The sequence below is a fragment of the Duganella levis genome (assembly GCF_009857605.1).
Classification (GTDB): Bacteria; Pseudomonadota; Gammaproteobacteria; order Burkholderiales; family Burkholderiaceae_D; genus Rugamonas; species Rugamonas levis.
Map to the genome: position 1 here is coordinate 56,070 of NZ_WWCT01000008.1, position 56,438 is coordinate 112,507.

The following is a 56,438-nucleotide window of genomic DNA, read 5'->3' on the forward strand; positions in this document are numbered from 1 at the left end:
ATCCGGCCAAGGCGATTCCGCTGGACGAAGTGGAGCCAGCCAAAGAGATCGTCAAGCGTTTCGCTACCGGCGCGATGTCGATGGGTTCGATTTCGACCGAAGCCCACGCCACGCTGGCCGTCGCCATGAACCGCATCGGCGGCAAGTCCAACACCGGTGAAGGCGGCGAAGATCCATCGCGCTACACCATGGAGTTGAAAGGCATCAAGATCAAGCAGGGCGAGACCATGGCTTCGGTCATGGGCAAAGAGCAGATGGTGGTCGATATTCCTCTGCAAGAGGGCGACTCGCTGCGTTCGCGCATCAAGCAGGTGGCGTCGGGCCGTTTCGGCGTGACTGCGGCTTACCTGAACTCGGCCGACCAGATCCAGATCAAGATGGCGCAGGGCGCCAAACCGGGCGAAGGCGGCCAACTGCCGGGCCACAAGGTGTCGGAATACATCGCCACGCTGCGCTTCTCGGTACCGGGCGTGGGCCTGATTTCGCCGCCGCCGCACCACGATATTTACTCGATTGAAGATCTGGCGCAACTGATCCACGATCTGAAGAACGCCAATCCGCGCGCTTCGATTTCGGTCAAGCTGGTGTCGGAAGTGGGTATCGGCACCGTCGCCGCTGGTGTGACCAAGGCCAAGGCCGATCACGTAGTGGTGGCCGGCCATGACGGCGGCACCGGCGCCTCGCCGCTGTCGTCGGTCAAGCACGCCGGCACGCCGTGGGAGCTGGGCCTGGCTGAAACCCAGCAGACGCTGGTGCTGAATGGCCTGCGCAGCCGTATCCGTGTCCAGGCCGACGGCCAGATGCGTACCGGCCGCGACGTCGTCATCGCCGCCATGCTGGGCGCCGATGAAATCGGCTTCGCCACCGCGCCGCTGGTGGTTGAGGGCTGCATCATGATGCGCAAATGCCACCTGAACACCTGCCCGGTCGGCGTCGCCACGCAAGATCCGGTGCTGCGCGCCAAGTTCTCGGGCAAGCCTGAGTACGTCGTGAACTACTTCTTCTTCGTTGCCGAAGAAGCGCGTCAGCTGATGGCCCAGCTGGGCATCCGCACCTATGACGAGCTGATCGGCCGCGTGGATCTGCTGGACAAGTCGAAAGCCATCTCGCACTGGAAAGCGCAAGGCCTGGACTTCAGCAACATCTTCTACCAGCCGCAAGTGCAGGACGGTCATTCGATCTACCACACCATGGAGCAGGATCACGGCCTGGACAAGGCGCTGGACCACAAGCTGATCGCTCAGGCGAAAGCAGCACTGGAAAAAGGCGAACGCGTGTCCTTCATCTCGCCGGTGCGCAACGTCAACCGCACGGTCGGCACCATGCTGTCGGGTGAAGTGGCCAAGCGTTACGGTCACGCCGGCCTGCCGGACGACACTATCCATATCCAGCTGCAAGGCACGGCGGGCCAGTCGGCCTGCGCCTTCCTGGCGCACGGCATCACCATCGACCTGGTCGGCGAGGGCAACGATTACGTCGGCAAGGGCTTGTCGGGCGGCCGCATCATCGTGCGTCCGAATACTGAGTTCCGTGGCTGGGCGGTGAACAACATCATCATCGGTAATACCGTGCTGTACGGCGCGATTGCCGGTGAAGCCTTCTTCAATGGCGTGGCCGGCGAGCGTTTCGCCGTGCGTAACTCGGGCGCCACCACCATCGTCGAAGGCACCGGCGACCACGGTTGCGAATACATGACCGGCGGCACCGTCGTGGTGCTGGGCCATACCGGCCGTAACTTCGCGGCTGGTATGTCGGGCGGTATTGCCTACGTCTACGATCCGGACGGTGATTTCGAATCGCGCTGCAACACCTCGATGGTGACGCTGGAGCGCGTGCTGAGCACCAAGGAGCAGTCGATCGACAGTGCCACCTTCCACGTGCAGCACAAAGACCACGGTCGCGAGGCCGACGAGGTGATCCTGAAGCGTTTGATCGAGCGTCACTTCAAGCACACCGGCAGCACGCGCGCGCGCCTGCTGCTGGACAACTGGGCCGACAGCCGCGGCAAATTCGTCAAGGTATTCCCTAGCGAATACAAACGCGCCCTGGCCGAAATGGCCGAGGATGTGGCGAACGAAGCCGCAGTCGTGCAACCAGTTGCTGCTTAAGTCAGCGTCACAAGATTACGAAGGAAAAATATCGTGGGTAAAATCACCGGCTTCATGGAATTCCAGCGTCAGGAAGAAAGCTATCTGCCGCCAGCAACGCGCCTGAAAAACTACGCGGAGTTCGTCATTCCGCTGACCAATGAGCAAGCCAAGGTACAGGGCGCGCGCTGCATGGACTGCGGCATCCCGTTCTGCAACAACGGCTGCCCGGTCAACAACATCATCCCGGACTGGAACGACCTGGTGTATCGCGGCAACTACCGCGAAGCGCTGGACACGCTGCACTCGACCAACAACTTCCCGGAATTCACCGGCCGCATCTGCCCGGCGCCGTGCGAATCGGCCTGTACCCTGGGCATCAGCGAAGATCCGGTCGGCATCAAGTCGATCGAGCACAAGATCATCGACGAAGGCTGGGAACACGGCTGGGTCGTGCCCCAGCCGCCAAGCAAGCAGACCGGCAAGAAAGTCGCCGTGGTCGGTTCCGGTCCTGCCGGCCTGGCCGCTGCCCAGCAGCTGGCGCGCGCCGGCCACGCCGTCACCGTGTTTGAAAAAGCAGACCGCGTCGGAGGCCTGCTGCGCTACGGCATTCCAGACTTCAAGATGGAAAAGTCGCACATCGACCGCCGCGTCAAGCAGATGGAAGCCGAAGGCGTGACCTTCCGCACCAGCGTGCTGATCGGCAAGGACTTCCCGGCCAACGTCAATAACTGGGCCAAGGAAACCATCTTCCCGGAAGACCTGCAAAAAGACTTCGACGCCGTGGTGCTGGCCGGCGGTTCCGAATCGCCGCGCGACCTGCCGGTGCCGGGCCGCGAGCTGAAAGGCGTGCATTTCGCCATGGACTTCCTGCCGCAGCAAAACAAGGTCAACGCCGGCGACAAGGTGAAAGACCAGATCAAGGCCACCGGCAAGCATGTGGTGGTGATCGGCGGCGGCGATACCGGTTCCGACTGCGTCGGCACCTCCAACCGTCACGGCGCCGCCTCGGTCACCCAGTTTGAACTGATGCCGATGCCGCCGGAGCAAGAGAACAAGTCGCTGGTCTGGCCGTACTGGCCAACCAAGCTGCGCACCTCGTCGTCGCACGAAGAAGGTTGCGAGCGCGACTGGGCTGTGGCCACCAAGCGCCTGGAAGGCAAGGGCGGCAAGGTCGAGAAGCTGATCGCCTGCCGTGTCGAGTGGAAAGACGGCAAGATGGTGGAAGTACCGAACTCGGAATTCGAAATGAAAGCCGACCTGGTGTTCCTGGCCATGGGCTTCGTCTCGCCGGTCGCCACCATCCTGGATGCGTTCGCAGTGGACAAAGATGCACGCGGCAACGCCAAGGCCACCACCGATGGTGATGGCTGCTACAAAACTTCCGCAGCCAAAGTATTTGCCGCCGGCGACATGCGCCGTGGCCAGTCGCTGGTGGTGTGGGCGATCCGCGAAGGCCGCCAGTGCGCGCGCGCGGTCGACGAGTTCCTGATGGGCAGTTCCGAGTTGCCGCGGTAATCCCTGACGCGGTAATCAGGCTCGGCCTGATTCTCTGCCGGATACGGACGGGCGATCCCCGACCGTGTCCGGTTTTTTTATGCGGCACTGTACTGAATGTAACATTTCGTTCCCGGTGTAAATTGCTGACTTTGGGTTCAGTAGTGTTGTATTATCTGTATTGTTATCCGACTTTTTGCCCCGCTCCGGAGGGGCCCTCAGCAGAGATTGACGTTTCTGCACTACAATACGGCCATTCCAAAAAATGAGTTCAGTCGTGCCAAATCTAGTCGAAATCCGTGATTTACACTTTTCCTATGGCAAGCGCGCGATCCTGACGGGCTTGAACATGGACTTCCCGCGCGGGAAGGTGGTTGCGATCATGGGCGGCTCCGGCAGTGGCAAGACCACCGTGTTGCGCCTGATCGGCGGCCAGTTGCGCCCGCAGCGCGGCCAGGTCAAGGTGCAGGGCCAGGTGGTGCACAAGCTGAATACCGCCGGCTTGTACCTGTTGCGCCGCAAGATGGGCATGCTGTTCCAGCACGGTGCGCTGTTTACCGACCTCACCGTGTTCGAGAACGTCGCCTTCCCGCTGCGCGAGCATACCGACCTGCCGGAAGAGCTGATCCGCAACCTGGTGTTGATGAAGTTGCAAGCCGTGGGCCTGCGCAACGCCGCCAAGCTGAAACCGGGCGAAATCTCCGGCGGTATGGCGCGCCGCGTGGCGCTGGCGCGTTCCATCGCGCTGGACCCGGAACTGATTATGTATGACGAGCCGTTCGCCGGCCTGGATCCGATCTCGATGGGCGTCACCGCCAACCTGATCCGTAACCTGAACACGGCGCTGGGCTCGACCACCATCCTGGTGTCGCACGACGTCAAGGAAAGCTTTGCCATTGCCGACTATGTGTATTTCCTGTCGCAGGGCAAAATTGTTGCGCATGGCACGCCGGCTGAAATGAGCGTGTCCACCGATCCGTATGTGAAGCAGTTCGTCAACGCAGAAGCCGACGGCCCGGTGCCGTTCCACTATCCAGGCAAGTCCCTGGCCGACGATCTGGGCCTGGGAGTGCATGTATGAGTGTAAAGAATTGGTTGTCCCGCCTGGGCGCGCCGCTGCGCGACTATGTGGAAAGCATCGGCTATGGTTTCCGTACCTTCGCCAATATGCTGGGCGTGTCGCCCGGCCTGTTGCGCCGGCCGGGACTGGTGATCGAGCAGCTGCATTTCATCGGCAATTATTCGGTGCTGATCATCACCCTGTCCGGCCTGTTCGTTGGCATGGTGCTGGGCCTGCAGGGTTATTACACGCTGAATAAATACGGCGCCGAGCAATCGCTGGGCCTGCTGGTGGCGCTGGGCCTGACCCGCGAACTGGGCCCGGTCATCACCGCGCTGCTGTTTGCCGGCCGCGCCGGCACCTCGCTGACCGCCGAAATCGGCCTGATGAAGGCCGGCGAGCAACTGTCCGCCATGGAAATGATGGCCGTCAACCCGATCCAGCGCGTGCTGGCGCCGCGCTTCTGGGCCGGCGCGCTGTCGGTGCCGCTGCTGGCGTCGATGTTCAGCGCCGTGGGCGTATTGGGCGGCTGGCTGGTCGGCGTGCAGCTGATCGGCGTCGACGACGGCGCCTTCTGGTCGCAGATGCAGGGTGGGGTCGACTTCTGGAAAGATATTATTAACGGCTTTGCCAAGAGCGTGGTGTTTGGCGTGGCGATCACCTTCATCGCCCTGTACCAGGGCTACGAAGCGCAGCCGACGCCGGAAGATGTGGCGCGCGCCACCACCCGCACCGTCGTGATCTCGTCGCTGATGATCTGGTGGCTGGACTTCATGATGACGGCGCTGATGTTTAGCAAATAAAAAGATTAGAACTGAGGAATAATTATGCAACGTAAATCTCTGGATGTCTGGGTCGGTCTGTTCATCGTCATCGGCGTGGCCGCATTGATGTTCCTGGCGCTCAAGGCCGGCAATACCAGTTCGCTGTCCTGGGGCAAAACTTACGCCATCAGCGCCAAATTCGACAACATCGGCAGCCTGCGTCCGCAAGCAGCGGTCAAGGCCGCCGGTGTGGTGGTCGGCCGTGTGGGAGAGATCAAGTTTGATGACAAGAGCTATCAGGCGCTGGTAACCTTGAATATGGAAGAGAATTACAAGTTCCCTAAGGATAGCTCGGCCAAGATTCTGACGGCCGGCCTGCTGGGTGAACAATACGTCGGCATTGATGCTGGTGGCGATACTAACAATCTGGTGGCCGGCGATAAAATCGCCCGGACCCAATCGGCGACCGTGCTGGAAGACCTGATTAATCAGTTTATCTACAGCAAAGCCGCCGAAGGAAAGGACAGCAAATAATGAGCCGTACCGTAAAACAATTCCGCCAGGTTGCGCTGGCGCTGGGCGTCACCGTGCTGCTGGCCGGTTGCGCCGGCCCGAATCCGCGTGACCCGTACGAGGGCTACAACCGCGCCATGTTCAATTTCAACGATAAAGTTGATGAATATGCGCTGAAACCGGTGGCCACGGGCTATAAAAACGTCACCCCGAGTTTTGTGCAGACCGGCGTGGGCAACTTCTTCGGCAATCTGGGCGATGCCTGGACCGCCATCAATCAATTCCTGCAAGGCAAAGGCGAAGACGGCATGACCGACGTCACCCGCTTCGCGCTGAACTCGACGCTCGGTATCCTCGGCCTGTTCGACATCGCCTCGGAAGCGGGCTTGCCGAAGCACAAGGAAGACTTCGGCCAGACGCTGGGCGTGTGGGGCGTGAATTCCGGCCCGTACCTGGTGCTGCCGCTGCTGGGCCCGTCCACCGTGCGTGACACGGTGGCGCTGCCGGTGGATATCTCCGGCGACATCTGGCGCTACAAGGACCCGACCAATGTGCGCAATATCGGCACCGTGCTGCGCGTGGTCGATACCCGCGCCGGCCTGCTGGACGCTTCGACCCTGCTGGAAGCCGCTTCGCTGGACCGCTATGAGTTCCTGCGCGACGGTTATCTGCAGCGCCGCGAGAGCCAGATTCACCCGGACGCCGACTATGCGCCACGTAAAGTGGAAAAAGATGATACTGCTGAAACTTCTGCCCCCGTGTCATCCGAACCGGCGGCAAAAGAGTTAAACTCCGGCACACCGGCTGCAAAACCTGACAGCCAGTGACCTGAAGAACCACTCATAAGGCATAAACAATGAAATTTATTAAACAATTTATCGCTTTGGCCACTGTCGCACTGGCGTTCAACGCCGCCCACGCTGCCGACGAAGCGCCGGACGCGCTGGTCAAGCGCATCAGCTCGGACGTGCTCAACACCGCCAAGAGCGACAAGGCCATCCAGGCAGGCGACACCAAAAAAGTCATCGACCTGGTGGAAACCAAGATCCTGCCGTACGTCGACTTCCAGCGCATGACCGCACTGGCCTCGGGCCGTTTCTGGCGTGACGCCACCCCGGACCAGCAGAAGGCGCTGACCGAGCAGTTCCGCCAGCTGCTGGTGTTCACCTATTCCGGCGCACTGTCGCAGGTAAAAGACCAGACCGTCGAGTTCAAGCCGCTGCGCGCTGACCCGACCGATACCGACGTCGAAGTGCGCTCGCAGGTCAACCAGGCCCGTGGCGAACCGATTCCGCTGAACTACCGCGTGGCCAAAGGCCCGAACGGCTGGAAGATCTACGACATCAACGTGCTGGGCGCGTGGCTGGTCGAGACCTACAAAGGCACCTTCGCGTCGGAAATCTCGAAGGGTGGCATCGACGGCCTGATCAAGGCGCTGACCGACAAGAACAAGTCGCTGGCCGCCAAGCCCCTCAACACTGCTGCACCAAAAAAATAAGCTGACGCCATGAACGCCGTTACCGACCCCATCGACAACCTGCAATCGCTCACGTCCCTGACCGTGCTCAACGCCTCCGCGGCGTTGCAGCGTGGCTATGCCGCCATCAAGGCTGGCCAGACCGCGTTCGACCTGCGCCATGTGTTGACGGTGGATTCGGTGTCGGTGTCGGTGATGCTGGCCTGGCAGCGCGCCGCGCACGACGCCGGCATCAAGCTGGAACTGAAAAACCTGCCGCCGGCGCTGCAAAGCCTGACCAAGCTGTACGGCGTGTGCTCGCTGCTGTTCCCAACGGATGTGCCGCTGGAGCAGGACCCGAACCTGGCGCGCAATCCGGCGCACGATGAATTTGCGCCTGTGAAGGCGCCGGAGACGGTCTTCGCCAAGAAGACCGCCGTGGCCGCCGACTCGGCCAACCACCATCCCCATTGACCTCCGCCCCACCCCGCCGCCTGCAGTAAACCCCGGTCCGGCTCGGACCGATTGAATTTCCCCTATAATTGAACGTTGCCACAGTCGCAGCGCTGTGGCGTCCGCAGCATCTTCGCGCGCGCCGCATCGGCCGCCGCAACCTTATTGATAAGTCAAGCATGACAGCGATCCAAATTAGCAATGTCGAGAAGCGCTACAAGTCGCTCCAGGCACTGGGCGGCGTGTCCCTCAGCATCGAAGAGGGCGAATTCTTCGGCCTGCTGGGGCCGAATGGCGCCGGCAAGACCACCCTGATTTCCATCATCGCCGGCTTGATCCGGCCAGACGCCGGCTCGGTCAAGATCCACGGCCACGACGTGGTCAGCGATTTCCGCGAAGCGCGCAAGAAGCTGGGCGTGGTGCCGCAGGAACTGGTGTTCGACCCGTTCTTCACCGTGCGCGAGACGCTGCGTTTGCAATCGGGCTACTTTGGCCTGAAAAACAACGACGCCTGGATCGACGAGGTGATGCACAACCTCAACCTGACCAACAAGGCCGACACCAATATGCGCGCGCTGTCCGGCGGCATGAAGCGCCGCGTGCTGGTGGCGCAGGCGCTGGTGCACAAGCCGCCGGTGATCGTGCTCGATGAGCCGACCGCCGGTGTCGACGTCGAGCTGCGCCAGACGCTGTGGAAGTTCATCTCGCGCCTGAATCGCGAAGGCCACACCGTGGTGCTGACCACTCACTACCTGGAAGAAGCGCAGGCCATGTGCAAGCGCGTCGCCATGCTCAAGCTGGGGCAGGTGGTGGCGCTGGACAGCATGGCCTCGCTGATCCGCCGCATCTCCGGCTCGCAGCTGATCGTCAACATGAAGCACGGCGACCTGCCGGACGATTTGCGCCACCTGATCACGCATCCGGAAGCGTCGGAGCACGGCAAGAAGTACAGCCTGCGCATCAATGAATATGCGGAAGTCGAGCAAATCCTGGCGCGCCTGCGCGAATCGGGCGCCATCATCGACGACATGCAACTGCAACAAGCGGATCTGGAAGATATCTTCTTGCAGATCATGGACAAAGGTACCGTATGAACTTCCTCTCCGCCGGATTCCGTACGCTGGTCTTCAAGGAGATCCTGCGTTTCTGGAAAGTCGCCACGCAAACCATTGCCGCGCCGATCCTGACCGCCATGCTGTACCTGATGATCTTCGGCCATGTGCTGGAAGGCCGCGTCACGGTGTACCAGGACGTCAACTACACCTCGTTCCTGATTCCGGGCCTGGTGATGATGAGCGTGCTGCAGAACGCCTTCGCCAACGCCTCGTCGTCGCTGATCCAGTCCAAGATCACCGGCAACCTGGTGTTCGTGCTGCTGACGCCTTTGTCGCACTGGGAGATCTTCTCGGCCTACGTGATCGCCGCCATGGTGCGCGGCATCATGGTGGGCCTGGGCGTGTTCCTGGTGACCGCCTGGTTTGCCCACCTGTCGTTCGCGGCGCCGCTGTGGATCCTGGCGTTTGCCCTGCTGGGCGCCGCCATCCTCGGCACCATGGGGCTGATCGCCGGCGTCTGGGCTGAAAAGTTCGACCAGCTGGCGGCGTTCCAGAACTTCCTGATCGTGCCGCTGACCTTCCTGGCCGGCGTGTTCTACTCGATCCACTCGCTGCCGCCGGTATGGCAGGCGGTGTCGCATCTGAATCCGTTCTTCTACATGATCGACGGCTTCCGTTACGGTTTCTTCGGCCAGTCCGACGTCAGCCCGCTGGTGAGCCTGGCCATTGTTTCGGCCTTCCTGGTGGTGCTGTCGTTCCTGGCGATTCGTTTGCTGCGCAGCGGTTACCGCCTGCGCCACTAAAATTCAAGGACTTATCATGCCTACTACTCCAGAACTCATCCACGGCTATATCTCGGCCGGTCTCGAATGCACCCACCTTCAAGTGGAAGGCGACGGCCAGCACTTCCAGGCGGTGATCGTCTCGCCGGCATTTGCCGGCAAGCGCCCGATCCAGCGCCACCAGCTGGTGTACGCCGCACTGGGTGACCGCATGCGCGAAGAAATCCACGCGCTGTCGATGAAAACCCTCACCCCTGAAGAATACCAAGGATAAGCATGGACAAGCTTCTGATTCAAGGCGGTAACCGCCTGCAAGGCGACATCACCATTTCGGGCGCGAAGAACGCCGCCCTGCCTATCCTGTGCGCGGGCCTGCTGACCGCCGGCGATCTGGAACTGTCCAATGTGCCGCACCTGCACGACGTTGCCACCATCCTCAAGCTGCTGGGCGAAACCGGCCTGAAAGTCACGCAGGACAACGACAAGGTCACGCTCAACGGCAGCGCCATCACCAAGCTGGAAGCGCCGTATGAAATGGTGAAAACCATGCGCGCCTCGATCCTGGTGCTGGGGCCACTGCTGGCGCGCTTCGGCGAAGCCAAGGTCTCGCTGCCGGGAGGCTGCAACATCGGTTCGCGTCCGGTCGACCAGCACATCAAGGGTCTGCAGGCGATGGGCGCCGACATCACCATTGAAGGCGGCTACATCTACGCCAAGTGCGCCAAGCTGAAAGGCGCGCGCATCGTCACCGACATGATCACCGTCACCGGCACCGAGAACCTGCTGATGGCGGCGACCCTGGCCGAAGGCGAGACCGTGCTGGAAAACGCCGCCTGCGAACCGGAAGTGACCGACCTGGCGCACCTGCTGGTGTCCATGGGCGCGAAGATCGAAGGCATCGGCACCAACCGCCTGGTGATCCAGGGCGTGGCCGAGCTGCATGGCGCCAAGCACACGGTGGTCTCCGACCGCATCGAAGCGGCGACCTTCCTGTGCGCCGTAGCCGCCACCGGTGGCGACATCACCATCCGCAACACCCGCGTCGACATCATGGATGCGGCGCTGGACAAGCTGCGCGAGATCGGCCTGCAACTGACCATCGGCGACAACTGGATCCGCGCGCAGATGGACAAGCGTCCGACCGCCGTCACTTTCCGCACCACCGAATACCCTGGCTTCCCGACCGACATGCAGGCGCAGTTCATGGCGGTGAACACCATCGCCGAAGGCGCCAGCCGCGTGACGGAAACCATTTTTGAAAACCGCTTCATGCACGTCCAGGAGATGAACCGCCTGGGCGCGCAAATTGAAACCGATGGCAACACCGCCTTTATCAAAGGCGTGGAACAGCTGGTTGGCGCGCCTGTGATGGCGACCGACCTGCGTGCCTCCGCTTCGCTGGTGATCGCCGGCCTGGCCGCGCGCGGTGAAACGCTGATCGACCGCATCTATCACCTGGACCGTGGCTACGATCAGATGGAAGTCAAACTCTCCGCCGTAGGCGCCAACATCCAGCGAATCAAATAATCATCATGAGTGCATTCCAAGCCGACTCCCAGCAGCTGATCCTTGCGCTGTCGAAGGGCCGTATTTTCGAGGACACCCTGCCGTTGCTGGAAGCAGCCGGCATCACCGTCACCGAGAATCCGGAGACTTCGCGCAAGCTGATCCTGCCGACCAATGACCCGAACGTGCGCGTGCTGATCGTGCGCGCCACCGATGTGCCGACCTATGTGCAGCATGGCGCAGCGGACTTCGGCGTGGCCGGCAAGGATGTGCTGCTGGAGCACGGCGGCGAAGGCCTGTACCAGCCGATCGACCTGCACATCGCCGAGTGCCGCATGTCGGTCGCGGTCCGCAACGGTTTCGATTACGAGACCGCGGTGCGTCAGGGTGCGCGCCTGCGCGTGGCCACCAAGTTCGTCGAGACGGCGCGCGCGCACTTCGCCAAGAAGGGTGTGCACGTCGATCTGATCAAGCTGTATGGCTCGATGGAGCTGGCGCCGCTGGTCGGCCTGTCGGACGCCATCGTCGACGTGGTCAGCACCGGCAATACGCTGCGCGCCAACGACCTGAAAGAGGTCGAGGCCATCATGGATATTTCGTCGCGCCTGATCGTCAACCAGGCCGCGCTGAAGATGAAACGCGAGCGTCTGCAACCTATTCTCGAAGCGTTTGAACGCGCTTCCAAAAAGTGAACGCCATGATTACCAAGCTCGATTCCAGCCAGGCCGATTTCAAGCAGCGTCTGGACACGCTGCTGGCGTTTGAAGCCAGCACCGACGACGCCATCGAGAACGCCGTCTCCGGCATTCTGGCGGACGTCAAACAGCGCGGCGATGCCGCCGTCCTCGAATACACCAACCGCTTCGACCGCATTCCGAACGGCGGCGCCACCAGCATAGCGGCGCTGGAAATCTCGCAGGAAGAAATGCAGGCCGCATTGGCCGCGATTCCGGACGCGCAGCGCAAGGCACTGGAAGTCGCCGCGCACCGCGTGCGCGTGTTCCACGAACGCCAGAAGCAGGAACTGAACGGCTTCACCTACACCGAGCCGGATGGCACGGTGCTGGGCCAGCGCGTCACGCCGCTGGACCGCGTCGGCATCTACGTCCCGGGCGGTAAAGCCGCTTACCCATCGTCGGTGCTGATGAACGCGATTCCGGCGCACGTCGCCGGCGTCGAAGAAATCATCATGGTGGTGCCAACGCCGGACGGCGTGAAGAACCAGATGGTGCTGGCCGCCGCCGCGATTGCCGGCGTCACCCGCGTGATCACTATCGGCGGCGCGCAAGCCGTCGCCGCGCTGGCGCATGGCACCGAAACCATCCAGGCCGTCGACAAGATCGTCGGCCCTGGCAATGCCTACGTGGCCTCGGCCAAGCGCCGCGTGTTCGGCGTGGTCGGCATCGACATGATCGCCGGCCCGTCGGAAATCCTGATTGTTGCTGACGGCACTACCGATCCTGACTGGGTCGCGATGGACCTGTTCTCGCAAGCGGAGCACGACGAGCTGGCGCAAGCCATCCTGCTGTGCCCAGACGCCGACTACATCGCCAAGGTGGAAGCCAGCATAGAAAAGCTACTTCCACAGATGCCACGCCAGGAAGTAATCCGCACCTCGCTGGGCGACCGCGGCGCGCTGATCAAAGTGCGCGACATGGACGAAGCCTGCGCCATCGCCAACAGCATCGCCGCCGAGCACCTGGAAATCTCCGCCGTCGAGCCGCAGCAATGGGCCGACAAGATCCGTCACGCCGGCGCCATGTTCCTCGGCCGCTTCTCGTCCGAGTCGCTGGGCGACTACTGCTGCGGTCCTAACCACGTGCTGCCGACGTCGCGCACCGCGCGCTTCTCGTCGCCGCTGGGCGTGTACGATTTCCAGAAACGCTCGTCGATCATTTATGTGAGCGAAGCCGGCGCGCAAACGCTGGGCAAGGTCGCGGCCGAACTGGCGTACGGCGAAGGCCTGCAGGCGCACGCCCGCAGCGCGGAACTGCGTATCAAGTAATGACAGATACGTGGATCAATCAGGTTTTCTGTGAGGATGCGTTGGCCGGTTTGGCACGCATCCCGGATGGTTCCATCGATCTGATACTGACCGACCCGCCGTATAACCTCGGCAAGGACTACGGCAATGCATCGGACCAGCAAACGGTGGACGAATACCTGCGCTGGACCGAGCAGTGGATCGATGCCGCCCTGCCCAAGCTGAAGCCCAACGGCAGCTTGTACATCTTCCTGACCTGGCGTTTTTCGCCGGAGATTTTCGTCATGCTGAAAAAGCGCATGACGATGATGAACGAAATTATCTGGGACCGCCGTGTGCCGTCGATGGGCGGCAGCGTGCGCAGTTACTCGTCGGTGCATGACACCATCGGCTTCTTCGTCGGCCGCAAGGACTACTACTTCGACCTGGACGCGGTGCGCATTCCGTACGACGCCGCCACCAAGAAGGCGCGCTCGCGCTCCATCTTCATCGGCGCCAAGTGGCTGGAAGTGGGCTACAACCCGAAGGATTTGTGGAGCGTGTCGCGCCTGCACCGCGAGCATCCGGAGCGCGCCGACCATCCGACCCAAAAGCCGCTGGAGATTATCGAGCGCATGGTCAAGGCTTCGTGCCCGCCGGACGGCGTGGTGCTGGACCTGTTCATGGGCAGCGGCACCACGGCGATAGCAGCCAAGCGCACCGGCCGACATTTCGTCGGCTTCGAGCTGAATCCGGATTACTGCGCGATTATCGCCGAGCGTCTGGCGATGCCCGAAGTGCCGGCGCCGCCGCCGAAGAAACCCAAGAAACCCCGAAGTACCGTCAATTCATAGGAGCCCAAGTAAGATGTCCGCCATCGACACCCTGATTAACAGCACCATCCGCTCAGACGTGCGCGCCGCAGCCGGCTACCACGTTGCCGATGCGAGTGGCTTTATCAAGCTGGATGCGATGGAGAACCCTTACCAGCTGCCGCATCATCTGCGCGACGACCTGGCCAAGCGCCTGGCCGACGTGGCGCTGAACCGCTACCCGGTAGCTTCCTACAGCACGGTCAAGCAGCGCATTGTCGACAAGCTGGGCGTGCCGGCCGGCTATGACGTCATCCTCGGCAACGGCTCGGATGAACTGATCTCCATTCTGTGCATGGCCTGCGCCACGCAGGACCGCCGCAGCACCGTGCTGGCGCCGACGCCGTCGTTCGTCATGTACCAGCGCTCGGCGCAATTCGCCGGCATGGATTACGTCGGCGTGCCGCTGAAGGCCGACCTGACGCTGGACCTGCCGGCGATGCTGGCGGCGATCGAACAGCACAAGCCGTCGCTGGTGTTCCTGTCCTACCCGAACAACCCGACCGGCAACCTGTTCGCCGAAGACGACATCGTCGCCATCATCAAGGCATTGGACGGTTTCGGCCTGGCCGTGGTGGATGAAGCCTACGAGCCGTTCGCGCAGCAGACCTTTATGCACCGCCTGCCGGAATTTAACAACCTGGTGGTGATGCGCACGGTCTCGAAGCTGGGCCTGGCCGGCATCCGCCTCGGCTATCTGTCGGCGGCGCCGCAATTGCTGGCGGAATTCGACAAAGTGCGGCCTCCTTACAACATCAACGTGCTGACCCAGGTTGCGGCTGAATTCGCGCTCGACCACGTGGATGTGCTGAACCAGCAGGCCGCCAATTTGCGCGCCGCACGCGCCGATCTGACGGCTGCATTGGCCCGTCTGCCCGGCGTGGAGGTTTTTCCGTCGGCGGCGAATTTTATCTTGATTCGCGTGCCCAATTCCGACGATGCCTACGCGAAACTGCTGTCCCGCAAGGTATTAGTCAAAAATGTGAGTAAAATGCACAGTGTGCTGACCAATTGTTTACGGATCACCGTGAGCACCCCGGAAGAAAATTCCACCTTCCTCGATGCCTTCGCCGCATCGCAGGCAGCCTGACACCATCGCGAGCTTTTCATGAACCGCACCGCAGAAATCATCCGCAATACCAACGAGACGCAAGTCCGCGTTTCCATCAACCTGGACGGCACCGGCAAGCAAAAGCTGAACACCGGCGTGCCCTTCCTCGACCACATGCTGGACCAGATCGCCCGCCACGGCCTGTTCGATCTGGAAGTGGAAGCCACCGGCGACATCCATATCGACAACCACCACACGGTGGAAGACGTCGGCATTACGCTGGGCATGGCGGTGGCCAAGGCCATCGGCGACCGTAAGGGCATCGTCCGCTACGGCCATTCGTATGTGCCGCTGGACGAGGCGCTGTCGCGCGTCGTGCTGGATTATTCCGGCCGCCCAGGCATCGAATATCACATCCCGTTCACGCGGGCGATGATCGGCACCTTTGACGTCGACCTGACGCTGGAATTCTTCCGCGGCTTCGTCAATCACGCCCTGGTCACGCTGCACATCGACAACCTGCGCGGCACCAACGCCCACCACCAGTGCGAGACGGTCTTCAAAGCATTTGGCCGCGCGCTGCGCATGGCGTCGGAACTCGATCCACGCGCCGCCGGCACCATCCCGTCGACCAAAGGCACTCTGTAAGAAGACACCATGAAAAAAATCGTAGTAGTTGATTACGGCATGGGTAATCTGCGCTCGGTCGCGCAAGCGCTGCGCGCCGTGGCGCCGGAAGCCAATGTGCTGATTTCCGGCGCGGTGGCCGATATCGCCTCCGCCGACCGCATCGTGCTGCCCGGCCAGGGCGCCATGCCGGACTGCATGCGCAGCCTGCGTGAGTCCGGCGTGCAGGAAGCATTGCTGCATGCGTCGAAGAACATCCCCCTGATGGGAGTGTGCATCGGCGAGCAAATGCTGTTTGATGGCAGCGAGGAAGGCGACGCCGCCGGCCTCGGCCTGTTGCCCGGCAAGGTGGTGCGCTTCCAGCTGGACGGCCAGACCCAGGAAGACGGTTCGCGCTTCAAGGTTCCGCAAATGGGCTGGAACCAAGTGACGCAAACGGCGTCTCATCCGATGTGGCAGGATATTGCGGACAACGCGTACTTCTACTTCGTGCACAGCTATTTCGCGCAGCCGGAACAGGCCGCGCACACCGTCGGCCAAACTGTCTACGGTGCGCCGTTCAGTTGTGCCGTCGCCCGTGATAATATTTTTGCGACCCAGTTCCACCCGGAGAAAAGCGCCGCGGCCGGACTGCAGCTGTACAAGAACTTTGTTCACTGGAACCCTTGATTTCTACTCTCTCATCTAACTGACACCATCATGCTGCTTATTCCTGCCATCGACCTCAAAGACGGTCACTGCGTTCGCCTGAAACAAGGTGATATGGAACTCGCCACCGTATTTTCCGAAGATCCGGCCGAGATGGCCTTGCATTGGCTGAAGCAAGGCGCGCGCCGCCTGCACCTGGTCGACCTGAACGGCGCCTTCGCCGGCAAGCCGAAGAACGAGGCCGCCATCAAGTCCATCCTGAAGGCGGTGCAGGACTTCGCGGAAGAAAATGATCTGGAAGAAATTCCGGTGCAACTGGGCGGCGGTATCCGCGACCTGGATACCATCGAACGCTATCTCGATGCCGGCATCACCTATGTGATCATCGGCACCGCTGCGGTGAAAGAGCCGGGCTTCCTGCACGACGCCTGCGGCGCCTTCCCGGGCCACATCATCGTCGGCCTGGACGCCAAGGACGGCAAGGTTGCTACCGACGGCTGGAGCAAGATGTCCGGCCACGAAGTGATCGACCTGGCCAAGAAGTTCGAAGCCTACGGCGTGGAATCGATCATCTACACCGACATCGGCCGCGACGGCATGATGGGCGGCGTCAACATCGAAGCCACCGTCAAGCTGGCGCAAGCCGTCAAGATTCCGGTGATTGCCTCGGGCGGCCTGCACAACCTGGCCGACGTCGAAGCGCTGTGCGCGGTGCAGGACGAAGGCATCGAAGGCGTGATCTGCGGCCGCTCGATTTACGAAGGCACCATCGACCTCGAATCGGCCCAGCTGCGCGCCGACGAGTTGAGCGGTGACCTGATCGAAGAAGAAGACGAATAACATGCTTGCTAAACGCATCATCCCCTGCCTCGACGTGACCGACGGCCGCGTCGTCAAAGGCGTCAATTTCACCGAGCTGCGCGATGCCGGCGACCCGGTGGAAATCGCCCGCCGCTACGACGAGCAGGGCGCCGATGAGCTGACCTTCCTCGACATCACCGCCACCAGCGACAACCGTGGCCTGATCCTCGACATCATCGAGGCGGTGGCGTCGCAGGTGTTCATTCCGCTGACCGTCGGTGGCGGCGTGCGCGAAGTGGCCGATGTGCGCCGCCTGCTGAACGCCGGCGCGGACAAGGTCAGCATGAATTCGTCGGCGGTGTCGAATCCGCAGTTGGTGTTCGACGCCTCGCAGAAGCACGGTTCGCAATGCATCGTGGTGGCGATCGACGCCAAGCAGACTTCGCCCGGCAAGTGGGAAGTGTTTACCCACGGCGGCCGCAAGGCCACCGGCATCGACGCCATCGAGTGGGCGAAAAAAATGGAACAGCTGGGCGCCGGCGAAATCCTGCTGACCAGCATGGACAAGGACGGCACCAAGTCCGGCTTCGACCTCGGCCTGACGCGCGGCGTGTCCGACGCGGTCGGCATTCCGGTGATCGCCTCGGGCGGTGTCGGCGGCCTGCAAGACCTGGCCGACGGCATCAAGCTGGGCAAGGCCGATGCGGTGCTGGCTGCCAGCATCTTCCACTTCGGCCAGTATTCGGTGCAGGAAGCCAAGCGCTTCATGGCGCAGCAAGGCATTCCGATGCGTCTGGATGGAGCGGCATGATGAATGCACCGATCCAGCCGAAGGCTGCCTGGCTGAAAAAAGTAAAGTGGGACGAACACGGCCTGGTGCCGGTGATCGCCCAGGAGGCCGGCAGCAATGACGTGCTGATGTTCGCCTGGATGAACCGTGAGGCGCTGGCCAAGACGGTCGAGCTGGGCGAGGCCGTCTACTGGAGCCGTTCGCGCAAGAAGCTGTGGCACAAGGGCGAAGAGTCCGGCCACGTGCAGAAGGTGCTGGAAGTGCGCCTGGACTGTGACGAAGACGTGATCCTGCTGAAGATCGAGCAGGCCGGCGGCATCGCCTGCCATACCGGCCGCCACTCGTGCTTCTTCCAGAAGTTCGCCGGCGACGCCCAGGAAGGCGACTGGCAGAACACCGAGCCGGTGCTGAAAGATCCATCCGATATTTACAAGGCAGGCAAATGAGCACCATTCTTGACCGCCTGGCCGACGTGATCGAATCGCGCAAGCCGGCCAATGGCGGCGACCCCGCCACCTCCTACACCTCCAAGCTGTTCGCCAAGGGCGACGACGCCATCCTGAAGAAGATCGGCGAGGAAGCCACCGAAACCGTGATGGCGGCCAAGGACGCCCGCGCCGGCGCCGACAGCGGCAAGGTGCTGTACGAAGTGGCCGACTTGTGGTTCCATACGCTGGTGCTGCTGGCCCAGTTCGATCTGAAGCCGCAGCAGGTACTCGATGAACTGGCGCGCCGTGAAGGCGTGTCCGGCATCGAAGAAAAAGCATCCCGTAAAGAATAACCGGAGCCCCGCGTGGAAAACTGCATCTTTTGCAAAATAGCCGAAAAGAAAATTCCTTCGACCGCCGTGTATGAAGATGACGATCTGCTGGCCTTCAAGGACATCAACCCGGCCGCCCCGGTGCACCTGCTGGTGATCCCGAAACAGCACTACGCCACGCTGCAGGATGCGGCCGGCGAACCGGCGCTGCTGGGCAAAATGCTGGCGCTGGCCCCCCGACTGGCAGAGGAATTTGGCTGCGCAGTCGGCTATGATGCGGATGGCGCACCGTCCGCCGGCTACAAGACGCTGATCAACAGTGGGCCGGATGGTGGTCAAGAGGTGTACCATTTGCATCTGCATGTGATCGGCGGCGCCCATCCATGGCGCGGCCAGCGTTGATTTAGCGCGAAACGGCCACATTTACCTCAGAGACTGATGCTTGGCGTATACTGTCGCAGCAGTTCTGGGAATCAACGAATAAATCTGGAGCGCATGCGCTTCGCAAGGGGAATATGATGGGTTCATTTAGCATTTGGCACTGGCTGATCGTTCTGGTTATCGTGATGCTGGTGTTTGGCACCAAGAAACTGGGCAATATGGGTTCGGATATCGGTAAGGCCGTTAAAGGCTTCAAGGATGGCGTCAAGGGCGACGAAGAGAAGCCGACCACGCCGGCCGCCCCGGGCACCATCGATGTCGATGCGAAAGAGAAGAAGTAAGTAGCGCCTTCTTATGATCGATCTCGGTCTTACCAAACTTGCTGTCATCGGCGTGATTGCGCTGGTCGTCATCGGTCCTGAAAAGCTGCCCAAGGTAGCGCGCATGGCCGGGACGCTGTACGGCCGCGCGCAGCGCTACCTGAATGACGTCAAGTCCGAAGTCACGCGCGAAATCGAGCTGGAAGAATTGCGCAACCTGCAGAAGGAAGTGCAGGACGCCGCCCAGGCCGTGAAGACGGATGTGGAAAACTCGATTGCGCAGAATAAGGCTGAGGTGGAAAACGCCTTCAGCGATATCTCCTCGTCGTCATCGCTGTCGGATAGTTCCGATAGTTCCTCTTCGTATTCGCATACCGCGTTTGGCAGCGTGACCACCGACGACCTGGCACGCAAGGCGCGTGAGTTCCGCCGCAAGAAGCTGGTGCGCAACTCGGCCATCCCCAACTGGTACAAGCAGCGCAATGGCGGCAAGCAGCATGTGACCTCGGGTGCGGCGCGGGTAGCCCGCTTCCGTCCACGCGGTCCTACCAACAGCTCCTTCTATTAAATGACTACACCTAACCAGGGCGAAGAGACCTTTATCTCTCACCTGATCGAACTGCGGGATCGTTTGGTCAAGGCCTCGATCGGCATTGCGCTGGTCTGCATCGGGCTGATGATCTGGCCGGGGCCTTCGCACATCTACGACATCATCGCCGAGCCGATGATCCGCTCGCTGCCGGTGGGCTCGAAGATGATTGCGACCGGCGTGATTTCGCCGTTCCTGGTGCCGATGAAGGTGACGCTGGTGATTTCCATCATCCTGTCGCTGCCGTGGGTGCTGTATCAGCTGTGGGCGTTTGTGGCGCCGGGCCTGTATGCACATGAGAAGCGGCTGATTGCGCCGCTGGTGATTTCGTCGTCGGTGCTGTTCATGTCGGGCGTGGCGTTCTGCTATTTCCTGGTGTTCGGCCGGGTGTTCCAGTTCATTGCCGAGTTTTCGCCGCAGTCGATTGCGGTCACGCCGGATATCGAGAACTACCTGGATTTCGTGATGTCGATGTGCCTGGCGTTTGGCGCGACCTTCGAGGTGCCGGTGGTGGTAGTGATCCTGGTGCGCATGGGCCTGGTGTCGGTGGCCAAGCTGAAGGAGATTCGTCCGTATGCGATTGTCGGCGCGTTTGTGATCGCGGCGATTGTGACGCCGCCGGATGCGGTGTCGATGTTCTCGCTGGCGATTCCGATGTGCTTGCTGTTCGAGCTGGGCCTGCTGGTAGCGCCGCTGTTCGTCCGCATGTCGACGGCGCCGGAAGAGAAAGCCTGATCTAAGGCAGTCGGTCCAGTATCTTCACGAGTATGCCGATCGTGACGACATGCAACGTCAGTGAAATACCCACCATCCAATAAACTGTAGTCAACTTGGCTCGGATGCGCTGTTCCAGCGCTTCCAGCTTGTCATTGAAGCGCTGCTCCATCGCTTCCAGCTTAGCGTTAAAGCGTTCTTCCAACGCTTCAAGCTTGGCGTAGATATCCGCACGTAACATTTCTATTCGCGCGATCATATCGGTTCGCAGCAGCACCATCTCGCTTGGTGAGACGGTCGCTTCCGCCATTGCCTGACTGAGCGCCAGGGCTTGAGCTTCGGCCTGCGCCGCCGGGATGCCGGCCTCAATCAGGCTTCTGGTGTATTCAAGGGTGTCGAATTTGATGGGCATATTCATGGTACCTCCCCGATTTGATCGTAGCAGAAAACGGCTGGCGCACAGCCGTTCCCCATCGTATCGAATCACCTGCCCATCTATTTGAGCGAACGCAGGACTACTGCGTCATCAAGCCCTTGATCACCCGCACCGGCGCGCTGCCGTAGCTGAGGAATTGTTCGTGGAACTGCTTCAGGTTGAAGCTGGCGCCCTGCTGCTGCTTGCGCTGCTCGCGCAACTCCATGATCTCGCTGTAGCCGCTGAAGTAGCTGGTCAGCTGCACCGACGACACCTGCACCCGATGCCATTTTTCCACCGCTTCGCTGCGCGTCTGGAAGGCCTGGCGCGTCAGCAGATCGATGGCCTGCTCTTCCGTCATGCCCAGCACATGCACGCTGTAATCCAGAATCGTATTGGTCACGCTGCGCAGATTCCACTTCGACCACATCAGCCACATCTCCGGCGCGTTGTCGCCGTAGCCGGACTCCAGCATCATGCGCTCGCCGTACACCGCCCAGCCTTCCACCATCGCGCCATTGCCAAAGATCGACTTCACGATCGACGGCGAACGGTTGGCATACACCAGCTGCGCGTAGTGGCCCGGAATCGCCTCGTGGATATTCAGGATCTGCAGGATCCAGTAGTTGTACTCGCGCAGGCTGCTCTCGGCCGCTTCCGGCGTCGCGCCATCCAGCGGCGTGACGTTGTAGAAGGTGCGGTCCTGTGGACGATACGGTCCCGGCGCATCAATGCTGGCGCCGGCGACACCCGCCGCATAGGCCGGCGTGGCGCGCACTTCCAGCTGCTTGTTTGGATCCAGCGTCAGCAGGTTATGGCTGATCACGTATTCCTGCAACGCCGGAATCTGGCGCTTGATCTCGTTGACGAAATCCTCGCGCGCCACATGGCGGGCCGACAGCTTGTCGATCACCATGCCGATCTTGGCAAAGCGGTCGGCTGGCTTGGCGGTGTTGCCCATGGTCTTGTCCCACAGCTCATCGGACAGCTTGTCCATATTCGCCAGCAGCTCTTCGCGCGCCGCCAGCGCCTTCTGATAAGTCTGCTCGGCGGTGCTGCCGGACTGGATATCGTAGGCAAATTTCTGCTCATACAAGTCCTTGCCGAGGCGGAAAGTGCGACGGCCCTTGGTGTCCATCTGCTTGTCCAGCTCGGTCAGGAAAGCGACGTAGGCATCGATCGCGGTCAGCGCCGCATTGACGCGCTGCGTGTACTGCTGCTTCTCCACCGGCGTCAGGATCGACGCTTGCGCCACCTTGTCGACTTCGGTCAGCAGCGACTGCACGCCAGGCGCCTGCGCGATGGCCAGGCGGGTATGTTCACGGGTCGGATTGACGATGTTGGCGCGCGCCGCATCGTAATAGGCCGGAATGCTGGCGATGCGTTTGAGCAGTGTGCGCAGGCGCTGCGGCTGGGCCGCGTATTCGGTGTTCAGCACCAGATCGATCGGACCGGCGACGTTGTAGCTGGCCGGATTCCACTCCCACTCGCGCAGCGTGGTCAGGCGCCAGCGATCGCCTTCCAGCTTGTTGACCAGCAGCGCCAGATCGGTACGCTGCTTGGGTGACAGTTGCGCGACCTTGATGGCGCCGAAGCGCTGCAGCCAGTCGCCGATGAAGGCCAGCTCCTTGGCTTGCTCGTCCTTGGTCGGCACGGTCAGCACGGCGGCGGTATCGTACTTGCCGGCGTAGATCGCGCTTTCCGAATCGATGCGCCACAGCGCGTTGAGGAACTGGTTACTGAGGTTGTCGAACTGGCGGTCGGCCCAACGTTCGGACGATACCTTCAGCGCCGGCACGGCGGCGGCCGCAGCAACGGCTGCGCCAGCGCGGGCTTTGCCGGACGACTTGGCGGCAGCCTTGCCCTTGGTGGATTTGCTGGTGTGCTTGGCCTTGCTGGAACTGCTGCTGGCCTTGGCGTTGCTTTTCTTGGCCGGTGTGGCTTTGTGGTGGGTAGCGGCGCCGGCTGGCGCGGCGGCCAGAGCCGCCATCAACGCAGCCAGTGCGAATCTTGTCTTAATCATCATATGCAGCCTTGTATCTGAAGCGGAGGAGATTATCACTAATCTGGCCGCTTGAGAGCGTCCGATACAAGCCGAATTACTTTTTCAAGCCCTCTTGCAGCATCGCCAACATCTCCGACGACGACATGCGGCCGCTGACATCGCTGCCCTCCAGCAGGCTGTCGGCCAGGTCGCGCTTGTGCTGGTGCAGGTCGACGATGCCTTCCTCGATGGTGTGCCGCGCCACCAGCCGGTAGATGGTCACCGGCCGCAGTTGGCCCATGCGGTGCGCGCGGTCCGAGGCCTGGTCTTCCACCGCCGGATTCCACCACGGGTCCATGTGGATCACGTAGTCGGCCGCCGTCAGGTTGATGCCGACCCCGCCCGCCTTCAGCGAAATCAGGAACACATCGCCGACGCCGGCCTGGAAGGCATCCACGCGCTTCTTGCGGTCGGCCATCGAGGTCGAGCCATCAAGGTACTGATAGCTGACGCCCTGTTCATCCAGATGCGCGCGGATCAGCGCCAGATGGTCGACGAACTGGCTGAACACCAGCACCTTGTGCTTGTTCTCCAGCAGGCCTTCCAGCAGGTGTGCGAAGGCGGCCAGCTTGCTGCTGGCCAGTCCCAGTTCCGGCGCGATCAGATTCGGATTGCAGCAGGCGCGGCGCAGCTTCATGATCTCGGCCAGGATCTGGATCGATTTCTTCTCGGCCGGTCCTTCGACCTTTTCCAGATTCTCCAGCGCGGCGCGGCGCAGCGATTCGTACAGCGCCGTTTCGTCGGCCGACAGGTCGACTTCCAGTGTGATCTCGGTGCGCGACGGCAGCTCGGTCAGCACCTGCGACTTGGTACGGCGCAGGATGAAGGGCTGGATCAAACGGCGCAGGCGCTTGCGCGCACCCAGTTCGGCGCGGTGATCCTGCGGTTTCTCGATCGGCGCGGCGAAGCGCAGGTTGAACTGCTCGATGCTGCCCAACAGGCCCGGATTGATGAAGCGGAACAGGTTCCACAACTCGCCCAGATGGTTCTCCAGCGGCGTGCCGGTGACGGCGATGCGGAACTCGCCCTTCAGCGCCATCACCGCAGCGGAGCGCTTGGTGGCGGCGTTCTTGATGGCCTGCGCTTCATCCAGCACGATGGTATTCCACTGCACGCCCGCAAACAGCGCCGACTCCAGTTGCAGCAGGCCGTAGCTGGTCACCACCACGTCGTAGGCGTGCAGATTGTTCAGCTGCTCCGCGCGGTCGCCGGCGCCGAACAACTGCACGTTCAGCGTCGGAGCGAAGCGCGCGGCTTCGCTCATCCAGTTCATGCAGACCGAGGTTGGTGCGATCACCAGCGTCGGGCCTTGCGGCGCGCGCGACAGCATCAGCGCCAGCGCCTGCAGCGTTTTGCCGAGACCCATATCGTCGGCCAGGCAGGCGCCCACCCCCCAATGGGCAAGGCGCGACAGCCAGTTGTAGCCTTCCAGCTGATAGTCACGCAACTCCGCCTGCAAAGTGCTTGGCAGTTGCGGCTCGAACGTGGTCTGTTCCTGCATGCGCGACAAATGCGCTTTCCACAGCTTGTCGGATTTGAGGCCGCCGACATCGTCGGCCAGTTCTTCCAGCGCAAACGACGCCAGCGGATGCAGGCGCACGCCGTCGGCGGTGAGCTCACCATAGGCCGATACTTCCTGCAGGCGGCGATACAGTTCCTCGGTCAGCGCCAGATAGCGGTTCTCGCCCAGTTCAACGAAGCGGCCGTGGCTCTTCTCCATCATCTGCAGCAGCGTGCGCAGGTCGATGACCTTGCCCTCGTCCACTTGCAGTTCGCCGCTGGCGGCAAACCAGTCCTTGTTGCTCTTGATGGCCAGCCGCAGCTGCTTGGTCTCGACCTTGTTGGTGACGCGGAAGCTCTCGCCCTCCGGCCAGGCGATGACGATGCTGGCCGGGTCCAGCGCCTGCAATTCCACCAGCAGTTGCAGGCACAGCGCCGGTTGGCCGAGTAGCCACTCGCCGTGTTCCTGCTCGGCCGATTCCAGCACCGGACACCTGGCGATCAGGTCGCGCTCCGCATCGCGTTCGTCGATCAGCTGGCGGCGCGCCTGTACCGGCTTGCCGCCGATGTCGGCGATCACGCTGTCGGCGCCGTCGCCCGGCTTGTAATAGGCGCCATTGACCAGCGGCCGCACCAGGATCTGCATCTTCAGGCCGTGCTGGTAGGGCAGCAAGTGCAGATGCAGGCGCATGTCGGCTTCCATCTGCTCCATGTCCGGCGCGGCGCCGCCGATGTCCGACTGCACCGTCACCAGCGACGAGATGGCGCTGATGGCCGACAGCACCTGCTGCTCCGCATGCGACGGCACGTTGAGCGCATCGCCGACGATAGAGGCGATCTTGCGGTGCTCATCGAGGATGCTGACCACGCGCAGGCGCGTTGGCGTCTCGCGGGTGATGACCACCGACGAGTTATCGTCCGGGATCGGCGGTTGCAAGCGCAGCTCCAGGTTGCCGGGACTGCGCTTGACCAGCAGCTCCGGTTCGCCGGACAGCATCTCCACCCGCATATCCGGCAAATCGGACCAGTACAGCAGCGGGTGATTCACCAGCATCGGCGCGGCGCGCTGCGGGTCGATTTCGTAAGTCAAACCGGTGGATTGGTAGCCGCGATGCGCCACCGTGATGGCCTCCGCTGCGCGGATATCCTGCGGCGTCAGGAAGTCGAACTGCTCGGACTCGAAGCGCAGCCGCTTCAGGCCCACGGCGCGGCCCTTGCTCCACAGGCCGCGCGCATCGCGTTTCTGCTCCACCGGCGCGATGTCGGTCAGGCCGTGGCGTGGATCGAAGGTCAGCAGCCAGACCAGGCGCGAACTGCCCGCCGCATCCGGCGCAGTCGGCTGGTGCAGGTTGATCAGCGCGGTGAGCTGGCGCTGCCAGCCTTCCTGCCGCTCGAACCAGGTGCTCAGGTCCGGGAAGCCGAAGCGCGACCGCAAGGCTTGCGCGTGCGTCTGCATCGCGGCGTCGCCCATCTGGCCCAGCAGCGCGGCGCCCTGGCTGGCGATGAACATATAGCCGGCGCGTTCGGCGGTCTTCACCATTTCCTGCAACTGCTCCTTGCGCTCCTGCAGTTGCGGCAGCGAGAGCCAGAAGTACAGCAGGTACTGGAACATCTGCGTTTGCAGCGATGGTTCCCACGGCAGCGCCGACACCGCGTCCACCTGCATGACGCCGGCGCGGATCTGGCGCAGCATGTCGATCTGCTGGTGCACCGCGCTGTCGTGGTTCCTCGGCAGCTTGACGGCGATTTCCAGGTAGGCTTCCGTCGCCTTCAGGTGCTTGGCGTCGGCGCTGCGCAGGGCCGACAGCAGGTATAGCTGCGCACCCATGCCGGTGAACAGCTGCTTGCGTTTGCCGGTGTCGCGGCGCAGGGTTTTCAGCGCGGCGTCAAAGCCGATAATGGCGGCGCTGGCGGCGCCGCGCAGCAGCACCACTACGCTGGCGAGGTACTGGCTTTGCGGACCGACGGTGCGTTCCAGGTAACGCTTGGCGTCGTCCAGGCGGCCGCACAGCAGCGCGTCTTCCGCCATCGCCATGCGCAGTTCGGAATTGACGTCGCCGTGACGGCGCTGCATATGCATCTCGCAGAATTCGCGGATTGCAGGCGCGGTGGCCGGTTCGTGCTGGGCGTTTTGCAGCAGCACCGCCAGCACATCGTCTTGCAGCAGCGGGTGGACCAGCGCGAGCATGCCCGGCTCGAATGGGCGGCCGAAGATATCGACGATCGGATGCAGCTGCGCCGCCTCGTAGCTGCCCAGGCAGAACGCCAGCACCTGCTGGATCTGTTGCGGGCCGTGGCCGCGCAGAAGGCCCATGCGCAGGCGCGCCATGCCGGCGCGGTAACTGCGCGGCTCCATGCTGTTCCAGGTCTGGCGCATCGGCACCAGCTCCGCGTAGGCGGCGCACAGGTCTTCCAGCGCATGGGTGCCGATGGCGGAACGGATCGCCGGCCAGCGCAGCTTGGGATTGCAGATAAAGCCGCGTCCCGTCACCACGCTGATGAAGGCCAGGCGCTCCAGCCGCGACATGGAATCGTCCAGCGTAGCGACGGTGTACAGATTGCCGTCGTTATCCTGCTCGATGCGTGCATGGTTCAGGTGATCGAGGATGGCGGTGCGTCCCGTCGGCTCGCCGATCAGGGCGAGCAGGGCGAGAATGGCTTTTTCGTTAAATGGCAGCGCATCGAATTCGACGAGCAGCTTGGGATCGGTCATGCGTGATTCAGCTTAAAGATGTTTTGATAGAAGTCCAGCTCCGCTTCCAGCGTGCGGATGATGTTTTCGGCTTTGCGGAAGCCATGGCCTTCGCCTTCCAGCGGCACGTATTCGACCGGGATGCCGCGCTTTTTCAGCGCGTCGACCATCATTTCCGATTGCTGCGGCGGCACTACCTTGTCGTCCAGGCCCTGGAAGAAGATCATCGGGCGTGACAGCTTGTCGGTGTGGTTGATCGGCGAACGTTGGGCGTAGATGGCATCGGCCTGCGCTTTCGGCGCGATCAGGTATTCATTGTAATGCGACTCGAACTTGTGCGAATCCTGGTCCAGGCCTTTCAGGTCGGAGACGCCGTAGTAGCTGGCGCCGGCCTTGAACACATCGTGGAAGGTCAGTGCGCACAGCGTGGTCAAGCCGCCAGCGCTGCCGCCACGGATGATCAGGCGTTCGCCGTCGGCCAGGCCGCGCTCCACCAGCGCCTGGGCGCCGGCCACGCAGTCTTCCACGTCGACGATGCCCCACTGGCCCTTGAGCAGGTCGCGGTAGGCGCGGCCAAAGCCGGTGCTGCCGCCGTAGTTCACATCCAGCACGCCGAAACCACGGCTGGTCCAGAACTGCGTCTTCAGGTTAAGCGTGTTGACGGTCATGCCGGTCGGGCCGCCGTGGCTGATGACGATCACCGGCGGCTTGCTGCCTGCCGGCGCCTGCACGTCCTGGTTGCGCGGCGGGTAGTAGAAGGCGTGCGCGGTGCGGCCGTTGGCGCTCGGATAGCTGATGCTGGTCGGGATGGACAGGTTGGCTTCCTCCGGCAAGTCGTCAATCGACTGCGCCAGGATTTCGACGCCTTCCTCGGTGAAGTCGATGCGCGCCAGTTCCATCGGGATGGTCGGGCCGCCTGCCAGCATGGCGATGTAGCCGGGACCGACGCGCAGTTCGCGGATTTCCTCGTACGGATTGGCGATGGCTTCCAGCTTGCCGCTGCCCGGCAGCAGGCGCGCCAGGCGGCTCACGCCCTTGTCGATGTAGGTGCAAATGATTTCGCTGGCCGAGCGGAAGCCGTACATGCTGTTACCGAAGGTCCAGTGCGGGGAGGCGAATTCGGCTTCCATCGGGCACAGGCCTTCAGTGCGCACGCGGTCGGCGCGCAGTCGGTACAGATTCCACCATCCGCTGCGGTCGGAGACGAAGTGCAGCAGATTGTCGGGCGACCATTCGGGCTGGCAGATGGATTCCTCTTCGCCGCCAGCGATGCGTTTGGGCGTGGCCAGCGTTCCGTCGGCGTTGATATCGGCCAGCCACAGCGTGGTGCCTTGCCAAGGCATGCGCGGATGGTCCCAGCTTAGCCAGACCAGCGAGCGGCCGTCCGGCGACAGGCGTGGCGACGAATAAAAGTCCGCACCCTGCGCGAGCACCGTCTCGGCGCCGCCGGCGATGTCGATCGCGCAGATCGTATTGGTCGGCTGCGCATGTTCATCGTCGCCATGCAGCTCGCGCACGCCGATCAGCCGATTACGCGCGCGGTCGACCACAAAATCGGCAAAGCGCTGCTTGCCGGCCTGCGTGACCGCCACCGGCGCATCGCCGGGAATTACGCGATAGACGCAGTTATCCTTAAAGTGCGAGAAGTACACCGTCTCGCCCTCCGCCGCATACGCCCCGCCGCCATATTCATGCACCCGCGAGCGCACATTGAACGGCGCCGGCGTCAATTCCTCGGTGGTGGCGCCGTGATAGCGCAGCAGCGTATTGCGGCCTGCTTCGGCCGCGCGGCCGGCCAGCCAGAAGATATCGCCGCCATCGGACCCGCCCAGCATCAGCGACGACAGCGGCGTCGCCCCCGCCGCCACGCGCGCAGCGCTGATGGTCGAGGGCCAGGCGCCAAAGGCGGCAATGTTCGGGGAAGCAGGCGATGTCATAAAAGCTCCAAAAAGGTCAGTGCGCGGTGCTCCGCATGATAGAGCAAAATTCGGGGTCAGTTCTGCCAAATGCACACGAACCCATGTACATTTGGCAGAACTGACCCCGGGTTAAATTCGCAAAATGGCGTGGGATGCGATAATAGAGGCTTGATTGTTCTCTATTGCCTTCCATGCCACAATTTGCTCCGCTCAAGAATGACACCTTCCTGCGCGCGTTGTTGCGCCAGCCCACCACCTACACCCCTGTGTGGCTGATGCGCCAGGCCGGAAGGTATTTGCCTGAATACCGCGCTACCCGCGCCAAAGCCGGTTCCTTTATGGGCCTGGCCACCAATCCCGATTACGCCACCGAGGTGACCATCCAGCCGCTGGACCGCTTCCCGCTGGATGCCGCCATCCTGTTCTCCGACATCCTGACGGTGCCGGATGCGATGGGCCTGGGCCTGCACTTCGTTGAAGGCGAAGGCCCGAAATTCGAGCGCCCGCTGAAGACCGAGGCCGATGTCCTGGCCCTGCGTCAGCCGGAACCGGGTTCGCTGGACTACGTCTTCAAGGCCGTGACCCAGATTCGCACCGAGCTGAATGGCCGCGTGCCGCTGATCGGCTTCTCCGGCAGCCCTTGGACGCTGGCCTGCTATATGGTGGAGGGCGAAGGCTCGCGCGAGTTCCACAACATCAAGAAGATGCTGTACAACCGCCCGGACCTGATGCGCTTCATCCTCGACACCAACGCCAAGGCGGTGGCCGAGTACCTGAACGCGCAGATCGACGCCGGCGCGCAGGCTGTGATGATCTTCGACTCGTGGGGCGGCGCGCTGGCCGATGGCGCCTACCAGGAGTTCTCGCTCAAGTACATGCGCCAGGTACTGGCGCTGCTGAAGCGTGAAAAGGATGGCGTCAAGATCCCGGCCATCGTGTTCACCAAGGGCGGCGGCCACTGGATCGAGGAAATCGCCGACATCGGCGCTGACGCGCTGGGCCTGGACTGGACCGCCAACCTGACCCAGGCACGCCACAAGGTTGGCCACAAGGTCGCCCTGCAGGGCAATCTGGACCCGGCCATCCTGTTCGCCAGCCCGGACCAGATTACCGCTGAAGTCCATAAGGTACTGGACGCTTTCGGCCCACCGGGCGTCAGCGGCAGTGGCCACGTGTTCAACTTGGGCCACGGCATTTCGCAGTTCACGCCGCCGGAAAGCGTGGCGGCCATGGTGGAAGCTGTGCACACCTACAGCAAGGCTCAACGCTCAGCTTGATTTCGATCGTGTAGAGGGGCACGTTTCGAAAGAAACGTGCCCTTTTTTATTCTGCACGCGCTCTGATCAGACCGACTTATGCACAATTTTTTTTGCTGCGGAAATAATAGGCAGTGCTTTTTGGCTAGCCCTTGATGCTGAGTTAACTCATTGATTTAAAGCGATAAAATTTGTGGTCCAGAGGGCAATGTTTAGCAAGCCGTAAACACTGTGGCTAAGCTTCAAGTAGTTTATTTCTTCATTTTCCACAAAGTTATCCACAAAAACTGTGGACAAGAAATAAAATGACTTAGTAAACCGTGACTTAGCCATAATATTGCTGTTTCGCCTGAGATTCATGTTGCGTTGCACGATTTTTAGGCAAAAATGACACCCTGACCAAGCTTGTTATCAAGCCGCAAAGCTTGGTGTGAGCATAAGGATAAAATTTGGCGGATTGGTGCACTGCAAAGTGCCGAAACGGTGCAAAAAAGTGCTTGATTTCCCCGAAAAAAAGCTCCTAAATACTTCACTTATGCACAGCTGGCCGTTTCCGACGGCGAATTTCGGCTCCCTAGGAAGCATTTTCCAAGTCATTGATTTTAAAGAGATAAAATTTTGATTTTTTACCCGGTTTTGGAAGATGCCAACTTGAATGTCAGTGCTTTCCGGGGATTAAGATTCCATTGTCCACAAAGTTATCCACAGAAACTGTGGATACATACAGCATCGATATTTTTGCAAGGTGCAGCATGAATAATCCACGCCCTTGCTACCTGCAAATCGCTATTGATACGCCGCTCAACGCGGTGTTTGACTACCGCTGGCAGTGCGATCCGGCCGAGCGGCCCCAGGTGGGCCAGCTGGCGCTGGTGTCCTTCGCGCGGCGCGAGGTGGTGGGCCTGATCGTCGGTGTGGTCGATGAGACCGATGTGCCTATGGAAAAGTTGAAGGATGCGCTGGCCGTGCGCAGCCAGCTGGCGCCGCTGTCGGCCCAATGGCTGGCGCTGGCCGGTTTTGCCGCCGATTACTACCAGCGGCCGCTGGGCGAGGTGGCGCTGCCCGGCCTGCCCAAGAACCTGCGCGTGCTGACCACCGTGGCGCTGGACCGGGCGCTAAAGAAGCTGGCCAAGCTGGAGACGCCGCACGATCCCACGCCGTCCAACATGCCGGTGCTGAATCCACAGCAGCAGATCGCCGCCGACGCCATCGGTGGCGCCCAGGGCTTCAAGCCGACCCTGCTTTACGGCGTGACCGGCAGCGGCAAGACAGAGGTCTACTTGCAAGCCTGCGCGCAAGTGCTGGAACGCGAGCCGGACGGCCAGATCCTGATCCTGGTGCCCGAAATCAACCTGACGCCCCAGCTGGAAGGCAATATCCGCGCGCGCTTCCCCGGCGTGATGCTGGCCACGCTGCACAGCAGCCTGTCCGAGGGCGAACGCATGCTGCACTGGCTGGCGGCGCACCAGGGCAAGGCGCGCATCGTGCTGGGCACGCGGCTGGCGATTTTGTCGTCGCTGCCACATTTGAAGCTGATCGTCATCGACGAGGAACACGATCCCTCGTACAAGCAGCAGGAAGGCCTGCGCTATTCCGCGCGCGACCTGGCGGTTTGGCGGGCGTGGCAGTTGCAGATTCCGATTGTGCTGGGCTCGGCCACGCCGTCGCTGGAAAGCTGGCACCACGCGCAGTCCGGCCGCTATCGCAAGCTGGAACTGCGCGAGCGGGCCGTGCAGAACGCCGTGCTGCCGACCGTCAAGCTGATCGACATGGAGCGCGACAAGCCCAACGACGGCCTGACTTCACACCTGGTGGCGGCCATCAGGCAGCGGCTGGAGCGCGGTGAGCAGTCGCTGCTGTTCCTCAACCGCCGTGGTTACGCGCCGGTGATCTGCTGCGAATCCTGCGGCTGGATCAGCGAATGCACGCGCTGCACCTCGTTCATGGTGCTGCATCGTCCCGAACACCGCTTGCGCTGCCACCATTGCAGCCTGGAGATGCGCATTCCGCGCCATTGCCCGACTTGCGGCAATATCGACATCCAGCCGCTGGGACGCGGCACGCAGCGCGTGGAGGAGGGTTTGCAGGCTTTGTTCCCCGAAGCGCGCATCCTGCGCATCGACGCCGACTCGACCCGCAAGAAGGGCAGCGCGCAGGAGGCGTTCGATACCGTGCACCGCGGCGAGGTGGATATTCTGGTCGGCACGCAGATGGTCGCCAAGGGCCACGACTTCAAGCGGCTGACGCTGGTGGGCATCATGAATCCGGATACGGCGTTGTTTTCGCAGGACTACCGCGCCAGTGAACGGCTGTTTGCGCAGCTGATGCAGGTATCCGGCCGCGCCGGACGGGCTGGCATTCCGAGCGAGGTGCTGATCCAGACCCGCTATCCGCAGCATCCACTGTACGGCGCGGTGGTGCACCACGATTACGATCACTTTGCGTCGGCCTTGCTGGAGGAGCGCGAGCAGGCCGCGTTGCCGCCGTATCTGTTCCAGGCGTTGTTGCGGGCCGAGGCGCGGGAACTGGCCACGGCGATCGAGTTCCTGACCATGGCGCGCGATTGCATGCAGCATCCGGGCATCACCATCAACGATCCGATTCCGATGACCATGACGCGCGTGCACAATGTGGACCGCGCGCAGTTGCTGGTGGAGTCGCCGTCACGGCCGGCGCTGCAAGCCTTCCTCAAGGAGTGGATGCTGACGCTGCGCGAGATGAAAAGCCGCGTGAAGTGGTCGCTGGAAGTCGATCCGCTGGATATTTAGGCCAGCAGGTAGCGCCGGGCGGTCGCCACGATCTGTTCGGACAGCGCGCGGGTGAAGGGCGTGTCCAGGTTCCACGCGTGCCAGTGCAGCGGCACGTCGACCACCTGCCCGGGCGCCAGATCGACCAGCCGCTCGTCGGTCAGCGCCGCAGCCACCTGTTGCAGCGGCAGAAGGCCATACGCCAGGCCGCCGAACACGCACTCGGTGCTGGCCGCCGACAGCGGCAGCGTGTGATGCGGATAAGCGCCGCGCCACTCTAGCACCTGCTGCAGGAAGCCGCTCATCATGTCGCGGTCGCACACCACGGCGGGCGCCAGCTGTACCGCATCGGTGATAAAACCGTCGCCGAACCAGTGATTGGCAAACGCCTTGGTGGCCACGCAGACGTAGCGCATCCTGCCCAGCGGCGTCACCTGGGGACCGTTGGCCTGCGGCTCGGCCGCGCCGGCCGCCACGCAGCCGAACACGCTGCCTTCGCGCACCAGATGCAGCGCCAGTTCCGGCGCTGCCACCTGCACATTCAGCTGGCAGCGCGGCGGCGACAGCAGCGGCTGCAAACTCAGCGGGAACCAGGTCGCCAGGCTGGCGGCATCCACCGCCAGCGCGATTTCCGGCATGCTGACCTGGTTGCCCAGGTCGATATCCAGCGACGCTTCCATCAGCTTGACGTTGCGGTGGTGGGACACCAGCCGCTGGCCCAGTCCGGTCGGCACGGCCGGCTGGCCGCGCACGATCAGCAGGCGGCCGGCCGCATCCTCCAACGCCTTGATGCGCTGGGACACGGCCGATTGGCTGATGCCGAGCGCCAGTGCGGCCTTTTCAAAGCTGCCCTGGCTGACCACAGCATCCAGCACGGCAAGCGCCCGATAGTCCAGATTGTCCATAAGTCAAGCTTATAAAATTTGAAAACGATAAGCCATACTAATACTGTTTTGCTTTGAAGTAAAACACGATTGGCAGTTGGGAGTAGACTTGTGGCATATGAAAACCTTACGCACTGAAGTCGCCGTCATCGGCGCAGGCACGGCCGGCATGACCGGCTATCGCGCCGCCAAGGCCGGCGGCAAGCAGGCGCTGCTGATCGAAAGCAACGTCTATGGCACCACGTGCGCGCGCGTCGGCTGCATGCCCAGCAAGCTGTTGATTTCGGCCGCCGACGCGGCCCACATGCTGCACGCGGCCGCCGATTTCGGCGTGCATGCGGGCGAGGTCCGCATCGACGGCAAGGCGGTGATGGCGCGCGTGCGCAGCGAACGCGACCGTTTTGTCGGCTTCGTGGTCGAGAGCGTGGACGCTTACCCGGCCGAAGACAAGTTGCACGGCCACGCCCGCTTTCTCAGCCCGACCCAGCTGCAAATCGACGACCACACAGTAGTGGAGGCGGAACGTTTCGTCATCGCCACCGGCTCCACCCCGATTGTGCCGGACGAGTGGCGCGCGGCCGGTCCGCGCGTCATCCATAGCGACGCCGTGTTCGACTGGGAAGACCTGCCGGAATCGGTGGCGGTGGCCGGAACCGGCGTGATCGGGCTGGAGCTGGGGCAGTCGCTGCATCGCCTCGGCGTGCGCGTGACGATCTTCGGCCGTGGCGGCAGCGTCGCCCAGCTGAGTGACCCGGAAGTGCTGGACGTCGCCCGCAGCGCCATGCTCGATGAGCTGGACGTGCGCTTCAAAACCCGCGTGGTGGAGGTGGTGGCGCAGGGCGACGGCCTGTCCGTCACCAGCGAGGACACCAATGGCGACCGCCAGACCGAACATTTCAGCTACCTGCTGTCGGCCGTCGGCCGCCGGCCGAATGTGCATCAGCTGGGGCTGGAGAACACCGGCTTGCAGCGTGACCATCACGGCATTCCGCTGTTTAATCCGCAGACGATGCAATGCGGCGATAGCGCCATCTTCATCGCCGGGGACGCCAACAACGACCGTCCGCAGCTGCCGGAAGCGGCCGACCATGGCCGCATCGCCGGCGAAAACGCGGCGCGCTATCCGGACGTCCAGCCCGGCCTGCGCCGCACACCACTGGCGATCTCGTTCACCGAGCCGCAGATCGCCACCATGGGCGCCAGCTACAGCGAGCTGTGCATCACGCATCCGGGCCGCTTTGCCGTCGGCAAGGTGTCGTTCGAGAACCAGGGCCGCAGCCGCGTGATGCTGCAAAACAAGGGCATGCTGCGCGTGTATGCGGAATACCAGAGCGGCCGCTTTCTCGGCGCCGAGATGATTGGTCCGCGCGCGGAAAACATCGGCCATCTGCTGGCATGGGCGGTGCAGGCCGGGCTGACGGTGGACGCCATGCTGGACATGCCGTTCTACCACCCGGTGGTGGAGGAAGGCGTGCGGACCGCCTTGCGCGACTTGGCGCATCATCTGAAAAATGCACCTGTGCATGATTGTCCTTGCGTCGATTGCACGCCAGGGCCGTGATTGTTATTGTTAAATCAAAAATACAAAAATTTTACACACCCGGCCCTGAAAAGCCGTATGCTGCTGCGTCGATAGTCTCTTTATCATGCAATGAACATACGCAAAGTGACAGCGGCCGATTTGAAGTTGGGCATGCTGCTGCCGTGGGATGTCTACGGTGAAAATGGCGCTTTGCTGGTCCGCAAAGGACATATGATCGCCAGTGCCAACCAGATCGCGTATCTGGTGGAGCGTGGCGTATTTGAGGATGGCGTGCCGCCGGAGGCCGCGTCCGAGCCGCCCTCCGTGCTGCGCAAGCTCAACGCTGCCTGTCTCGAATTAAACACGCTGCTGCAGGCCGTGTCGCAAGGCCTGCCGCCGGCCGATTTCCGCCGCAAACTGGACGATATCGCCTTGCTGGTGCATGGCGCCGTCGATCTGAACGTCGACATCGCCACCGCCGCCGTGCTGCACAACCAGCAGGCGGCGCCGTACGCGGCACGTCACAGCGTCAACACGGCAGTGATTGCGGTGCTGCTGGCACGCGCCCGCCAACGCTCCCGCAACGACGTCATGACGGTAACGCTGGCCGCACTGACCATGAATACAGGCATGCTGGAGCATCACCAGCGTTGGCATGACAGCAGCGCCGTGCTGGATGAGGCCGACCGTGCCCGCATGCTGGCCCATCCGGCGCTGAGCGTGCAACTGCTGCGCGCCGCCGGCGTCAACGATGAAGCCTGGCTGGACTGCGTGCTGCACCACCACGAAAACGAAGACGGCACCGGCTATCCGCACGGCAAGGTCGGCGCGCAGATTCCATTGCTGTCCAAGCTGGTGGCGCTGGCCGACCGCTATTGCGCCCGCGTGTCCGAGCGCAGCTACCGGCCGGTGATGACGGCCAACGGCGCATTGCGCGACATGCTGCTGGAAGCGCGCACCACGCTGGACACCAACCTGGTGTCGCTGGTGATACGCGAACTGGGCATTTATCCGATCGGCACCTACGTGCGGCTGATTAACGGCGAGACCGGCGTGGTGGCACGGCGCGGTCTGCAATCGACCACGCCGCATGTGGAGTCGGTGCTCGGTCCGCGCGGCGCGCCGCTGGAAGTGTTTCTCCAGCGTGACACGCGCAACGAACTGCATACGATCCGGGAAGTATTGACCAACGCCCAAGTGGCGGCGCTGGACGCCCCGCTGCTGCGCATGGCGCAGGTGTGGGGGCGGGCCGCGCTGGACTAAGTTGAGCGCTTAATTCAACGTCGCATCCAGCCGGCCTTCCTGTGCCAGCTCGCGCATCATGCCGATGGTGTCGATGTCCGACTCGACATAGGCCGAGCGGCGGAATTCATCGTACATGGCGTTTGCCTGGTCGGTCGCCTCATCGTGGCTGTCCTCGTACTGGAAGCGCACGAACAGCGCGTTTTCGCTCGGCGTCTCGATCGTCATGATCAGGCTGGACTCTGCGATATCCTGCTGCGCGGCCACGCGGTAGCGCACCTGGCGCATCGGTTCCAGCTCGACGCGGTCTTCCACCACCAGTTCGCCATAGCGCAGGCGGCGGCGGAAGCCGGCGTCAGTGCGCTGGTCGATGATGGCTTCGTCCAGATGCGGCACAAACAGTTTCGGCGACTCGGCGCGCAGCACCAGGCCGGCCCAGACTTGCTTGACGGTCAGCGCATCGATCAGCGGATTGAGTGGGTCATTGACTTCGATTAAGTGTTCAAATTTCATGATTGCAACCAATATAAGGTGAGGCGGAGGCCCGATTCCCGCATGGTAGCGTATTGTCAGCGACGCTACATGCGGCATATCAGTGGCAGCCGCTTGGACTGTTACAATGTGGGGTTGCTTTTCCGTTTTCCTAGCCCCCACCCGATGTCCACCCAAGTCCCCGTTTTTGGCCTCAATCTGCCCCAGAGCCAGGCTGTCACCTATCTGGATGGTCCCTGCCTGGTGCTGGCGGGCGCCGGCTCGGGCAAGACGCGCGTGATCACGCAGAAGATCGCCCACCTGATCGAGGACCGCGGCTACGACCCGCGCACCATCGCCGCGCTGACCTTCACCAACAAGGCGGCGCTGGAGATGCAGGAGCGGATCGCCAAGCTGCTCAAGCAGCCCAAGCAGGCCAAGCAACTGACGGTGTCGACCTTCCACTCGCTGGGCGTGAAGATTTTGCGGCAAGAAGCCAATGGCGTCGGCCTCAAGGACCGTTTTTCGATCATGGATGCCGACGATTGCGGTTCGCTGATCCAGGATCTGGCCATCACCACCGACAAGCAGGTGGTGCGGCGCATCCAGACCGATATTTCGCTGTGGAAGAATGGCCTGGTCGATCCGATCCTGGCGCTGAACCAGGCCAAGGACGAGGACGAGGCGCAGTCGGCGCGCGTCTACGCCAGCTATGTGGCGACGCTGTCAGCCTACCAGGCGGTGGATTTCGACGACCTGATCCGCCTGCCGGTTGAACTGTTCCGCAACAACGACCCGGTGCGCGACAAGTGGCAGCGCCGCCTGCGCTACCTGCTGATGGACGAATACCAGGACACCAACACCTGCCAGTACGAGCTGGTCAAACTGATGGTGACCGGCGTCGGCAAGAAGCCGATGTTCACCGCCGTGGGCGACGACGACCAGGCTATTTACGCCTGGCGCGGCGCCTCGGTGGAAAACCTGAAGACGCTGCAAACCGATTTTCCCGACCTGGCAGTGATCAAGCTGGAGCAGAACTACCGCTCCACCACCCGCATTTTGCAAGCAGCCAACGCGGTAATCGGCAACAATCCCAAGCTGTTCGAGAAATCGCTGTGGTCCGAGCATGGCCTGGGCGAGCCGATCCAGGTGATGGCGATGCCGAACGACGATACGGAAGCCGAGCAGGTGGCGATCATGATTTCGGCCGACCATTTCCAGCGCAAGAACAAGTGGACCGACTACGCCATCCTGTATCGCGGCAACCACCAGGCGCGCATCATCGAGCAGGCGCTGCGCAAGGAGCGGATTCCGTACACCATCTCCGGCGGCCAGTCGTTCTTCGACAAGGCCGAGATCAAGGACATCATCAGCTACCTGCGGCTGCTGGCGAATACCGACGACGATCCGGCCTTCATCCGCGCGGTGACCACGCCGCGCCGTGGCGTCGGCCAGTCGACCATGGAAACGCTGGGCACCTTCTCGGGCCAGTGGCAATGTTCGCTGTTCGAGGCCGTGTTCAAGGGCGGCATCGAAGGCTTGCTGAACGACCGCCAGCTGAATCCGCTGCGCGACTTCTGCAACTTCATCAACAACCTGGAATCGCGCGCCAGCCGCCCCGGCCCGTCGGGCAGCGGCGACAACGCGGCGCAGGTGCTGGATGACATGCTGGAGGCGATTAATTATGAAAACTATTTATACGATATGTTCGACGAACGCGCGGCCCAGAGCAAGTGGCAGAACGTGCTGGAATTCGTCAACTGGCTGAAGGACCGCGGCCGTGGCGGCAAGGACCGCGACGGCGAAGAAAAGAACGTGCTGGAACTGACGCAGATGGTGGCGCTGATGTCGATGCTGGAAGGCCAGGACGAAGATCCGGACGCGGTGCGCATGTCGACGCTGCATGCGTCGAAAGGGCTGGAGTATCCGCACGTGTTCCTGGTCGGCGTGGAAGAAGGCATCCTGCCGCACAAGGGCGACCCCGACGCGCCGGCCGAGTCGATCGCCGCGCGGGTGCAGGAAGAACGGCGCCTGATGTATGTGGGGATTACGCGCGCGCAGCGCACGCTGAAAGTCACGTGGTGCAAAAAACGCAAACGCGCGGGGGAGCAGGTACACTGCGACCCGTCACGCTTTATCAAAGAAATGAAGTTGGATGAGGGCACCGCTGTGCCGCTGGAATCCGAAGTGATCACGCCCAAGGAACGCCTGGCGCGCATGAAGGAACTCCTGGCCACGCCCAAACCTGACAAGGAACAACCATGAACACCGAAGACCGCTTCATCAACATCGAAATCAAGCTGGCGTACGCCGAAGACATGGTGGACTCGCTCAACGACCGCATCCACGAACAGCAGAAGCAGATCGACAAGCTGGAACAGCTATGCGCCTCGCTGGCGCAACACGTGCGCAATGCCTCCCAAAGCAGCGGCGGCCAACTCCCCCACGAGCGCCCGCCGCACTATTGATCAGGCCAGCACGGCGCGCAGCGCTTCGATGACGAGTGCGTGGTCTTCGGCCTGGCGCAGGCCGGAGACGGTGACGGTGCCGATGATGCCGGTGTCCTTGATGGTGATCGGGAAGGCGCCGCCGTTGGCCGCGTGATCTTCCGGATTCAGGTACTTGATGTCTTCAAACACCACGCCACGGTGCTTGTGGTCGATGCCGATGTAGAACGAGCAGCGGCCGAAGCGCGCCACCACATTGTTCTTGCGCCGTATCCAGTCAGCCTGGTCGGCCGATGCACCCTGCATCGCATGATGGAACAGCACCTTGCCGTTGACGGTGATGTTGACCGTGATGCTCTTCTCGCGCGCCTTGGCCAGCTCCACGATTTTCAAGCCCAGCGTCAGCGCGGTATCGCTGCTGAAGGCGGTAAATTGCAATTCTTTTTCCTGCTGCGTCAGCGTTTCCAGCAGTTCCGCGTAGTTTTCCATTCGTCCTTCCTGTTGTTAAGCGATGTAAGTCCCTCAGTGTAGCCCAGGCGGGCTTGATATACTCCTTCCTTACGTCCTCACTTTTGCTCACCATGCACATCGATGTTGCCTCTTTGCTCATAGCCATGACGCTCAGCCTGCTGACGATGGCTGCGGCGTTGCTGGCCGTGATGGGCAAGGTCAATCTGGCCGCGCGCCGGGCCCAGCTCGGCGTCGGCCTGCAAGCGCTGGGCTGGGTATTGCTGCTGTCGTCCGGGCTGGTGGAGGCGGGTGGCTGGAGCGACCGGCTGCTGTCGACGCTGGCGATGGCCGGCATCGCCGTCGGCCTGGCCTGCAGCGCCATCGCCTTCGACCTGTGGTGCGGCCGCGAAGCGGTGGCGCGGGCGCCGATGATCACGGCGCTGGTCATGACGCTGGGCTACTGCATCGGCTTCGACAACTATGCCTTCCGCGTCGGCTGGGCCAATGGTCTGCTGACGCTGCAACTGGCGATGGTGGCGGCGGCGCTGTGCCGCAAGCCGCAGGTGCCGGTCGGCCGCTGGCGCTGGTTGCTGCTGGTCTCGCTGCTGGTGCAGATGGCGGTGACCGCCGCGCGCGGCGTGCTGGGCACGTTCTACACCGACCAGTTCCCCAACTTCTTTGCGCCGCATCCGGCCAACCTGCTGTTTGCGCTGGCCGCCAACGTGACGGTGGTGATGTCGATGGTGGGCATCCTGCTGGCGCACCGCGACGAAGCCGCGCGCGAACTGGAGTGGCTGGCCAACACCGATGGCGTCACCGGCGCATTCAACCGCCGCGCCTGGATGCAGCAGGGTCACGTCATCCTGGCCGACAGCCACGCCCAGCAGCAGCCCCTGTGCCTGATGCTGGTGGACCTGGACTTTTTCAAGGACATCAACGACACCTACGGCCACGAAGCCGGCGACCGCGCACTCAAGCTGTTCGTGCAGGGCATGCACGCCGTGGGCGGCGAACGCAACCTGATCTGCCGCTACGGCGGCGAGGAATTCGCCGTGCTCAAGCGCGGCGCCGACCTGGCCGCGATCCGCGCCTACGACCAGCGCCTGCGTACTTGGTTGGCAGAAGCGGGACCGCGCGAGCTGGGCGTGGCGCTGTGCTACAGCGCCGGCATCGCCGAAGTACTGCACGCGCGCGACACGGTGGACGCCATGCTGCGCCGCGCCGATTCGCTGCTGTACAGCGCCAAAATGCTGGGCCGCAACCGCACGCTGGATGAGCAGACGCTGGGCATGTAACGGCGCTCAGCCATCCTTGTCGATGCGCGACTGGATATGCTGCGCGCGGTCGGGCGAGGATGGGTGGGAGCTGAACATGCTGTGTCCGGAATTGTCCAGCGTGGCCAGTTTCTGGAAGAGCGTAACCAGTCCTTTGCGCGACAGCTTTTCTTTATACAGAATGCCGTAGGACTGGTCATCGGCGGCGGTTTCCTGCGTCTGCGAAAACTGCGCCTGGATAAATTTCTGCCCCAGGTCGCCGAGATCGGACTGGCTCAATGTCGCCGCCGTGGTGCTGGCCGCGCCGGCTGCGGTGCGCGCCGCTTGCAAGCTGTAGGCCGTCTGCATCGACTTCTTGGAGTGACCCAGCAGCACATGGCCGATTTCGTGGCCGACCACGGCGCGGATTTCGTCGTCGTTCATCATGTCCATCAACCCGGCAAACACCCGGATGCAACCGTTATCCATGGCAAACGCGTTGACGTCGGTGACCAGATAAACCTTGGCATCCAGCTGCTTGCCGTTGAACTTGCTCATATTCAGCGGCTTTAAGGCCGCCGCCAGACGCTTGGCATATTTGCTGCCCGGCGCAGCGATGTTGTTTTGATTGTCGAGCTCCGCGCAGGATTTGTTGGCCAAGTCCACCACCTCGGCGTCAGTCAAGGTGGCCGCCTTGATCGCCAGGCTGGCTGAATTGGCGAACCCGCCCAGGTCGATGGGTTGTACTGCGTGGCAGGCCAGCGTGGAACACAGCAGCAACGCGGCGACAGAATGTTTGGTTCCCATGAATTAGCTCCTCAAGAAGTAACTTCATCAGCCCGCAAGGGGCACGATATTTCCATCAGGAATCATAGGGATTTGCTTGGCACTCACTTTACGAAAAATCAATCAGTCCATCTTGCCTGCCGATGTCGATTTCCTGTACCTTGGTTCGTCGTGCAGGCAGACACACTTTTTGAGGGAATCGATCATGACCACCAATACCGTACAACTGCAACGCGTGCTGAAAGCCAGCGCCGAGCGCGTCTACCGCGCCTTCCTCGATCCGGATGCGCTGGCCAAGTGGCTGCCGCCGCACGGCTTCATAGGCAAGGTACATCAACTGGACGCCAGGGTGGGCGGTTCATACCGCATGTCGTTCACCAACTTCACCACCGGCGGCAGCCATTCGTTCGGCGGCGAATACCTGGAACTGGTGCCGGGCGAAAAGCTGCGCTACACCGCCGTCTTTGACGATCCCAACTTGCCAGGCCAGATGCAAACCACGGTCACGCTGCGTGAGGTGTTCTGCGGTGTCGAGATGAAGGTGGTGCAGGAAGGCATCCCAGCCGTCATCCCGACCGAAGCCTGCTACCTCGGGTGGCAGGAATCGCTGGTACTGCTGGCGCAACTGACTGAACCGGAAATCCGCGAGTAGCGACCTTAGTAATAGCTTCTGCTCACGGTGCTACGGTTTATACTCTTGATCGCAAGATGAATGAACCAGAAACAACTAGGATGATTATGGGCAAGGGCAGGTTGGAAGCATTCAGTGATGGCGTTATCGCCATCATTATTACGATTATGGTGCTGGAGTTGAAGGTGCCGCATGGGGCGGACTGGGCGGCGCTGACCGAACTGTTGCCGGTGTTCGGCAGCTATGTGCTCAGCTTCGTCTACGTGGGCATTTTCTGGAATAACCACCATCATATGCTGCATGCATCATCGGTGGTCAATGGCCGCGTGTTGTGGGCGAACCTGCATTTGCTGTTCTGGCTGTCGCTGCTGCCGTTCGCCACCGGCTGGATGGGAGAGAACGAATTTGCGCCGCTGCCGGTGGCGCTATATGGCGCCATGCTGGTGATGTGCGCGGCCGCCTATACCTTGCTGGAAAAATCGTTGATCGCCTGTAACCCGCGCGATGCCGTGCTAGGCGTGGCGGTGGGCAAGGAGTTCAAGGGCATCGCTTCGGTGGTGTTGTATCTGCTGGCGATTCCGGCTGCCTTCCTGCACGTGTGGATTTCGTTCACACTCTACGCCGCTGTGGCACTGCTGTGGTTCATGCCGGACCGCCGCATCGAGGCGCGTTTCACTTCTTAGCGCTGGCGCCGCCGCAGCTGTCGGCAATGCGGGTCCAGCGCGATCTGCCGCTGGACTTGTTCTGGGCCGGCAGGCTGTCCTGGTTTTCCAGCATCTGCACCACTTTGCGCATGGCGGCGACTTCTTCCGGCGTGCGTGCTTCCTTCAGCGCCTGCCGGGCGCCGGCCAAGGCGGCCGCCATTTGCTGCTCGGACTGCGCCTGTAGCTGTGGCAGTTGGGCCAGCAACTGCCTGGCCTTGGCGCGATCGGCTTCGGTGGGCGCGTTACGCGCCATCTGCTCCACCATCGGCCGCATCGCCGCCGGATTGTTCCTAGCCATGCCGCCAGCGCCCCATTCATTGTCGTCGGTATATTCCCACTGGTCGTTGCCAAGCCGCGTGATGGTAAAGGCGGTGCGGCCGATGGCGCATTGCGCCTCATGACTCAGCGTGTCGCCGCTGACGGTGGTGGACAAGGTCTTGCACGCCGCCGTGCCCATGGCGATTGGCAGCAGCGGGGCATTCGCCTTGCGCAGCGGTACGCAGATGGTTGCCTGTGGATGGTTGATCTGCTGCTGCGCCGTGTGGCCGTCCGGGCTGTGGTAGGTGGCCAGGGTGCCGCTCTGGTTGCTCTGGTCGCGCACGCTCATGCCATTGCTGAGATGGGTCATGGTGGCGTCGTCCTCCACGCGATACAGGCCGGGCGGCGGCAGGATGCGCGTCAGGTCGGCCTGCGTGACGTTGTCCGCAGCGGTGGCGCCGGCGCTCAGGCCCAGCAGCATGGTCAGATAGAGGGGTCGCATAGCACCTAAATAATATAATTTTGATATCTCACGGTCAATCGTGCGCGACTGTATTCGTAAATTTCCGATAGGACAGAGCTTTGTTCGGAAAACACGCCCTGTTTCCGATCATGTGCAGTGCAGCATGTTTTGCCAGTGACGGTCGCCATAGCGCGCTGCTATGATCTAACGCTTAACGTGCTGCATTGTTACCGTGTCAGCATTTTCTCTGGCGTTTTTTGAAAGAAGAATATGTCCCGTCCTCAAATGCTTGTAGTCGCGGCCGCTCTTGGCCTGGCTTTTTCCCAGACTGTGCTGGCAGCTCCGGCTACCCTGGCTGGCAATCCGCTGGCCACCGCCAGCACCTTGCCATTCCACTACCCGCAGTTTGACAAAATCAAGGACGAGCACTTTATCCCTGCCTTCAACGAAGGCATGCGCCAGCAACTGAAGGAAGTCGACGCCATTGCCAACAACAAGGCCGCGCCGAGTTTCGACAACACCATCGTGGCGATGGAAAAATCCGGCGCGCTGCTGACCCGCGTGCAAACCATCTTCGGCAATCTGCAAGGCGCCAACACCAACGATAAGCTGGATGCCATCGACAGCGAAATGTCGCCGAAACTGGCCGCCCATGCCGACGCCATCTACCTCAACGCCAAGCTGTATGCCCGCGTGAAATCGCTGTACGACAAGCGCACCGCGCTCAAGCTGGACGCGGAATCCGAGCACCTGCTGGAACGCTACCACACCGATTTCGTTCGCGCCGGCGCCAACCTGTCGGCCGCCGACAAGGAAAAACTGAAAGCCATCAACGGCACTATCGCCAAGCTGCAAACCACCTTCACCCAGAACGTGCTGAAGGAAACCAATGCCTCCGGTCTGTTGGTCGACACGCGCGAAGAACTGGCCGGCATGAGCCAAGCCGCCATCGATGCTGCCGCCGCTGCCGCCAAGGCCAAAGGCCAGGACGGCAAATTCCTGGTCGCCGTGGTCAACACCTCGGGCCAGCCGCCGCTGGCGGAATTGACCAACCGCGCAGTGCGCGAAAAGCTGATGGCGCTGTCGCTGGCGCGCGGCAGCCATGGCGGTGAATTCGACAACCGCGAAGTGGTGCTGAAGATCGCCAAGGCGCGCGCCGAAAAGGCCACGCTGCTGGGCTATGAAAACTTCGCCGCTTACTCGCTGGAAGACCAGACCGCGCACGACACCGCGTCGGTCAACAAGCTGCTGAGCGAACTGGCCAAGCCGGCCGTCAACAACGCCAAGAAAGAAGCGGCCGACCTGCAAGCCGTGGTCGATGCCGACAAGGGCGGCTTCAAGATCGACGCCTCCGACTGGGCCTTCTACACCGACAAGGTGCGCGCACAGCGCTTCGCCTTCGACGAGAACCAGCTGAAGCCTTACTTTGAACTGAACAACGTGCTGACCAACGGCGTGTTCTACGCCGCGAACAAGCTGTATGGCCTGTCGTTCAAGGAGCGCAAGGATCTGCCGGTGTACAACCCGGACGTGCGCGTGTTCGATGTGTTTGACGCCGACGGCAAGCAGCTGGCCATCTTCATCGCCGATATGTACGCCCGCTCCAACAAGCAGGGCGGCGCATGGATGAACGAGTACATCTCGCAATCGTCGCTGCTGGGCACCCACTCGGTGGTGGCCAATCACCTGAACATTCCGAAGCCGCCGGCCGGCGAGCCGACGCTGCTGACCTATGATGAAGTGAAGACCGCCTTCCACGAATTCGGCCACGCGTTGCACGGCATGTTCTCCAACGTGAAGTATCCGCGCTTCTCCGGCACCAGTGTGCCGCGCGACTTCGTCGAATATCCGTCGCAAGTCAACGAGATGTGGGCCGTGTGGCCAGAGGTGCTGTCCAACTACGCCAAGCATTACAAGACCGGCGAACCAATGCCGAAAGAGCTGCTGGACAAGGTGCTGGCGTCGAAGAAATTCAACCAGGGCTTCCTGACCACCGAGTATCTGTCGGCATCGCTGCTGGACCAGCGCTGGCACCAGCTGACCCCTGCGCAGATTCCAACCGACGTGCTGGCGTTTGAAGCGCAGTCGCTGAAAGACATGGGCGTCGACTTCGCGCCGGTGCCGCCACGCTACCGCACCACCTATTTCTCGCACAGTTTCTCCGGCGGCTACTCGGCCGGCTACTACGCCTATCTGTGGTCCGAAAAGCTGGACGCTGACACCGTCGAATGGTTCAAGGAAAACGGCGGCCTACAACGCAAGAACGGCGACTGGTTCCGCGCCAAGCTGCTGTCGCGCGGCGGCACCGACGATGCGATGAATTTGTTCCGCAACTTCCGCGGCCGCGATCCTGTGATCGAGCCGCTGCTGGAACGTCGTGGCCTGAACGGTAAATAATTTTAGAAAGATTTCAATGAATCGTACCAACGTCATTATCGCCGCCAGCATCGCGGCAGTATTCAGCGTCGCGCATGCGGAACCTGCGTCGCTGCTGCCGGCATCGAATCCGTTCGCCAAGCCGAGCACCCTGCCGTTCGGCTATCCCGCCTTCGACAAGATCAAGAACGAAGACTACGCGCCGGCGTTTGAAGAAGGCATGCGCCAGAACGCTATCGAGATCGAGGCGATCGCCAACAACAAGGCCGCGCCGACTTTCGACAACACTATCGTGGCGATGGAAAAATCCGGCCAGCTGCTGTCGCGCGTATCGAGCGTGTTCGGCAACCTGTCGGGCGCCAACACCAACGACACCTTCAAGGCGCTGGAGCGCGAGCTGTCGCCGAAACTGGCCGCCCACAGCGACGCGATTCGCCTGAACAGCAAACTGTACGCCCGCGTCAAGGCGCTGTTCGACAAGCGCGACAAGCTGCACCTGGATGCGGAGTCGAAGTATCTGCTGGAACGCTACAACACCGACTTCGTGCGCGCCGGCGCGCAACTGTCGGATGCCGACAAGGCCAAGCTGAAATCGATGAACGCCGAACTGGCCAAGCTGCAGACCACCTTCGCGCAGAACGTGCTGGAAGAAGCCAACGCCTCGGCGCTGGTGGTCGACACGCGTGAAGAACTGGCCGGCATGTCGGACAAGGCGATCGACTCCGCCGCTGCCGCCGCCAAGGCCAAGGGCCAGGACGGCAAGTTCCTGATCCCGGTAGTGAACACCACCGGCCAGGCCAGCCTGGCGGTGCTGACCAACCGCGCAGTGCGCGAGAAGCTGATGGCGCTGTCGCTGGCGCGCGGCAGCCATGGCGGCAAGTTCGATAACACCCAAGTGGTGCTGTCGCTGGCCAAGCTGCGCGCCGAGAAGGCAGCGCTGCTGGGTTATCCAAGTTTCGCCGCCTACTCGCTGGAAGACCAGACCGCGCACGATCCGGAAGCCGTCAACAAGATGCTGTCCGAATTCGCCCGCCCTGCCGTCGCCAACGCGAAGAAGGAAGGCGCCGAGATCCAGCAGGTGATCGACAAAGAAAATGGCGGCTTCCAGCTGGCTGCGCAGGACTGGTCGTTCTACAGCGACAAGGTGCGCGCCGAGCGCTTCAACTTCGACCAGAACCAGCTGCGTCCTTACTTCGAACTGAATAACGTCATCACCAATGGCGTGTTCTACGCCGCCAACAAGGTGTATGGCCTGACCTTCAAGGAGCGCAAGGATCTGCCGGTGTACGATCCGGACGTGCGCGTGTGGGACGTGTTCGACGCCGACGGCAAGCAGCTGGCGATCTTCATCGGCGACTACTACGCGCGTTCCAACAAGCGCGGTGGCGCCTGGATGAACGCCTACGTGTCGCAATCGTCGCTGATGGGCACCCACCCGGTGGTGGCGAATCACCTCAACATTCCGAAGCCGAATCCGGGCGAGCCGACGCTGCTCACCTACGACGAGCTGCGCACCGCCTTCCACGAATTCGGCCATGCGCTGCACGGCATGTTCTCGAACGTGAAGTACCCGCGCTTCTCCGGCACCCGCGTGCCGCGCGACTTCGTCGAGTTCCCGTCGCAGGTCAATGAAATGTGGTCGGTCGATCCGGCGGTGCTGGCCAACTACGCCAAGCATTACCAGACTGGCGCGCCGATGCCGCAGGAACTGCTGGACAAGGTAATCGCGTCGAAGAAATTCAACGAAGGCTTCCGCACCACCGAGTACTTGGCGGCGTCGATCCTGGACCAGAAATGGCACCAGCTGGGCGTATCGCAGATTCCGACGGATGTCCTGAGCTTCGAGGCGAAGTCGCTGAAGGACGCCGGCGTTGATTACGCGCCGGTGCCGCCGCGCTACCGCACCACCTACTTCTCGCACGTGTTCGCGGGCGGCTACTCGGCCGGCTACTACGGCTACCTGTGGTCGGAGAAGCTGGACGCCGACACCGTCGACTGGTTCACCGAAAACGGCGGCATGCAGCGCAAGAACGGCGACTACTTCCGCAAGATGCTGCTGTCGAAAGGCGGCACCATGGACGCGATGCAAATGTACCGCAACTTCCGCGGCCGCGATGCGAAGATCGAACCGCTGCTGGAACGTCGTGGATTGACCGAGAAGTAATCTTCTAGACGAGTAAGCTGGCCCATGGTCAGCCTATTCGCATACGATATCGCGATAGTAGTTTTTATCAGGGTATTCAGGCTGATGGCGAGGGCGTTCAGGCATGGTATAACCATGTCTGCTTGTCCAGGCCTCAATATCACGGTTGAGCCAATTCAATCGTGGTTAAGCTCGTTGATATCGTCCCAATAGTTTTTGTTTGGATACTCAGGCTGATACGCTGGTGGAACAGGTACGGGATAGTTGTGTTTGCGGGCCCACGCCTGGATGTCATTGATCGAACCGGGCCGTTCTCTAGCTGGGCATTCGTGTAGACACAACCAAGTCTTGCCATTCATGCCGATGATCGGTTTGGAGCCATCTTCAAAGCGTGACCAGCCGACGAATTCGCCAATGAAATTGCCGCGTTTGGTGTAGGTAGTAACGTCGATATAAGGGCGTTCATCATTAAACAGCTGTGCGGTCCATTCACGGCAGCCGAAGTCGCCTGGATAACGGCCGCTTCTCCAATCGTCCTCATAGCGTAGGATGTCCAGCATCGTGCATGGCCCAGGGCCGAACGTCATGTTGCCGGGCACACCCTGAGACCAGTGAAGAAGACTGTACGGTTTTTCTGCTGGCGCACTATCACGCATCAGGACAAGATAATCCAGCACAGTTCGTTTTCCGGTGAAGCCAGATAATGCAACGTCGCTGGTCACTCTACCTTGATGGTCAAAGGTGATCAGCGCGGTAGCAATGTTTGAAGACTGTGGTGTCGCAAAGACAGCGTTTTTTTTAACCAACGCCATCGCATCAAGATAAACGTGGTGTTTTTCCTCTTTGCCGTCATTGGCATTTTTTTCTTTCGCCAAGAGTTGCCATTCCTTCTGGCGTGTTTCTGTGGTGACGTATAGAAGATAACGTATGTCCCATTGCACGTTCAGCCAGACCCGCGAATGGTCTTCAGTGTTTTGTGCGTTAGCTGACGCTTGATATATCGTGCATGCAGCAGCTAAAATGATCATTGGGTGCAGATGACTCATATTATTCCGGGCTCCCGAATCGTGATATGCAGATGGTGGGCGTGGCCCTTTTCCACCTTGCTTTGCTGGTCATTTATGTTCGCCGCACCGGTTCCATGAGTGTTGAAATTCATGTACCAAGGATCCAGTAGCTGACTCACCGCGCAGTGACGTATGAGGCCAGCACGAAGGTCGCGCAATATTTTTGGCTCACTCTTCTCCATCTCTGACACCTGTTCGCTTCTTTTTTCTGCTGCGGCATCGATAGTCTTTACATCCTTTTCACGCGTTGCCCGAGCTTTCAATTCCTGCCACTCTGCGCGCAGCGTCTTTTCTTTATCCGAGACGTATGGATTGTTGGAATGGCCTTTTAGCAGCAAGCCTATACGATTGATTTTGACTTTTTCAGTTGGTGTGGCGATGTAGCAGACGTCCAACTCAAGGCCTGCGCGATTCGCAATACTTAGTCTTCTTCCATCTCGTGCAGATCGTCGTAGTAGTTTTTGTTTGGATATTCAGGCTGATATGGCGGTGGAACAGGCATCGGGTAGCGGTGCTTCCGGGTCCATGCCTTTATGTCGCCGATCACGCCGGGCGTTTCTCCAGCTGGACATTCATGCAGGCAAAGCCAGGCTTTGCCATTCATGCCGATGACCGGTTTGGGGGCATCTTTGAAACGGGACCAGCCGACGAATTCGCCAATGAAGTTGCCGCGTTTGGTATAGGTGGTAACGTCGATGTAGGGACGTTCGTCATTGAACAGCTGCGCAGTCCATTCACGGCAGCCGAAGTCACCTCGTTTGTCGCCGCTCCTCCACTCATCCTCGTAACGCAGGGTATCGAGCATCGTGCATGGCCCCGGTGCGAAAGCCAGGTTGCCCGGAATACCTTGCGACCAGAACAGCAATTCATAGGGTTTTGCCATCGGCGCTGTGCGTTGTACCAGTACGAGATTTTCTAGCGCCGATAGTTTCCCCGAGAATTTACGCAATTCGCCGTCAGGAGTCGTGACGGCGCCTTGCTGGTCGAAGGTGATGATGCCGGTGGTGATGGTTCGCGCGCCAGGGGTGACAAAATTGGCTGTCGGTTTGATCAGTTCCAATGCGTCGAGATAGACGTAACTTTTGCCTTTTTTCCCATCCAGCGTATTCTGTAATTTTGCCAATCTATAGCCTTCGGCATAGCGTTGCTGGGTATTGGTGAACAAAAGATAACGCACTTCCCAGGGAACATTGAGCCACCGCCGTGAAGGTGAGTCATCTTGCAATCCTGCGGCCTGAATACTGTCTTGTAGGAGTAACAGGCTGAAAACAACCATGCCAGTTTGCTTATTCATATATCTTGGGCTCTCTGATGGTGATATGTAAATGATGGGCATGCCCCTGTTCGGTTTTGCTCTGCTGTTCATTGATGGACCGGCTGGTATTGCTGTGGGTGTTTAAATCGATGTACCAAGGATCTAATAGCTGCCCAACAACTGGCTGGATGCGTAGCCCTTCTCGTAGGGCACTCATCACCTTGGGCTGGGTTTTGTCCATCTCCTCGACGCGCTCATTGCGCTTGTTGCGCGCGGCTTGCGTGGCCTCCTGATCGGATTTATTGTTAGCGTGTGCTTGCAATGCCAGGGATTCGTTGCGTAATTTTTTTTCTGCATCCGAAACATATGGATTGTTAGAGTGTCCTTTAAAAAGCAAGCCGATACGATTGATTTTCACTTTTTGAGTGGGCGTGGCGATGTAGCAAACGTCGAGTCCGAGGCCGGCGCGGTGCGCGATGGAGCCGTAGCATGGGCGCCAGCAAGAGGTGATCAACATGTCAGTAATACCCAGCTTGCTGGCCTCCTTGAACAGGGCCTCAAATGCCCATGGATGCGTGCGTGTCAGGACATCTGCTGTTGTGGAGATGCCAGCAATGTTTTTCTGTGGATTGCCGCTCTCCTCAAAGGCGACGTTCAGCGTTTGTACGCGGTCTGCGGTTTTCATCGTCAGCGGTATTTGGAGTCTGGCCGATTTCAGTCCGCGATAAATGCTGCCAATGGCCTGCCTGATCTCAACCGCAGTATCTAAGGCCAGCAATTTGTCGGCCTCCACTTCCGTGTAGCGATGGGAGACGGTCATCCAGATGTTGCCGGTCAATGGGGCTTGATAGCAGTCCTGCGCCGGCTCACCCGGCTTATCCGGGCCGCGTGTCGACGGTGTGCCGATGACTGGCCGAAGATCGGCATGCTGGCCGGTTTTCTCTGTGATCCTGATCAGCACATGGTTGTTGCCCACCTCTACCGCATATACCGGTGTACTGCGATGATCCGGATGGACGTCGCTGTTGAGATAGAGGGCAACCGTGCTTCCCACATTGACCGTGCGCATGATCTTCCGTGAGCGGTCAAGCTTGTTCAACTTGCCGTCGATTTTTCCATTGATAACAACCAGATAGGGTATTGCCACGCCAGCATCCGTAGCCTTTGTGTCAAATTCGTAGCACACCATGCGCTTGGCACAGACAGGGACTGTCTTGACGGCAGCGCTGGCGTCGAGCTTGCAGGCGGCGTCAGTCATCGTGGATCTCCGTTTCCCAGTAGAGATGGACAGTGTCCGGAGTATGACTGCTGACATGCTGGGTGTAGCCATCTTGATCGGTGACGCCGCGTACGATGCTTCCGTCGGGGAGTTCGATACGGTATGGCAGGCCGGCGACCGGCTGACCGGTGGTTTCGTCGACGGCGCGGAAGGCGCCGCTGTATTGCGCACGATCCTTGGCGGCGGGCGCGGCGGCGCTGGCCGGCGCCGCCGCGCTACCGCCAGCGCCATCGTCAATCACCATCTGCTGCTGCGTGGCGATCAGCTTGGCGCCGCAGGCGGTCTTCATGCCGTCGACTGCGGTGCCGATGCCGGAGTAGGTGTGAAAGTCCAACCCTTCGATAATGGGAAAGGTTCCCTTGCATTGCGGACAGAAAGTCTTGTGCCCCAGCTGCGGCACCGCGCGGCCGTTGGTGGTGACCATCTCGTTGCCTTCGAGGACTTTGCCGCCATGGGAGGTCGGGTCGCCCTTGCAGATGACGGCGCGCATCATGAGCTTCTCCAGGGAAAAAGAAGCCACTGTAGAGCGGCGCTGCGCCGCCGATACTGATCTGGCACAAAAGCTCGGGTGAAGCCTCGAACTCAAATAGACGCCAGCACCGTCGACTGGTTCATCGAAAACGGCGGACATGCTGCGCAAGAACGACGACTATCCGCAAGATGCTGCTGTCCAAAGGCGGCACCATGGACGCGATGCAAATGTACCGCAACTTCCGCGGCCGCGATGCGAAGATCGAACCGCTGCTGGAACGCCGTGGTTTGACCGATAAGTAATCTTCAAGACGAGTAGCGCTGGTCCATGATCAGCCTACTCGCATGCGATATCGCGGTAGTAGTTTTTATCGGGATATTCAGGGGGATAAGTAGAGCCCTTCCTCGCAGCTCTCGCGTTCATTTGCTCCGCTTCCCGGTAGTCTTTTGCCCGGTCCTTTTCCGGGCCGACAAATAGCAAATAGCGAATCTCCCAGTCGCGTTCGATCCAGTCGTGTTGTTCCGCTTTGGTGAGATCCTCTGCGTGTGACGATGCCATCAAACACATCAACAGACCTGCCAGCTGAATTCTGATTCTATGCATGATGTGCTCCAAGTGTGTGTCAATCGTGGTTGAGCTCTTGAATATCGTCCTTGTAGTTTTTGTTTGGATATTCAGGTTGATACAGCGGTGGAACAGGTAGGGGATAGTTGTGCTTGCGGCCCCATGCTTGTATGTCGTTGATCATACCTGGCTGTTCCCCTGCCGGGCACTCATGCAGACATAGCCAGGTTTTGCCATTCATGCCGATGATCGGTTTGGGCGCGTCTTTAAAGCGCGACCAGCCGACGAATTCACCGATGAAATTGCCGCGTTTGGTGTAAGTGGTAACGTCGATGTAGGGGCGTTCGTCATTGAACAGCTGCGCAGTCCATTCACGGCAGCCGAAGTCCCCAGGATAATCACCAGTTTTCCAATCGTCCTCGTAGCGAATTTTATCCAGGAAGATGCATGGACTTGGTCCGAAACTTGAATTTCCGGGGATCCCCTGCGCCCAATACACCAAGTCGTATGGCTTGGTATGATTCACATTTGGTCGAACCAATACTACATGTCCTAACTCTGATAGCTTGCCAGCGAACCCGCGTAATCTCCTATCATTGGTAATCAGCCTTCCGGCTTCATCAAAACTCAGCAATGCAGTAGTAATTGTTTCAGCATTTGGCGCGGCAACAAGGTTGGTCGTGGGCAGTAGTTCTTGGCTGTTGAGATAAATAAAATTTTTTTTCTTTGTCGCGTCAAGCAGGTTGTTGCGTTTAGCTAAGCGAATGGACTCGGCTTTGCCGGCTACTGTGTCTACGAATAATAAGTATCGAATTGACCAGCGCACATCAATCCAAGTGAGAGAGGGATCTTCATCAGACGCACTGGCGCTATTTGTAAAGATTGCTTGTACCAGAACGGCCGAAATGGCGGTACACAGAAAGAGATCTTTAGTCATAAATTTTGGCGTCCTTGATAGTGATATGCAGATGGTCTTTATGAATTCTTTCGTTATCGCTTGATTGCGCGTTAGTTTTTTGGCTCTTAGAATCTTTCGTATTTAATTCGATATACCAAGGATCTAGAATTTGTTCGACTACTTCCAATGCTTGCAGTTTCCGACGAATGCTTCGAATAAGTTGAGGTTCATTTTTCTCCACTTCGTTTTCCCAACTGTCGCAGTTGGCCTTGGCGGCTTCCCTGATTTCCTTATCGCGATGAAGTTTTTCTTGGAGCCGAGCATTGGTACACGCAGCTAACAGTTCTTTTTCATGAGTTGTTATATTCGGATTGTCAGAGGTGTCGGGCACCGTTAAGCCGACACGATTGATATTTATTCGTTTGTTTGAGGTGGCGACGACGTCTATGTCGATGCCGAGTCCGGCCCGGTGTGCAATGGAGCCTAAAGAAGGTCGCCAACATGATGTAATGTGCAATTGAGAAAGCTGTGTGTCACGCGCCATATCAAACAAAGCCATAAATGCCCAAGGATGCGTCCTGGGAAGTACGTCATTTGAGAGGGAGCAACGAGAGATATTGGCCTGGGGGTTGCCTTGATTGATGAAGCTGACGTGTAAAACTCCGCTTTCCCCGCGGAGCGGTATGTCTAGCTTTCCTACCCCTAATCCTCGGTAAATGCTGCAAACTGCTTTCCGGACAACAGGGTCGGTATTGGCAGGCAATAATGCATTAGCCTCCGCCTCGGTGTACCTGTGCGATATCGTCATCCATATGTTGCCCGTTAGCTTAGCTGTATAGAAGTCAGTATCCGGACTGAGTGAAAGCGTAGCAGGAACCGGCTTGAGTGTTGGTGGATCAGGATCGTCATTGCCGGTTTTTTCTGTGATCTTCACAGAAACGTTTTTGTCATTGACGGTTACTTCATATACAGGATTGCGACGGTGGTTGGGGTGAACGTCGCTGTTGAGGTAAAGCGCTACCTTGCTACCGGCTTCTACGGTGACAGCGATCTTACGGTTTTCGCGGCTGAGTCTTCTCGGTTTGTCCGGCCCCTGGACTTTGCCGTTGACGATAACTACGTAAGGTATAGCTAGGTCGGCTCTGGTTGCTTTAGTGTCGAACTCGTAGCTTACTCTGCGCTGGGCGTGAACCGGAACCGTAGTGACGCTTGCATTGGTGTCAAGTGTACTGCTGGTAGCATCGTTCATCGCTGGCCTCCGTTTCCCAGTAGAGCTTGACGGTGTCCGGGTTGTCGCTGCTGACATGCTGGGTGTGGCCGTCTTCATCGGTCACGCCGCGCACGGTGCGGCCGTCGGGCAGTTCGATGCGGTAGGGCAGGCCGGCGACCGGTTGGCCGGTGGTGTCGTCGACGGCGCGGAAGGCGCCGCTGTATGGCGCCTGTTGCTTGGTGGGTGCTGCGCTGTTGGCCGGTGCGGGCGCGCTGTCCGTCGTGCCACCGCTGCTGCCGCCATCGTCGATCACCATCTGCTGCTGGGTGGCGATCAGCTTGGCGCCGCAGGCGGTCTTCATGCCTTCGACTGCGGTGCCGATGCCGGCGTAGGTGTGGAAGTCCAGCCCTTCGATAATGGGAAAGGTTCCCTTGCATTGCGGACAGAAGGTCTTGTGCCCCAGCTGCGCCACGGCGCGGCCGTTGGTGGTGACCAGTTCGTTGCCTTCGAGGACTTTGCCGCCATGGGAGGTCGGGTCGCCTTTGCAGATGACGGCGCGCATCATGAGCTTCTCCAGGGAAAAAGAAGTCACTCTAGAGCGGCGCGGCGCAGCCTATACTGATCTGGCACAAAAGCTTGCGTTAAGCATCACACTGGAATGTCGGCCACTTTGTGTACAATCATCCCAGCCTTTGATTTTTGAGTACATATGAATAACCAACTACACGGCGTAACGCTGGAAGCGATTGTGACCCGCCTGCACGACTACTATGGCTGGGAACAACTGGCGCAGCGGATCGA

Annotated in this window: 56 protein-coding genes and 1 pseudogene (2 of these 57 cut by a window edge); 39 read left to right on the forward strand and 18 right to left on the reverse strand. The window is 60.8% G+C overall.

Features of this window, described 5'->3' with window-relative positions:
* The 26 genes from GTP69_RS12075 to tatC all read left to right on the forward strand — a co-directional run.
* Positions 1–2,108, forward strand: the final stretch of a protein-coding gene (locus tag GTP69_RS12075) for a glutamate synthase-related protein (RefSeq protein ID WP_161055138.1). The gene continues 2,617 nt to the left of window position 1, outside the view; only the last 2,108 of its 4,725 coding nucleotides appear in the window; its start codon lies beyond the left edge, outside the window; it ends in the stop codon at positions 2,106–2,108.
* A gap of 33 nt (positions 2,109–2,141) precedes the next feature.
* Positions 2,142–3,605: a glutamate synthase subunit beta gene (locus GTP69_RS12080; protein ID WP_161055139.1), complete on the forward strand. Its 1,464-nt coding sequence runs from the start codon at positions 2,142–2,144 to the stop codon at positions 3,603–3,605.
* Between the two features lie 256 nt (positions 3,606–3,861).
* Positions 3,862–4,665, forward strand: a complete 804-nt coding sequence (locus tag GTP69_RS12085; RefSeq protein WP_110845898.1) for an ABC transporter ATP-binding protein — start codon at positions 3,862–3,864, stop codon at positions 4,663–4,665.
* Complete coding sequence (mlaE, locus tag GTP69_RS12090) at positions 4,662–5,447, forward strand: lipid asymmetry maintenance ABC transporter permease subunit MlaE (protein ID WP_110845897.1); 786 nt, start codon at positions 4,662–4,664, stop codon at positions 5,445–5,447. Before GTP69_RS12085 ends, mlaE begins: the two co-directional genes overlap by 4 nt.
* Positions 5,448–5,471: 24 nt before the next feature.
* On the forward strand, positions 5,472–5,942 hold the full coding sequence (gene mlaD / locus GTP69_RS12095) for an outer membrane lipid asymmetry maintenance protein MlaD (RefSeq protein WP_161043076.1): 471 nt from the start codon (positions 5,472–5,474) through the stop codon (positions 5,940–5,942).
* Entirely contained in the window at positions 5,942–6,748 is an 807-nt protein-coding gene (locus tag GTP69_RS12100; RefSeq protein WP_161055140.1) for an MlaA family lipoprotein, read from the forward strand. The genes mlaD and GTP69_RS12100 overlap by 1 nt, the downstream gene beginning before the upstream one ends.
* 29 nt (positions 6,749–6,777) lie before the next feature.
* The gene (locus GTP69_RS12105) at positions 6,778–7,419 is read left to right on the forward strand and encodes an MlaC/ttg2D family ABC transporter substrate-binding protein (protein WP_161055141.1); all 642 of its coding nucleotides are present in this window, start codon (positions 6,778–6,780) and stop codon (positions 7,417–7,419) included.
* 9 nt (positions 7,420–7,428) lie between these two features.
* Entirely contained in the window at positions 7,429–7,851 is a 423-nt protein-coding gene (locus GTP69_RS12110; protein WP_161055142.1) for an STAS domain-containing protein, read from the forward strand.
* A 158-nt stretch (positions 7,852–8,009) separates the two neighbouring features.
* Positions 8,010–8,924: an ABC transporter ATP-binding protein gene (locus tag GTP69_RS12115; protein WP_110845892.1), complete on the forward strand. Its 915-nt coding sequence runs from the start codon at positions 8,010–8,012 to the stop codon at positions 8,922–8,924.
* Positions 8,921–9,688, forward strand: a complete 768-nt coding sequence (locus GTP69_RS12120; protein WP_161055143.1) for an ABC transporter permease — start codon at positions 8,921–8,923, stop codon at positions 9,686–9,688. Before GTP69_RS12115 ends, GTP69_RS12120 begins: the two co-directional genes overlap by 4 nt.
* 16 nt (positions 9,689–9,704) lie before the next feature.
* On the forward strand, positions 9,705–9,941 hold the full coding sequence (locus GTP69_RS12125; RefSeq protein WP_110845890.1) for a BolA family protein: 237 nt from the start codon (positions 9,705–9,707) through the stop codon (positions 9,939–9,941).
* A 2-nt stretch (positions 9,942–9,943) separates the two neighbouring features.
* Positions 9,944–11,194, forward strand: a complete 1,251-nt coding sequence (gene murA / locus GTP69_RS12130) for a UDP-N-acetylglucosamine 1-carboxyvinyltransferase (RefSeq protein ID WP_161055144.1) — start codon at positions 9,944–9,946, stop codon at positions 11,192–11,194.
* Between the two features lie 5 nt (positions 11,195–11,199).
* Complete coding sequence (gene hisG / locus GTP69_RS12135) at positions 11,200–11,865, forward strand: ATP phosphoribosyltransferase (protein ID WP_161055145.1); 666 nt, start codon at positions 11,200–11,202, stop codon at positions 11,863–11,865.
* A 5-nt stretch (positions 11,866–11,870) separates the two neighbouring features.
* Positions 11,871–13,178 (forward strand): histidinol dehydrogenase, encoded by a 1,308-nt coding sequence (hisD, locus tag GTP69_RS12140; protein ID WP_202424394.1) that lies wholly within the window; start codon positions 11,871–11,873, stop codon positions 13,176–13,178.
* Entirely contained in the window at positions 13,178–13,990 is an 813-nt protein-coding gene (locus GTP69_RS12145) for a DNA-methyltransferase (protein ID WP_161055147.1), read from the forward strand. Before hisD ends, GTP69_RS12145 begins: the two co-directional genes overlap by 1 nt.
* Before the next feature lie 13 nt (positions 13,991–14,003).
* Positions 14,004–15,098 (forward strand): histidinol-phosphate transaminase, encoded by a 1,095-nt coding sequence (gene hisC / locus GTP69_RS12150; protein ID WP_161055148.1) that lies wholly within the window; start codon positions 14,004–14,006, stop codon positions 15,096–15,098.
* An 18-nt stretch (positions 15,099–15,116) separates the two neighbouring features.
* The gene (gene hisB, locus GTP69_RS12155; protein ID WP_090190670.1) at positions 15,117–15,707 is read left to right on the forward strand and encodes an imidazoleglycerol-phosphate dehydratase HisB; all 591 of its coding nucleotides are present in this window, start codon (positions 15,117–15,119) and stop codon (positions 15,705–15,707) included.
* Between the two features lie 9 nt (positions 15,708–15,716).
* Entirely contained in the window at positions 15,717–16,355 is a 639-nt protein-coding gene (hisH, locus tag GTP69_RS12160; RefSeq protein WP_161055149.1) for an imidazole glycerol phosphate synthase subunit HisH, read from the forward strand.
* A gap of 30 nt (positions 16,356–16,385) precedes the next feature.
* On the forward strand, positions 16,386–17,174 hold the full coding sequence (gene hisA, locus GTP69_RS12165; protein ID WP_161055150.1) for a 1-(5-phosphoribosyl)-5-[(5-phosphoribosylamino)methylideneamino]imidazole-4-carboxamide isomerase: 789 nt from the start codon (positions 16,386–16,388) through the stop codon (positions 17,172–17,174).
* Between the two features lies 1 nt (position 17,175).
* On the forward strand, positions 17,176–17,946 hold the full coding sequence (gene hisF, locus GTP69_RS12170; protein ID WP_110845882.1) for an imidazole glycerol phosphate synthase subunit HisF: 771 nt from the start codon (positions 17,176–17,178) through the stop codon (positions 17,944–17,946).
* Positions 17,946–18,371 carry a phosphoribosyl-AMP cyclohydrolase gene (hisI, locus tag GTP69_RS12175; protein WP_161055249.1) on the forward strand — a complete coding sequence of 142 codons (426 nt, stop codon included), beginning with the start codon at positions 17,946–17,948 and terminating at the stop codon, positions 18,369–18,371. Before hisF ends, hisI begins: the two co-directional genes overlap by 1 nt.
* Positions 18,368–18,706 carry a phosphoribosyl-ATP diphosphatase gene (locus GTP69_RS12180; protein WP_110845880.1) on the forward strand — a complete coding sequence of 113 codons (339 nt, stop codon included), beginning with the start codon at positions 18,368–18,370 and terminating at the stop codon, positions 18,704–18,706. Before hisI ends, GTP69_RS12180 begins: the two co-directional genes overlap by 4 nt.
* A gap of 12 nt (positions 18,707–18,718) precedes the next feature.
* Positions 18,719–19,087 carry a histidine triad nucleotide-binding protein gene (locus GTP69_RS12185; protein WP_161055151.1) on the forward strand — a complete coding sequence of 123 codons (369 nt, stop codon included), beginning with the start codon at positions 18,719–18,721 and terminating at the stop codon, positions 19,085–19,087.
* Between the two features lie 116 nt (positions 19,088–19,203).
* Positions 19,204–19,407 carry a Sec-independent protein translocase subunit TatA gene (gene tatA, locus GTP69_RS12190; RefSeq protein WP_110846655.1) on the forward strand — a complete coding sequence of 68 codons (204 nt, stop codon included), beginning with the start codon at positions 19,204–19,206 and terminating at the stop codon, positions 19,405–19,407.
* Between the two features lie 13 nt (positions 19,408–19,420).
* Positions 19,421–19,954: a Sec-independent protein translocase protein TatB gene (tatB, locus tag GTP69_RS12195; RefSeq protein ID WP_161055152.1), complete on the forward strand. Its 534-nt coding sequence runs from the start codon at positions 19,421–19,423 to the stop codon at positions 19,952–19,954.
* Positions 19,955–20,710 (forward strand): twin-arginine translocase subunit TatC, encoded by a 756-nt coding sequence (tatC, locus tag GTP69_RS12200; RefSeq protein WP_161055153.1) that lies wholly within the window; start codon positions 19,955–19,957, stop codon positions 20,708–20,710.
* Position 20,711: 1 nt separating this feature from the next.
* Here tatC and GTP69_RS12205 read toward each other — a convergent pair whose 3' ends face one another.
* The 4 genes from GTP69_RS12205 to GTP69_RS12220 all read right to left on the reverse strand — a co-directional run bounded on the left by GTP69_RS12205 (position 20,712) and on the right by GTP69_RS12220 (position 29,277).
* Positions 20,712–21,107, reverse strand: coding sequence for a hypothetical protein (locus tag GTP69_RS12205; RefSeq protein WP_161055154.1), 396 nt, complete (start codon positions 21,105–21,107; stop codon positions 20,712–20,714).
* 97 nt (positions 21,108–21,204) lie between these two features.
* Entirely contained in the window at positions 21,205–23,127 is a 1,923-nt protein-coding gene (locus GTP69_RS12210) for a DUF885 domain-containing protein (RefSeq protein ID WP_161055155.1), read from the reverse strand.
* Between the two features lie 76 nt (positions 23,128–23,203).
* Entirely contained in the window at positions 23,204–27,361 is a 4,158-nt protein-coding gene (locus GTP69_RS12215) for a DEAD/DEAH box helicase (protein ID WP_161055156.1), read from the reverse strand.
* Complete coding sequence (locus GTP69_RS12220; protein ID WP_161055157.1) at positions 27,358–29,277, reverse strand: S9 family peptidase; 1,920 nt, start codon at positions 29,275–29,277, stop codon at positions 27,358–27,360. The genes GTP69_RS12215 and GTP69_RS12220 overlap by 4 nt, the downstream gene beginning before the upstream one ends.
* Positions 29,278–29,450: 173 nt before the next feature.
* On the opposite strand from GTP69_RS12220, the gene hemE reads away from it, so the two are divergent.
* Both hemE and GTP69_RS12230 read left to right on the forward strand, forming a co-directional pair.
* Positions 29,451–30,536 (forward strand): uroporphyrinogen decarboxylase, encoded by a 1,086-nt coding sequence (gene hemE / locus GTP69_RS12225; RefSeq protein WP_161055158.1) that lies wholly within the window; start codon positions 29,451–29,453, stop codon positions 30,534–30,536.
* 731 nt (positions 30,537–31,267) lie between these two features.
* Complete coding sequence (locus GTP69_RS12230) at positions 31,268–33,283, forward strand: primosomal protein N' (protein WP_161055159.1); 2,016 nt, start codon at positions 31,268–31,270, stop codon at positions 33,281–33,283.
* Here the strand turns inward: GTP69_RS12230 and GTP69_RS12235 are convergent.
* Positions 33,280–34,167 carry an ArgP/LysG family DNA-binding transcriptional regulator gene (locus GTP69_RS12235; protein ID WP_161055160.1) on the reverse strand — a complete coding sequence of 296 codons (888 nt, stop codon included), beginning with the start codon at positions 34,165–34,167 and terminating at the stop codon, positions 33,280–33,282. The two genes, GTP69_RS12230 and GTP69_RS12235, sit on opposite strands and share 4 nt — an antisense overlap.
* 97 nt (positions 34,168–34,264) lie before the next feature.
* Between GTP69_RS12235 and GTP69_RS12240 the strand changes: the two genes are divergently transcribed.
* Positions 34,265–35,707, forward strand: a complete 1,443-nt coding sequence (locus GTP69_RS12240; RefSeq protein WP_161055161.1) for a dihydrolipoyl dehydrogenase — start codon at positions 34,265–34,267, stop codon at positions 35,705–35,707.
* A gap of 90 nt (positions 35,708–35,797) precedes the next feature.
* On the forward strand, positions 35,798–36,931 hold the full coding sequence (locus GTP69_RS12245) for an HD-GYP domain-containing protein (RefSeq protein ID WP_161055162.1): 1,134 nt from the start codon (positions 35,798–35,800) through the stop codon (positions 36,929–36,931).
* A gap of 9 nt (positions 36,932–36,940) precedes the next feature.
* Here the strand turns inward: GTP69_RS12245 and GTP69_RS12250 are convergent, their stop codons facing one another.
* A complete protein-coding gene (locus GTP69_RS12250; protein ID WP_161055163.1) occupies positions 36,941–37,423 on the reverse strand; it encodes an SRPBCC family protein in 483 nt (160 codons plus the stop codon).
* A gap of 144 nt (positions 37,424–37,567) precedes the next feature.
* Here GTP69_RS12250 and GTP69_RS12255 point away from each other — a divergent pair, with 144 nt between their 5' ends.
* Together GTP69_RS12255 and GTP69_RS12260 are read left to right on the forward strand one after the other, a co-directional pair.
* A complete protein-coding gene (locus tag GTP69_RS12255) occupies positions 37,568–39,646 on the forward strand; it encodes a UvrD-helicase domain-containing protein (RefSeq protein ID WP_161055164.1) in 2,079 nt (692 codons plus the stop codon).
* On the forward strand, positions 39,643–39,849 hold the full coding sequence (locus GTP69_RS12260; protein ID WP_161055165.1) for a SlyX family protein: 207 nt from the start codon (positions 39,643–39,645) through the stop codon (positions 39,847–39,849). Before GTP69_RS12255 ends, GTP69_RS12260 begins: the two co-directional genes overlap by 4 nt.
* On the opposite strand, the gene GTP69_RS12265 is transcribed toward GTP69_RS12260, so the two are convergent.
* Positions 39,850–40,317 carry a heme-degrading domain-containing protein gene (locus GTP69_RS12265; protein WP_161055166.1) on the reverse strand — a complete coding sequence of 156 codons (468 nt, stop codon included), beginning with the start codon at positions 40,315–40,317 and terminating at the stop codon, positions 39,850–39,852.
* Positions 40,318–40,442: 125 nt separating this feature from the next.
* Here GTP69_RS12265 and GTP69_RS12270 point away from each other — a divergent pair, with 125 nt between their 5' ends.
* Positions 40,443–41,573, forward strand: coding sequence for a GGDEF domain-containing protein (locus tag GTP69_RS12270; protein WP_229260914.1), 1,131 nt, complete (start codon positions 40,443–40,445; stop codon positions 41,571–41,573).
* A gap of 6 nt (positions 41,574–41,579) precedes the next feature.
* Here GTP69_RS12270 and GTP69_RS12275 read toward each other — a convergent pair whose 3' ends face one another.
* Positions 41,580–42,338, reverse strand: coding sequence for a M48 family metalloprotease (locus GTP69_RS12275; RefSeq protein ID WP_161055168.1), 759 nt, complete (start codon positions 42,336–42,338; stop codon positions 41,580–41,582).
* A 184-nt stretch (positions 42,339–42,522) separates the two neighbouring features.
* On the opposite strand from GTP69_RS12275, the gene GTP69_RS12280 reads away from it, so the two are divergent.
* Together GTP69_RS12280 and GTP69_RS12285 are read left to right on the forward strand one after the other, a co-directional pair.
* Positions 42,523–42,969 (forward strand): SRPBCC family protein, encoded by a 447-nt coding sequence (locus GTP69_RS12280; RefSeq protein WP_161055169.1) that lies wholly within the window; start codon positions 42,523–42,525, stop codon positions 42,967–42,969.
* Positions 42,970–43,055: 86 nt separating this feature from the next.
* Positions 43,056–43,631: a TMEM175 family protein gene (locus tag GTP69_RS12285; RefSeq protein ID WP_161055170.1), complete on the forward strand. Its 576-nt coding sequence runs from the start codon at positions 43,056–43,058 to the stop codon at positions 43,629–43,631.
* Here GTP69_RS12285 and GTP69_RS12290 read toward each other — a convergent pair.
* Positions 43,621–44,412 (reverse strand): hypothetical protein, encoded by a 792-nt coding sequence (locus GTP69_RS12290; protein WP_161055171.1) that lies wholly within the window; start codon positions 44,410–44,412, stop codon positions 43,621–43,623. The genes GTP69_RS12285 and GTP69_RS12290 overlap by 11 nt on opposite strands.
* Positions 44,413–44,643: 231 nt before the next feature.
* On the opposite strand from GTP69_RS12290, the gene GTP69_RS12295 reads away from it, so the two are divergent.
* Positions 44,644–46,770 carry a M3 family metallopeptidase gene (locus GTP69_RS12295; protein ID WP_229260915.1) on the forward strand — a complete coding sequence of 709 codons (2,127 nt, stop codon included), beginning with the start codon at positions 44,644–44,646 and terminating at the stop codon, positions 46,768–46,770.
* 16 nt (positions 46,771–46,786) lie between these two features.
* Positions 46,787–48,913, forward strand: coding sequence for a M3 family metallopeptidase (locus GTP69_RS12300; protein ID WP_161055172.1), 2,127 nt, complete (start codon positions 46,787–46,789; stop codon positions 48,911–48,913).
* 155 nt (positions 48,914–49,068) lie between these two features.
* On the opposite strand, the gene GTP69_RS12305 is transcribed toward GTP69_RS12300, so the two are convergent.
* From GTP69_RS12305 to GTP69_RS12325, 5 genes are read right to left on the reverse strand one after another with little or no spacing between them, the layout of a single operon-like run.
* The gene (locus tag GTP69_RS12305) at positions 49,069–49,938 is read right to left on the reverse strand and encodes a hypothetical protein (protein ID WP_161055173.1); all 870 of its coding nucleotides are present in this window, start codon (positions 49,936–49,938) and stop codon (positions 49,069–49,071) included.
* Positions 49,935–50,354: a hypothetical protein gene (locus GTP69_RS12310; RefSeq protein ID WP_161055174.1), complete on the reverse strand. Its 420-nt coding sequence runs from the start codon at positions 50,352–50,354 to the stop codon at positions 49,935–49,937. The genes GTP69_RS12305 and GTP69_RS12310 overlap by 4 nt, the downstream gene beginning before the upstream one ends.
* A 26-nt stretch (positions 50,355–50,380) precedes the next feature.
* Entirely contained in the window at positions 50,381–51,253 is an 873-nt protein-coding gene (locus tag GTP69_RS12315; RefSeq protein WP_161055175.1) for a hypothetical protein, read from the reverse strand.
* On the reverse strand, positions 51,246–52,472 hold the full coding sequence (locus tag GTP69_RS12320) for a hypothetical protein (protein WP_161055176.1): 1,227 nt from the start codon (positions 52,470–52,472) through the stop codon (positions 51,246–51,248). The genes GTP69_RS12315 and GTP69_RS12320 overlap by 8 nt, the downstream gene beginning before the upstream one ends.
* A complete protein-coding gene (locus GTP69_RS12325; protein ID WP_161055177.1) occupies positions 52,465–52,986 on the reverse strand; it encodes a PAAR domain-containing protein in 522 nt (173 codons plus the stop codon). The genes GTP69_RS12320 and GTP69_RS12325 overlap by 8 nt, the downstream gene beginning before the upstream one ends.
* A 90-nt stretch (positions 52,987–53,076) precedes the next feature.
* On the opposite strand from GTP69_RS12325, the pseudogene GTP69_RS31840 reads away from it, so the two are divergent.
* A pseudogene (locus tag GTP69_RS31840) lies at positions 53,077–53,267 on the forward strand (hypothetical protein); the annotation flags it as partial.
* Positions 53,268–53,301: 34 nt separating this feature from the next.
* Here the strand turns inward: GTP69_RS31840 and GTP69_RS12335 are convergent.
* Genes GTP69_RS12335 through GTP69_RS12350 form a run of 4 tightly spaced genes read right to left on the reverse strand, consistent with a single transcriptional unit; the run spans position 53,302 to position 56,202 of the window.
* Positions 53,302–53,568 (reverse strand): hypothetical protein, encoded by a 267-nt coding sequence (locus GTP69_RS12335; RefSeq protein ID WP_161055179.1) that lies wholly within the window; start codon positions 53,566–53,568, stop codon positions 53,302–53,304.
* A 19-nt stretch (positions 53,569–53,587) separates the two neighbouring features.
* Positions 53,588–54,466, reverse strand: a complete 879-nt coding sequence (locus GTP69_RS12340) for a hypothetical protein (RefSeq protein WP_161055180.1) — start codon at positions 54,464–54,466, stop codon at positions 53,588–53,590.
* On the reverse strand, positions 54,459–55,676 hold the full coding sequence (locus GTP69_RS12345) for a hypothetical protein (RefSeq protein ID WP_161055181.1): 1,218 nt from the start codon (positions 55,674–55,676) through the stop codon (positions 54,459–54,461). Before GTP69_RS12345 ends, GTP69_RS12340 begins: the two co-directional genes overlap by 8 nt.
* Positions 55,648–56,202: a PAAR domain-containing protein gene (locus GTP69_RS12350; protein ID WP_161055182.1), complete on the reverse strand. Its 555-nt coding sequence runs from the start codon at positions 56,200–56,202 to the stop codon at positions 55,648–55,650. Before GTP69_RS12350 ends, GTP69_RS12345 begins: the two co-directional genes overlap by 29 nt.
* Before the next feature lie 144 nt (positions 56,203–56,346).
* On the opposite strand from GTP69_RS12350, the gene GTP69_RS12355 reads away from it, so the two are divergent.
* Positions 56,347–56,438, forward strand: the 5' end (the start) of a protein-coding gene (locus GTP69_RS12355; protein ID WP_161055183.1) for a VF530 family protein. The gene runs 112 nt beyond the window's last position; 92 of the gene's 204 nt are visible here — the first part of the coding sequence; it begins with the start codon at positions 56,347–56,349; its stop codon lies beyond the right edge, outside the window.

Bases quoted from the DNA above. Each gene is read 5' to 3' on its own strand.
- hisC (WP_161055148.1), top strand. From the start codon at position 14,004: ATGTCCGCCATCGACACCCTGATTAACAGCACCATCCGCTCAGACGTG.
- hisF (WP_110845882.1), top strand. From the start codon at position 17,176: ATGCTTGCTAAACGCATCATCCCCTGCCTCGACGTGACCGACGGCCGC.
- GTP69_RS12215 (WP_161055156.1), bottom strand. From the start codon at position 27,361: ATGACCGATCCCAAGCTGCTCGTCGAATTCGATGCGCTGCCATTTAAC.
- mlaD (WP_161043076.1), top strand. From the start codon at position 5,472: ATGCAACGTAAATCTCTGGATGTCTGGGTCGGTCTGTTCATCGTCATC.
- GTP69_RS12240 (WP_161055161.1), top strand. From the start codon at position 34,265: ATGAAAACCTTACGCACTGAAGTCGCCGTCATCGGCGCAGGCACGGCC.
- GTP69_RS12285 (WP_161055170.1), top strand. From the start codon at position 43,056: ATGGGCAAGGGCAGGTTGGAAGCATTCAGTGATGGCGTTATCGCCATC.
- GTP69_RS12295 (WP_229260915.1), top strand. From the start codon at position 44,644: ATGTCCCGTCCTCAAATGCTTGTAGTCGCGGCCGCTCTTGGCCTGGCT.
- hisG (WP_161055145.1), top strand. From the start codon at position 11,200: ATGAGTGCATTCCAAGCCGACTCCCAGCAGCTGATCCTTGCGCTGTCG.
- tatB (WP_161055152.1), top strand. From the start codon at position 19,421: ATGATCGATCTCGGTCTTACCAAACTTGCTGTCATCGGCGTGATTGCG.
- GTP69_RS12300 (WP_161055172.1), top strand. From the start codon at position 46,787: ATGAATCGTACCAACGTCATTATCGCCGCCAGCATCGCGGCAGTATTC.
- tatA (WP_110846655.1), top strand. From the start codon at position 19,204: ATGGGTTCATTTAGCATTTGGCACTGGCTGATCGTTCTGGTTATCGTG.
- GTP69_RS12345 (WP_161055181.1), bottom strand. From the start codon at position 55,676: ATGAACGATGCTACCAGCAGTACACTTGACACCAATGCAAGCGTCACT.
- GTP69_RS12340 (WP_161055180.1), bottom strand. From the start codon at position 54,466: ATGACTAAAGATCTCTTTCTGTGTACCGCCATTTCGGCCGTTCTGGTA.
- GTP69_RS12230 (WP_161055159.1), top strand. From the start codon at position 31,268: ATGAATAATCCACGCCCTTGCTACCTGCAAATCGCTATTGATACGCCG.
- GTP69_RS12115 (WP_110845892.1), top strand. From the start codon at position 8,010: ATGACAGCGATCCAAATTAGCAATGTCGAGAAGCGCTACAAGTCGCTC.
- GTP69_RS12220 (WP_161055157.1), bottom strand. From the start codon at position 29,277: ATGACATCGCCTGCTTCCCCGAACATTGCCGCCTTTGGCGCCTGGCCC.
- GTP69_RS12335 (WP_161055179.1), bottom strand. From the start codon at position 53,568: ATGCATAGAATCAGAATTCAGCTGGCAGGTCTGTTGATGTGTTTGATG.
- GTP69_RS12180 (WP_110845880.1), top strand. From the start codon at position 18,368: ATGAGCACCATTCTTGACCGCCTGGCCGACGTGATCGAATCGCGCAAG.
- GTP69_RS12205 (WP_161055154.1), bottom strand. From the start codon at position 21,107: ATGAATATGCCCATCAAATTCGACACCCTTGAATACACCAGAAGCCTG.
- hisB (WP_090190670.1), top strand. From the start codon at position 15,117: ATGAACCGCACCGCAGAAATCATCCGCAATACCAACGAGACGCAAGTC.
- GTP69_RS12125 (WP_110845890.1), top strand. From the start codon at position 9,705: ATGCCTACTACTCCAGAACTCATCCACGGCTATATCTCGGCCGGTCTC.
- GTP69_RS12275 (WP_161055168.1), bottom strand. From the start codon at position 42,338: ATGGGAACCAAACATTCTGTCGCCGCGTTGCTGCTGTGTTCCACGCTG.
- GTP69_RS12100 (WP_161055140.1), top strand. From the start codon at position 5,942: ATGAGCCGTACCGTAAAACAATTCCGCCAGGTTGCGCTGGCGCTGGGC.
- hemE (WP_161055158.1), top strand. From the start codon at position 29,451: ATGCCACAATTTGCTCCGCTCAAGAATGACACCTTCCTGCGCGCGTTG.
- murA (WP_161055144.1), top strand. From the start codon at position 9,944: ATGGACAAGCTTCTGATTCAAGGCGGTAACCGCCTGCAAGGCGACATC.
- GTP69_RS12210 (WP_161055155.1), bottom strand. From the start codon at position 23,127: ATGATTAAGACAAGATTCGCACTGGCTGCGTTGATGGCGGCTCTGGCC.
- GTP69_RS12110 (WP_161055142.1), top strand. From the start codon at position 7,429: ATGAACGCCGTTACCGACCCCATCGACAACCTGCAATCGCTCACGTCC.
- GTP69_RS12250 (WP_161055163.1), bottom strand. From the start codon at position 37,423: ATGAAATTTGAACACTTAATCGAAGTCAATGACCCACTCAATCCGCTG.
- GTP69_RS12105 (WP_161055141.1), top strand. From the start codon at position 6,778: ATGAAATTTATTAAACAATTTATCGCTTTGGCCACTGTCGCACTGGCG.
- hisI (WP_161055249.1), top strand. From the start codon at position 17,946: ATGAATGCACCGATCCAGCCGAAGGCTGCCTGGCTGAAAAAAGTAAAG.
- GTP69_RS12350 (WP_161055182.1), bottom strand. From the start codon at position 56,202: ATGATGCGCGCCGTCATCTGCAAAGGCGACCCGACCTCCCATGGCGGC.
- hisH (WP_161055149.1), top strand. From the start codon at position 15,717: ATGAAAAAAATCGTAGTAGTTGATTACGGCATGGGTAATCTGCGCTCG.
- GTP69_RS12270 (WP_229260914.1), top strand. From the start codon at position 40,443: ATGACGCTCAGCCTGCTGACGATGGCTGCGGCGTTGCTGGCCGTGATG.
- GTP69_RS12315 (WP_161055175.1), bottom strand. From the start codon at position 51,253: ATGAATAAGCAAACTGGCATGGTTGTTTTCAGCCTGTTACTCCTACAA.
- GTP69_RS12320 (WP_161055176.1), bottom strand. From the start codon at position 52,472: ATGACTGACGCCGCCTGCAAGCTCGACGCCAGCGCTGCCGTCAAGACA.
- hisD (WP_202424394.1), top strand. From the start codon at position 11,871: ATGATTACCAAGCTCGATTCCAGCCAGGCCGATTTCAAGCAGCGTCTG.
- GTP69_RS12260 (WP_161055165.1), top strand. From the start codon at position 39,643: ATGAACACCGAAGACCGCTTCATCAACATCGAAATCAAGCTGGCGTAC.
- GTP69_RS12290 (WP_161055171.1), bottom strand. From the start codon at position 44,412: ATGCGACCCCTCTATCTGACCATGCTGCTGGGCCTGAGCGCCGGCGCC.
- tatC (WP_161055153.1), top strand. From the start codon at position 19,955: ATGACTACACCTAACCAGGGCGAAGAGACCTTTATCTCTCACCTGATC.
- GTP69_RS12325 (WP_161055177.1), bottom strand. From the start codon at position 52,986: ATGATGCGCGCCGTCATCTGCAAGGGCGACCCGACCTCCCATGGCGGC.
- GTP69_RS12120 (WP_161055143.1), top strand. From the start codon at position 8,921: ATGAACTTCCTCTCCGCCGGATTCCGTACGCTGGTCTTCAAGGAGATC.
- GTP69_RS12305 (WP_161055173.1), bottom strand. From the start codon at position 49,938: ATGAGTCATCTGCACCCAATGATCATTTTAGCTGCTGCATGCACGATA.
- hisA (WP_161055150.1), top strand. From the start codon at position 16,386: ATGCTGCTTATTCCTGCCATCGACCTCAAAGACGGTCACTGCGTTCGC.
- GTP69_RS12235 (WP_161055160.1), bottom strand. From the start codon at position 34,167: ATGGACAATCTGGACTATCGGGCGCTTGCCGTGCTGGATGCTGTGGTC.
- GTP69_RS12280 (WP_161055169.1), top strand. From the start codon at position 42,523: ATGACCACCAATACCGTACAACTGCAACGCGTGCTGAAAGCCAGCGCC.
- GTP69_RS12265 (WP_161055166.1), bottom strand. From the start codon at position 40,317: ATGGAAAACTACGCGGAACTGCTGGAAACGCTGACGCAGCAGGAAAAA.
- GTP69_RS12145 (WP_161055147.1), top strand. From the start codon at position 13,178: ATGACAGATACGTGGATCAATCAGGTTTTCTGTGAGGATGCGTTGGCC.
- GTP69_RS12245 (WP_161055162.1), top strand. From the start codon at position 35,798: ATGAACATACGCAAAGTGACAGCGGCCGATTTGAAGTTGGGCATGCTG.
- GTP69_RS12255 (WP_161055164.1), top strand. From the start codon at position 37,568: ATGTCCACCCAAGTCCCCGTTTTTGGCCTCAATCTGCCCCAGAGCCAG.
- mlaE (WP_110845897.1), top strand. From the start codon at position 4,662: ATGAGTGTAAAGAATTGGTTGTCCCGCCTGGGCGCGCCGCTGCGCGAC.